Genomic DNA, 55637 nt, shown 5'->3' on the forward strand with positions numbered 1-55637 from the left:
GAACTGCGCGGCCGCGGCCTCCTGGGCCAGGGCGTACGCGGCGTCCTGGGCCTGGTGCAGGGCCTCGGCGTCCTGGATCTCCTCCGGCGCGTCGGCGGACTGCGACGCCTCCTCGCTCAGCGGTGTCTCCGCCACCGCCACGGAAAGCTGCGCCTCCTGCGGAACGACCGTTTCTGCGGCCGCTCCCCCGGCGACGACCCCGGGGGCGGCCTGGGCAGGGGCGCCGACCCACTGCGACACGGGCTGCTGGGGCACGTCGAGGTACTCGGGGCCCATGGTGGGCGGGCCGGAGTGGCGCCCGGCGCCGGGCGGGACGGGGGCGCCGGCCGGGCCTCGGTCGGCGAGGGAGCGGACAGGGCTGGCGGAGGCGTCGGGGGTCGGCGGGCCGAGATGCAGCGGCCGACGGGCCACCGGCGGCTGCGGGACGGGGGTCGCGACCGGCGTACGGACGGCGCCGAGGTCGAGCGAGCCGCTGTCCCGGCCGGACATCTCGTGCGGGCCCGGCTCGTGGACGACGGGTTCGTGGACGACCTGGACGACGGGCTCGGGGGCGGGCGGCGGCATCTCGTTGCCCCACGCGCCCTGGGCACCCGGCAGCAGAAGGTCTTCGTCCTCGGCGGCGGTCTCGGAGAGGTAGGTGTACGCACCCGGCGCAGGGACGCCCGGCTGCTCCACCATGCCTGCGCTCTCCGGCAGTCCCTCGCCCGGGACCTGGCCGGTGTCGGTCATGCGTACCCCTCGCCCATCGGTTAGTGCCTCCATGCCAGCTGGCCCGGGACGGCGCACCTACCGCCCCACTGTGGAGAACGAGCGTGCGTGCCCAGCGGCACGTGACGACCCGGCTGCATGTCGACAAAGCCATTGAAGGGCCATTGTCCCGGTCGTCCCCCCGTCGCGACAGCTTGATCCGCGCCGGTCCGCTGTGGACTGCGCCACGTTGCGCGTCCTCCCCGTTTCGCCGTACCACACACGCCCTCAAAACGGGCGTGCTTTTAGGACATTGACCGACGAAGTGCCGGATGTCGAAGTGCGGTACAACAGTCGGCCAGCTTACCGCGCCGGTACGACAACCGGATCACAGGGAACGTTCGGGCAGGGTCCCGCTGAGCAGGAAGGCGACGCTTCGTTCCCGCTCCGTCCAGGCCCTTGTATCGAGTTCCACGGACTGGACGAAGTCGCAGCGGACCTCGTACCCGTGCTCGTTCAGGTCCCGTCCCACACGCTCGGCGGCGGGGCGCGTCAGGGCGTGGGTGACGATGCACCGGGGGCGGCGGTCGGCGACGGCGGAGACCACGGCCGCTCCCCCGCCGCCGACACGTACGACGTCGGGTTCGGGGAGATTCTCCAGGACGTGCGGGGCGGCGCCGTGGACCACCTGGAGCTGGACGCCGAAGCGGCGGGCGGCCAGGGTCGTGCGGCCGCAGGCCTCCGGGTCGCGGTCGACGGCGATGACGGCGGCGCCGCAGCGGGCGGCCTCGGTGGCGAAGGCGCCGCTGCCGGAGCCGATGTCCCAGACGAGGTCGCCCACGCGCGGTCCGAGGCGGGCCAGTTGGGAGGAGCGCAGCAGTTCGGCCTCGCCCTCGCCCAGGGCGCCGCCGTAGACGGCGGAGGGCAGGGCCCAGCCGCGCGGTCCGCCACCGGGGTCGCGCCCGGCGAGCCAGCCGCCGCCCTCGGCCGCGCTCGCGTGGCCGCCGATGACGATGACGAGGTTGGGGTCGCGCCAGGTGCGGTCGACGGCCTTGTCGGAGGTGAGGACGGTGACCCGCTCGCGTTCCGTGCCGAGTTCCTCGCAGACCACGAAGGTGCGGTGCACTCCGTCGAGGAGCAGGCCGAGTTCGGCGGGGCCGGCGCCGGGTGAGGTGAGGACGGCGACCTTGGTGTGGGCGCGGCACACGTTCACCGCGCGGCGCAGCGTACGGCGGTGGGCGACGACGACCTCCGCGTCGTCCCAGGGCATGCCCGCGCGGGCGAAGGCGGCGGCCACGGAGGAGACGCCGGGGACGACCTCGACCTCCAGGCCGAACTCGGGGGACCTGAGAGTGCGCACGACACCGAAGAAGCCCGGGTCGCCGTCGGCGAAAACCACGGCGGTGCCCCGATGGCCGGCGATGCGACGGGCGGCGAGGGCGACGCTGCCGAGACGGATGCGTTCGGCGGGCGGGGGCACCTCGGGCAGTGCGAGGTGGTGGGCCGCACCGGCCACCAGTGTGGCGGCGGCGAGGGCGGAGCGTGCCGCGGCGGTCAGGGGGGAGCCGTCCCAGCCGATCACCGTGACCCGGTCGGCCATCGTCGTCAGTCTCCAGAGGGTCTTCGCAGGTCGTCGGGAATGCCCGCACGGGGTCCCGTGAGACTACCTGGTGACGCCGTGGGCCCCGGCGGCCGGGTTCGCGGCCGCGCGCGTGCCCGTGAGTGGTTTCAGTTCCAGTCCGAGTAGGCCCCGTAGCCGCCGCTGTCGGCCAGTTCCTGGCTGACGCCCTCGATGTCCTCCGGGAGGAGGCTCCAGACGATGAAGTCCGTGCGGACCTCGGTCCAGCCGTCCTCGGCGGTGCGGGTGCGCGCTATACAGGCGTTGCGCAGCACGCCCTCGCTGATACAGCCGATCTTCTGGGCGACCTGCTGGGAGGCGGTGTTGTCGGCGGCCGTGCGCAGCTCGATGCGTTCGAACTTCTGCTCACGGAACAGCCATTGGGCGGTGGCGAGGGCGGCCTCGGAGGCGTAGCCCTCGCCGCGGGCCCAGGGGGCGACCACGTACGAGAGTTCCGTCGCACGCACGTGCCAGTCAGTTTTCGTCAACTGGATGACGCCGACCAGGCGCTGGGTGAGGAACTCGGTGACCGCGAGGTCGAGGCCGCGTCCCGAGGTGCGTTCGGTGGGCGCGTACTCGGCGATCCAGGTACGCGCCTCGCGTTCGGTGAAGGGCTGCGGGACATCGGTCCAGGCCATCACCTGTTCGTCGTTCATCATCTCGGTGAACGCCTGGATGTCGTCCTCGTCGAACGGGCGCAGAACCAACCGATCCGTGTTGATGGAGATGTCGGGAAAGGTGCTCGTCATGCGCCGCTCCGTAACGCTCGAAAACTTTGAGAGCCTGCCGAACTGCCCAGCATGCAGCATGTAAGCACTCAATCGCACCACGGGGCCCTCCCCCACTGCCCAAAGGGCGTGGGGGTACCCCCACCCGGTGAGGGAGCGGACCCCATGCGTGGCGATACGCCGTATACGTGCCGGTGAGCCGGCCGGCGGAGCTGTCAGAAGGACGGGAGGACGGAGCCGTTGCTCCACTTGTCCTCGATGAACTTCCGTACCTCGTCGGAGGTGAGGAGCTTGGCGAGCTTCTTCACGCGCGGGTCGTCCTCGTTGCCCTCCTTGACGGCGAGGAAGTTGCCGTTCGGGTTGTTCTTGGCGGGCTCGACGGCGAGGGCGTCGTCGGCGGGCGAGAGGTCCGCTTCGAGGGCGTAGTTGCCGTTGATCACCGCGGCGTCGACGTCGTCCAGGGAGCGCGGGGTCTGGGCCGCCTCCAGTTCCTTGAACGTGAGCTTCTTCGGATTCGCGGTGATGTCGGCGGGGGTCGCGTCGGTGCCGACGCCCTCCTTGAGCGTGATGATCCCGGCGGAGTCGAGGAGCTTGAGGGCACGCGCCTCGTTGACCGTGTCGTTGGGTACGGCGATGGTCGCGCCGCTCTTGAGGCCGTCCTTGCTCTTGACCTTGTGGGAGTAGAGGCCGAGCGGTTCCAGGTGGACCGTGACGACGGGCACGATGCTGGTGCCGTTCTTCTTGTTGTAGTCGTCGAGGTACGGCTGGTTCTGGAAGTAGTTGGCGTCGACGGACCCGTCCTGCGTCGCCGGGTTCTGCAGGACGTAGTCGCTGAACTCCTTGACCTCCAGCTCCAGGCCCGCGTCCTTCGCCAGATGGTCCTTCACGAAGCCGAGGATGTCCGCGTGCGGGGTCGGGCTGGCGGCGACCACCAGCGGGCCGCTCGTGTCGGACGCGTTGTCGTCCTTGTCCGCGCCGCAGGCGGTGAGCCCGAGGGTGAGGGCCCCGGCGGCGAGAAGGGCGGTGGTGAACTTGGTGGTGTTACGCACGAAAAGTGCCTTTCCTTTTGGGCGGAGCTGTCCCGTCTTGGGTGGGACGGGAAATCTGTCGGATGCCCGGCGTACCGGGGCCGGGGCTATGCCTTGGTGGCTTCTGTCGGGGTGGCCTCTGTCGTGGCGGCCCCGGTCCTCAGCAGCCGCAGGACGGGTGCGGCCGAGGACCGCCCGCCGCGCCGGTGCAGGGCACGGGCCGCGTAGTCGCCGGCGAACTGGACGGCGGAGATGACGACGGCGAGGACCGCCACGGTGATCCACATCAGTTCGGTCTCGAAACGCTGGTAGCCGTACCGGATGGCGATGTCGCCGAGGCCGCCCGCGCCGACGGTGCCGGCCATGGCGGAGTAGCCGATGAGGGCGACGACGGTCGTGGTGGCCGAGGAGATCAGCGACGGCAGGGACTCGGGGACGAGGACCCGGCGGACGACGGTCCAGGTGTTGCCGCCCATGGCCTGCACGGCTTCGACGAGCCCGTGGTCCACTTCGCGGACGGCCGTCTCGACCAGACGCGCGAAGAACGGGATCGCGCCGATGGCGAGCGGCACGATGGCGGCCTCACGGCCGATGGTCGAGCCGGTGACCCAGCGGGTGAAGCCCATCAGCGCGACCATCAGGATGATGAAGGGCATCGAGCGGGCGACGTTCACGATCTGCCCGATGACCTTGTTGGCGAGGACGTTGCGCAGCAGCCCGTCCCGGTCCGTGAGGACGAGCAGGATGCCGAGCGGGAGTCCGCCGGCGACCGCGATGAGCGTGGACCAGCCGACCATGTAGAAGGTGTCCCCGCACGCCTGCTCCAGCAGGGGACGCATCTCGTCCCAGGTCACTTGGCACCCTCCTTCACCGGCGTGGAGGCCTGGGCGTCCCGGCCGACCACGTCGACGCGCAGGCCCTGCTCGCGCAGGAAGCCGAGGGGGACGACGTTGTCCTCGTAGCGTCCGGGCAGTTCCAGGCGCATCCGGCCGATCTGGAGGCCGCCGACGGTGTCGATGGCGGCGCCGAGGATCGAGATGTCGATGTTGTACGTGCGGGACAGGCGGGAGACGACCGGCTGGGTCGCGGCCTCGCCCTGGAAGGTGACGTCGACGACCGTGCGGTCCTCGCCGGTGGCCTCGCCGCCCACCGGGAAGAGGGCGGCGGCCAGGGCGGAGTCGGGGGTGGCGAGCAGTTCGCCGACCGTGCCGGACTCGACGATCCGGCCCTTCTCCATGAGGGCGGCCGAGTCGCAGACGGTCTTGACGACGTCCATCTCGTGCGTGATGAGCAGGACGGTCAGGCCGAGTTGGCGGTTCAGGTCGCGCAGCAGGGCCAGGATCGAGCGGGTGGTCTCGGGGTCGAGGGCACTGGTGGCCTCGTCGGAGAGGAGCACCTCGGGGTCGCCGGCCAGCGCGCGGGCGATGCCGACGCGCTGCTTCTGGCCGCCGGAGAGCTGGGCCGGGTAGGCCTTGGCCTTGTCGGCCAGGCCGACGAGGTCGAGCAGTTCCAGGGCCTTGCGGGACCGCTCCTTGCCGGACCTGCCGAGGATGTCGAGCGGAAGCTCGATGTTGTCCTGGACCGTGCGGGTGGACAGCAGGTTGAAGTGCTGGAAGACCATGCCGATACGGCTGCGCGCCCGGCGGAGTTCCCGGCCGGCGCGGGGGCCGCGGCCGGCCAGGGCGGTCAGGTCGCGGCCCGCGACGGTCACGGTGCCGGAGGTGGGGCGTTCGAGGAGGTTGACGCAGCGGATCAGCGAGGACTTGCCGGCGCCGGACTGGCCGATCACGCCGTACACCTCGCCCTCGCGTACATGGAGATCGACGCCGTCGAGGGCGGTCGTCTCGCGGCCGCGACCTCGGTAGACCTTGGTCAGGCCCGATGTGGTGATCACTGGATTTCCGTCACTGTCGTGTGCGGGGGCGTGGGTGTGCCCGGGCACGGGTGCAGGCTGTCAGGGACGCGACACGGTTCTCGCGGTGGCGAGGGAACCGGGGGAGAACATGCGCGCGGGGGCTCGGTCCGTCACGCGCGAGGGCGTGCGGGGCCTTCTAGAAGGCGCACATTCGACACATACAACGAGCACCGGGCGTCATCGTCGCCTCGGTCGCAAGGGTGCGGCAGCTCGTCGTGGTCATGAGATCAGTAAAACAGATGCATGCGGCAGGTGAGAGCGGGCTGTCCGCAATGCGGACAGCCTTGGGAGGTATATCCGCAGGTGCGATGGGGTGGCGTCCACTCCGTGGGCAACGGCCGTTGTGGCCAAGGCCACGATCCGCGGCCTTCGGGTTTCACGGGCCGGGGCCGGGCGCGGCGGGGTTTTGAGCCGTAATAGGGTCGCGGCATGCTTGTTCCCCTGACGGTGACGACCGCCGTCGCCGCCCTTCTGCTCGCCGCCTGGTGCGGCTGGGCCGCGTACCGCGATCAGCCGACCAAGGACTGGCACTTCATCGGCATGGCCGTGGTGTCGGTGCTGGCCCTGGTGCAACTGGTCGTCGGCATCGTGCAGTTGGCGCGCGGGGAGAAGCCGGAGCAGGGGACCACGATCTTCGTCTCCTATCTGCTCGGGGCGCTCGCCTGCGTCCCGGTCACCGGGTTCATGTCTCTGGCGGAGCGCACCCGCTGGGGCAGCGTGACCGTCGCGGCCGGCGGTGTGGTGCTCGCCGTGCTGCAGGTGCGGCTCTACGACATCTGGGGAGGCTGACGTGACCGCCACGGACGACGTACCGCGGGACACCAAGCGGACGCGGCTCATCAGCGGGCCGGGAATGCTGCTGGTCTGGCTCTACGGCGTGATGGTCGTCGGGGCCGTGTCCCGCTCCGCCGTGCAGATCTCCACCGAGTTCGAGCACGCGCCGCTCGCCTACACGCTGTCCGCGGTGGCCGGTGTCGTGTACGGGTTCATCACGTACTCGCTGGTGCGGGGCGGGGAGTTCGCCCGGCGGGCCGCGCGGATCTGCTGCGCGGTCGAACTGGCCGGCGTCCTCGTCGTGGGGACGTGGACGCTGGTCGAGCCGTCGGCGTTCCCCGACAGGACCGTGTGGTCGGACTACGGGATCGGATATCTGTTCATCCCCGTGATCCTGCCGGTCACGGCGATGTACTGGCTGCGCAAGAGCGCGCGACAGGGACAGGCCGCCTGAGGTCTCGTCGTCAGGCGGCCGAGGTTTCCGCCGTGGCTCGTCGTGCGGCTCTTCGCGCCCCACCGGGGGCGTGTCGGGCCCGCCCCCCGCTCTACGCCGTCGTCGCGTACGCCGCCGCGGGCTTCTCCAGCACCACCATCGGTACGCCGTCCCGGCCCTGGCTGGTGCCCACGGTCTCGTAGCCGACCCGGCGGTACAAGCGGAGGTTGCCCTCGCTGCGGTGGCCCGCGCTGAGGCGGAACCTGGTGGCGCCGCGCTCCTCGGCGAGGGCGGACTCGGCGGCGCGCAGGAGCCGTGCGCCGATGCCGTGGCCCTGGAGGCGTGGGTGGACGCAGAGCTTGCCGATGGCCGCGGTGCCGTCGGCGTCGAGGGCGCCGCGCACGGAGCCGACCACTTCGTCACCCAGTCGGGCCACGAACACACAGTCCGCGGCGACCTCCTCGCGGACGGAGTCGAGGCTCTGGACGAGCGGATCGATGCGGTAGTTGCCGTACAGGGCCGCCTCGCCCTGGAAGCACAGGTACTGCAGCCTGAAGATCTGCTCGGCGTCCTGCTCGGTCGCCACCGAGATGGTCACGCTCATGCCCATGTGTGCACGCCTCCCGCTCACCTGCTCACCCGATGTCCTTCACTCCTATCCCCGTGGTTCGCGCGCCGCAACCTCCGCGGACAGCAATCGTCGAAGACATCCCAGACATCTGGAACGTTCCGGACCCAGGCTGCCCTGTGAGATACCCAACTCGCCCGCGATCTCGCGGTAGGTGAGGTCCTTCGGGGACAGCAGGGCCGCGAGCAGCCGGGGGCATCGGCCTGGGAGCCGGCGTACGGCCGCGTACAGCGCGCGGCGGCGGGCGGCCGTCAGGGCCTGCTGTTCGGGGCCGGGCGCGTGCTCGTCGGCGGGCTCGGCGGTGTAGGGCAGTTCGCGCCGGGCCGTACGGCGGCTGAGGCGGGCCTCGAAGCGGACGGCGCTGCGCAGCCAGCCCTCGGGGTCGGCGGGCGGGCCGTCGGCGTCGATCCGCTCCAGCAGGCGCAGCCAGACCGCCTGTTCCAGGTCCCCCGCCTCGGTGCCGGCCGCGTCGGCCTCGGCCGACACCTCCGCGACCAGCAGGGGGCGGAGGGTGGTGAGCATGTCGTGTGTCATATGCCCCGGGACGACTCCGCCCCGGCAGGGGTTGCCGGGGCGGACGGGAATCACCCCAATCGGGGCCGACGGCTCGGGCGTTGACGGCCGGGCCGCCGGGCGGTCGTCAGTCGCCGACGAAGTCCGCGTGGGCCAGCAGGCCGGTGTCGGCGTTGTCGGTGAAGATGCCGTCGATACCGGTGTCGAAGTACACCTTGAACGCGCCGAAGGCGTCGCCGTAGGCGTTGGGGTCCGTGCCCCTGCGGAAGTTCGCGGGGAGGAAGGTGTTCTCGTTGCGCATGGTGTAGGGGTGCAGGATCAGGTTCTTGGCGTGCGCGTCCGCGACGAGGGTGGTCGGCGTGGTCAGGTTGCCGCCCGAGTCGCGCGGGATGATCAGGTCGAGCGTGGGGCCGATGCCGTTCGCGAACGAGGCGATCCAGGCGAGCCCGGCCGGCTTGACCAGGTCGGCGACGGTGCGCGGGTCGCCGGCCTCGACGAAGTCCCAGGGACGGGTGGCGGCGCCGGAGAGCAGGACGACGAGGGGGCTGTCGACCAGGTCGTTCAGGCGCTGGATGCTGCTCGGCTCGAACGACTGCAGGAAGACCGGCGCGTTCTTCTTGTGCCTGTCGTACTTGCGCAGCAGCTTGGCGAGCGGCTCCTCCAGGCCGAGGCCCAGCTTGCGGAAGTAGGTGGGGTGCTTGGTCTCGACGTGCAGCCAGACCCGTTCGCCCCGCTTCCTGCCCTCCTTGTCGGCCCAGCGCAGCACCTCCTCGAAGGTGGGGATCTCCCAGCGGCCGTCGTAGAGGGTGTTCTCCTGGCGGTTGGCCGGGATGCGCTCCTTGGCGCGCAGGGTCTTCAGCTCGGCGAGCGTGAAGTCCTCGGTGAACCAGCCGGTGTAGGTGACTCCGTCGACGACCTTCGTGGTCCTGCGGTCGGCGAACTCGGGGTGCGCCGACACGTCGGTCGTGCCGGTGATGTCGTTCTCGTGACGGCAGACGAGGTGGCCGTCCTTGGTGGGCACGAGGTCCTGCTCGATGACGTGGGCGCCCATGTCGAGGGCCAGCTGGTACGAGCCGAGCGTGTGTTCCGGGCGGTAGCCGCTGGCACCGCGGTGCGCGATGATCGTCGGCACGGGGAGTCTGCGGTACCCGCCGCCCGACTTCGTGCCCGACGCGGCCTCACCGGCCGAGGCCGTGGCGGGCAGCCCGAGGACCGCTCCGCCCGCGCCGAGCATCGCGGCGCCCAGCAGTGCCCGTCGGCCCGCTCCGCGTCCCTGCTCGTTCGAGTCCTGCGACTGCCGCGACTCCTGCGTCCCCATGACCGGCTCCTCCACCGTGATGCCCTGCACCTGTCAAAGCGGGACGATCGTAGGTGTCCGGAGGTGACCGCCGGGAGACCTGGGACCGAACACGCGGAAGACGCCTTGTGTCGCGCGAGAGGCGTGATGTGACGGACTGTCGGATCGGTGGCGCGATGTCGGTCACATGTTTCCGGCCGGTGACAGGCCGCCACCCGTGCGTCACCGCAGGTAAAACAGCGTCAACACTTGGTATCCACTCGGTGAATCCGGTGTGCGCCGGCCCCGGAGCCGGGAGTATCGTCCTCACCTGCACATACTTGTACCGGAACGCTTGACATGGGAGGGCCTGTTGTCCCGCTTCGTGCTCATCAAGGCAGTGCTCGGACCGATCATGCGCCTGATGTTCCGCCCCCGGGTGGAGGGCGCCGAGCACATTCCGGGAGACGGTCCGGTGATCCTCGCCGGCAACCACCTGACCTTCATCGACTCGATGATCCTGCCGCTGGTCTGCGACCGGCAGGTCGTCTTCATCGGCAAGGACGAGTACGTCACCGGCAAGGGGATCAAGGGCCGTCTGATGGCCTGGTTCTTCACCGGTGTCGGCATGATCCCCGTCGACCGTGACGGCGGCCGGGGTGGTGTCGCCGCGCTGATGACCGGACGGCGGGTGCTGGACGAGGGCCGGATGTTCGGCATCTACCCCGAGGGGACGCGGTCGCCCGACGGCCGCCTGTACCGGGGGCGTACGGGCATCGCCCGTCTCACGTTGATGACCGGGGCGCCGGTCGTCCCCTTCGCGATGATCGGGACGGACAAGATCCAGCCGGGTGGGGCGGGGGTGCCGCGGCCGCATCGGGTGACGGTGCGGTTCGGTGAGGCGATGGAGTTCTCGCGGTACGAGGGGATGGACCGGGATCGGTACGTGCTGCGGGCGGTGACCGATTCCGTGATGGCTGAGGTCATGCGGTTGTCGGGGCAGGAGTATGTGGATATGTACGCGTCGAAGGCCAAGGAAGCGGCGTAGCTCCGCTGGTTTGGCGGTGGGGGTTGGGGGGGGCTCGGGGGCGTGTGCGGGTGCGGGTGCGGGTGAGTGGGGGCTTGTCGCGCCGTTCCCCGCGCCCCTGAGGGGGTGCTCGCCTCGTTTGTCGGGTGCGGGTGGGTGGGGGTTTTCGTGCAGTTCCCCGCGCCCCTGGCGGGGGCTTTTCTTGCGTTCCCCAAGCCCCCTCGCCCCTGGCGGGGCGGGGGGGCTTGGGGTGGGCGTGTTGGTTTAGGGGGTGTTGTCCAGGTGTTGGGTGTGTAGGAGGAACCAGGCTGTGGCTGCCGTTGCCAGGAGTACTGTCGCTCCTGCGGCTGCGGCGATGGTCAGGCCGTCGACGAAGGCGTCCTGGGCCGAGGTGAGCATGTGGTGTGCCGTTTTCGGCGGCATGGTCCGCGCCGCCTCCACCGCTCCGCCCAGGGACTCGTGGGCCTCGGCCGGGGTGCCGGGCGGGGCCGGGAAGTCGCGGTAGACGCCCGTCACGATCGAGCCCAGGACCGCGATGCCGAGGGCCGCGCCCAGCTCGTACGCCGTCTCCGAGACGGCCGAGGCCGCGCCCGCCTGTTCCTTGGGGACGCTGGAGAGGATGACGTCGGCGGTGACGGTGAAGGAGAAGCCCGCGCCGACGCCGACGATCAGCAGCGCCGCCCCGATCAGGGGGTAGCCGGTGGTCCGGTCGACCAGGGTGAGCAGGGCGAGGGCCACGCCGATGGCCGCCAGACCGCCCGCGACCACCGAACGGACCGAGAAGCGGCGGGCGGCGGTTCCGGCGATCAGGCCCGCGACCACCGCGCCGACGGCCGCCGGCAGCTCCGCGAGACCCGCCTCCAACGGGCCCCGGCCCTGGACGAGTTGCAGGAACTGCGAGAGGAAGAAGACCAGGCCGGAGAGGCCCAGAATGGTCAGCAGGTCGGCCAGGACCGCTCCGGAGAAGCCCCGGTTGCGGAACAGGCGCATGTCCAGCAGCGGGTGCGGCAGCGTCAGCTGACGGCGTACGAACAAGAACAGTCCGGCGAGGCCGAAGAGGCCCGCGGCGAGCGCGTTGCCGTCGAGGCCGTGGGTGGCGGTCTCCTTGACCGCGTACACGACACCGATCATGCCGACCAGTGACAGACCGACGCTGGGCATGTCCCAGGGGCCGGGGCTCGGGTGGCGGGACTCGGGGAGCAGCTTGACGCCGACGAGGACGAGGACCGCCATCACCGGCAGGTTGATCAGGAAGACCGAACCCCACCAGAAGTGCTCCAGCAGGAACCCGCCGACGACCGGCCCGACCGCCGTGCCGGCGGACGCCGTGGCGCCCCAGATGCCGATGGCGAGGCTGCGCTCGCGCGGATCGTTGAAGAGGTTGCGGATCAGGGCGAGGGTGGCGGGCATCAGGGTGGCGCCCGCGACACCGAGCAGGGCCCGCGCGACGATCATCGTCTCGGGCGTCGTCGCATAGGCGTTGAGCACGGATATCGCGCCGAACGCCGTGGCCCCTATGAGCAGCAGCTTCTTGCGGCCGATGCGGTCGCCGAGGCTGCCGGCCGACACGAGCAGGCCCGCGATGACGAACGAGTAGACGTCACCGATCCACAGGAGCTGCGTGCCCGACGGCTGCAGGTCCTCGCTGATGTAGGGGGTCGCGAGACCGAGGACGGTCGCGTCGACGGCCACCAGCAGCACGGCGAGCACGAGGACGCAGAGCGCGAGCCAGCGGCCCGGCCTCTTCTCCGTCTCCGTGGTGCGCGCCGGCCGCAGGGTGCTGGTCATGATTCCTCTCTCGGTTGTTCGGGATGACGCAGTGCGCCGCCGAGCAGCAGCTCGGCGGTCATGTAGGTGAAGTCCTTGGCGGCCACACGGCCTTCCGCGACCGCCCAGGCGCCGGAGGCCAGCAGGCCGTACAGCGCCTCGGTGAGCCAGGCCGGGGTGAGGTCGATACGGAACTCGCCCGCGGCCTGGCCGCGTTTGAAGAGGGCCGCGATGCGGTCGTCGATCCGGGACCAGCCCTCGTGCTGCTGGTCGCCCTCGAACAGCTGGGCCTCGGTGTAGAGGAAGGCGAGGAGGCCGGCGGCCGGCTCGATCTCCCGCACGAGCCGTCGTACGGCCTCGCGCGCCGGGCCCTCGGTCGGGCGGGCCGCGTCCAGCGCGGCCTCGCACTCCGCGATGCCGAGCGCCTCCAGCGCCCGTACCAGCGCGTCGCGCCCGGCGAAGTGGCGGTGCAGCGTGGCCCGGCTGATCCCGGCGGCCTTCGCGACCTCGTCCATCGTCGCGGTGGACTTGCGGGTCAGCAGGGCGGCTGCGCTGCGCAGCATGTGTTCACGATCGACGGCCATGAGACAACCATAGCCCATGTGAGACATCAGTGTCTCATCATGGGCACGGCTGTCTCATAGCGTGACGGATACCGCGGGGAGTTCTCAGTGCCAGGGCAGCTGTCCGCGCTTCTCCCAGTAGGTCCGCGGGTCCTCGGCCAGGTCGGCGAGGCCGGACAGCTGTTCGTCGTCGAGGTCGACGACCGCCGCGTGCAGGTTGGAGGCGAGCTGGCCTGTGGTGGCGGCGCCGGAGAGGACGACACCGGCCCACGGCTGTCGCAGGACCACCGCCAGGGCGACGGCGTCGCAGCCGAGCCCCGTCTGCTCGGCGACGGCCCTGAACGCCCCGGGGGCGTGCGGGCCGGCCAGACGGCCGTTCGCCATGCCCTCCTTGACGATCACGGTGAGCCCCGCGTCGTGCGCCTCGGCGAGGGCGGGCGCGGCGGAGGTCTCCAGCGCGTTGTACGTCGACTGGACCGTACGGAAGAGGGGTTCGCCGTCCACGGTCACGGCGAGGGCGGTGCGGATGGCCTCCGCCTGGGCCGGGCCGCTGGTGGAGAAGCCGATGGTGACGCCCTCGGCGGCGGCCTGTGCCAGCCGGGCGTGGAGTTCCTTGTCGGTGAGGGCCGGGCTGTCCGGGGTCACCGAGTGGATCTGGTAGAGGTCGAGCCGGTCGCCGAGCAGTTCGGCGCTCTCGGCGCGCTGTCGCTCGTACGTGGGGAGGCTGTGGTCCTTGACCTCGTGCCGCTCGGCGTCCGTGGTCCAGTCGGCGGTGTAGGTGTAGCCCCATTTGCTGCCGACGACGATGTCGTCGTGGCCGGGGCGGGACGTCAGCCAGTCGGCGAGGAACTCCTCCGAGCGGCCGTACGAGCGGGCCACGTCGAAGTAGCGGACTCCCTGGGCGTAGGCGGCGTCGAGGAGTTCGTGGGTGCGGGCACGCAGGGCGTCGACCGTGCGGTTCTCGCCGAGGTCGGCGTCGCGGCCGAGGTTGATGTAACCGGGGCGGGCGACTGCGGCGAGGCCGAGTCCGAGATGGCAGGTGGGGGTGGTCGCTGCGGCCAGTCGGGCGAAGGGCATCGCGGGCTCCGTTCGGTCGGATCCTTGGGGCTTCCGACCAACGTAACCCGCGGCCGCGCTCCGCTCGGGCAGCCCGGGCGCCCAAGAGCCCATGAGTACGGGCTCTTGGGCGGATGCGGCCTCGTCGTGGCGTCGCGCAGTTCCCCGCGCCCCTACAGGGCCTGCGGCCCGTTCAGGGCGGTCGATCAGCCCTTCTTGGCGGTCGCCCAGGCGTGCTGGGCCGTCACGTCCCGCTTGATGTCGGCCAGCTGGACCGCCACCGCGCTCGGGGCGGTGCCGCCGCGGCCGTTGCGGGAGGCGAGGGCGCCGGGGACGTTGAGGACCGAGCGGACCTCGGGGGTCAGGTGGGCGGAGATCTTGGCGAACTGGTCGTCCGTCAGATCGTTCAGCTCCTTGTTCTCCGACTCGGCGACCTTCACGCACTCGCCGGCGACCTCGTGGGCGACGCGGAACGGGACGCCCTGCTTGACGAGCCACTCGGCGATGTCGGTGGCGAGGGAGAAGCCGGCGGGGGCCAGTTCCTCCATGCGCTCACGGTGGACGGTGAGCGTGGCCATCATGCCGGTGAAGGCGGGGAGGAGGATCTCCAGCTGGTCGATGGAGTCGAAGACCGGCTCCTTGTCCTCCTGGAGGTCGCGGTTGTAGGCCAGGGGCAGGGCCTTCAGCGTCGCCATCAGGCCCGTCAGGTTGCCGATCAGGCGGCCGGACTTGCCTCGGGCCAGCTCCGCGATGTCCGGGTTCTTCTTCTGCGGCATGATCGACGAGCCCGTCGAGAACGCGTCGTGGAGGGTCACGAAGGAGAACTCCTTCGTGTTCCAGATGATGACCTCCTCCGCGATCCGGGAGAGGTTCACGCCGATCATCGCGGTGATGAAGGCGAACTCGGCGACGAAGTCACGCGAGGCCGTGCCGTCGATGGAGTTCGCGGAGCTGCCGTTCTCGAAGCCCAGGTCCTTCGCCACCGCCTCGGGGTCCAGACCGAGGCTGCTGCCCGCGAGGGCGCCCGAGCCGTACGGGGAGACGGCCGTGCGCTCGTCCCACTGGCGCAGCCGCTCCGCGTCCCGGGAGAGGGACTGGACATGGGCGAGGACGTGGTGGGCGAACAGGACCGGCTGGGCGTGCTGGAGGTGCGTACGGCCGGGCATCGCCACCTCCGGGTGGGCCTCCGCCAGTCCGATCAGCGCGTCCTGGAGGTCGGCGATCAGGCCGCCGACCGTGCGGGCGTGGTCGCGCAGGTACATCCGGAAGAGCGTCGCGACCTGGTCGTTGCGGGACCGGCCGGCGCGGAGCTTGCCGCCCAGGTCGGGGCCCAGACGCTCCAGGAGGCCGCGCTCCAGGGCGGTGTGCACGTCCTCGTCGGCGACGGTGCCGACGAAGTCGCCCGACGCCACGTCCGCCTCGAGCTGGTCCAGACCGGCGATCATCCGGGTCAGCTCGTCCTCGGTGAGCAGGCCCGCCTTGTGCAGCACGCGCGCGTGGGCGCGGGAGCCCGCGATGTCGTACGGGGCCAGGCGCCAGTCGAAGTGGACCGACGCGGACAGCTTCGCCAGGGCCTCTGCGGGACCGTCGGCGAAACGGGCGCCCCAGAGCCGTACGTCACCGCTGTTGCTGCTCACTCGCGTTGCTCCTAGATCTCCGCGCACTGTTCGCTGTCATGCATGAGTATGCAGAACTCTGCATGAATCGTCAATCTGAGAGAACTTTGGGAGATGCGGAGAAAGCTTTGAACAAATGAAACCGCTTGCTCGTAACTCTCACCGAACGCAGGCGCCGCGTTAGTTCACACCGACCACACCCGACCCGAGTGAGGCATCCGCATGTCCAGGGCTCTTCCGAAGTACAACAAGCGTCGCGTAGGGATCATCGGCGGCGCCGCCGCGGTCGTGCTCTCCGGAGCGGTCATCGCGGGTTCCGCTCTCGCCGGTGAGGGTGCCAACAACGGCGGGCAGGACGCCGCGGGGGCCGCTTCCCCCGGCACCATCTCCTGCCCGGCGGTCGAGGGAAGCCTCCCGGCGATCCCCGCCTCCGCCAAGGCCGAGGTCGACAGCAATCTCGCCCTGCTGCAGACGCAGATCCAGGAGGCCAACAAGCGCCTGATCGACACGGTCGGCCAGGGCGGCGCCAACTTCGTCGACAACGCCATCCTCGGCCCGCTGGAGGACAAGCGCGTCGCCACGCTGAACCGCATCGAGACGGCCATCGGCCGCGCCGCCGCCAAGCCCGAGGGCCTGGAGAAGCTCGCCCCCTGCCAGCTCGACCAGGGCGGCGCCGCCGGTGACCAGGCCGGAGCCGGTGACCAGGCCGGTGCGGGTGCCGAGGCCGGTGCCGGTGCGGGCGCCGAGGACAACGCGGGTGCCGCGGGCGCCATCTCCTGCCCGGCGGTCGAGGGAAGCCTCCCGGCGATCCCCGCCTCCGCGCAGGCCGAGGTCGACCGCAACCTCGCCCTCCTCGACACCCAGATCCAGGAAGCCAACCAGCGCCTGATCGACACGGTCGGCCAGGGCGGCGCCAACTTCGTCGACAACGCCATCCTCGGCCCGCTGGAGGACAAGCGCGTCGCCACGCTGAACCGCATCGAGACGGCCATCGGCCGCGCCGCCGCCAAGCCCGAGGGCCTGGAGAAGCTCGCCCCCTGCCAGCTCGACCAGGGCGGCGCCGCGGGCGCCGGCGAGGAAGCGGGCGCGGGCGAAGAGGCCGGCGCTGACGACGGCGCGGGTGCGGGCGCGGGTGCCGAGGACGCGGGCAACGCCGGCGCCGAGGACAACGCGGGTGCCGCGGGCGCCATCTCCTGCCCGGCGGTCGAGGGAAGCCTCCCGGCGATCCCCGCCTCCGCGCAGGCCGAGGTCGACCGCAACCTCGCCCTCCTCGACACCCAGATCCAGGAAGCCAACCAGCGCCTGATCGACACGGTCGGCCAGGGCGGCGCCAACTTCGTCGACAACGCCATCCTCGGCCCGCTGGAGGACAAGCGCGTCGCCACGCTGAACCGCATCGAGACCGCGATCGGCCGCGCCGCCGCCAAGCCCGAGGGCCTGGAGAAGCTCGCCCCCTGCCAGCTCGACCAGTAGTCCGCACCGTCCACGCACTCTCACGATGACCCGTTCGTCCGGCGAGTGACCTCCTGCGCCCTCTGAGGGCACCAGGGGCCGTGACCGCCCCGCGCGCCGGCCGGGGCGGCCACGGCGAATCCGGTTCCGGGTGGATCCCAGCGAGGGGGTCCACCCGGAATTCGTGTTCCCGCACCCGATTCCCCGGACAGCCAATTCCTTAGACAGGCGAAGCGTTTCCGTCGATAATCGTTAGCCATGGGAAAGACTTACGAGCGCATAGACGGCCGCCTCCGTACGTTCATCGAGGCCCAGCCCCTCTTCTTCACCGCGACCGCGCCCCTGTCCGCCGACGGCACGGTCAACCTCTCCCCCAAGGGTCTGCGGGGGTCGTTCGTGATCCTCGACGAACTCACCGTCGCGTACCTGGACTTCGCGGGGTCCAACGCGGAGACGATCGCGCACCTGCGCGAGAACGGCCGGATCACCCTCATGTGGTGTGCCTTCCAGGGCCCACCCACCATCGTGCGGGTGCACGGCACGGGCGAGGCCGTCTTCCGGGACGATCCGCGCTTCGCCGGACTCCTCGCCCGCTTCCCCGACATCGACCCCGCCCCGCACGGCCTGCGCGCCGTCATCGTCGTCCGCGCCGAGCGCATCCGCGACAGCTGCGGCTACTCCGTGCCGTTCATGGCGTACGAGGAGGACCGCGACCTGCACGGCCGGCGCTTCGCACGCGAGGACGACGACTCCCTCAGCGCCTACTTCAGCTCCAAGGAGCACATCGCGACCAGCATGGACGGGCTTCCCGGACTGCCGTTGCCGCTGCCGCCCTCCGGCGTCTGACGCGCGGGACGCGGGACTCCGGCGCGCCATCGGCCCCTCCGTACGGCGAGTTGTTCACGCGGTTGAACACACGGCACTCCCAGCACGTACGTGTGGGCCAAGGGTCCAGCCCACCACGGAGGAACCGTGTCCACGATCGCCGGAGGTCGCGCCGCGCGCCGCCAGACGATGCGCCGCATCCGACCTCGTCGCTCCCCCGCCGTCCCGTTGCTCATCGCCTTCTGGGCGGGCGCGGCCGCGGTGGTGTGGCTGTGGTGGGACAACACCCCGTCCATCGCGGACCAGGGCAGCAAGATGGTCAACGCCGGGCGGATCACGGGTCTGCTCGGCGGGTACCTGATGGCCCTGGTGGTGCTCCAGATGGCCCGGGTGCCCGCGCTGGAGAGGCGGGTCGGCTCCGACCGGGTGGCCCGCTGGCACGCGATGACCGGCCGCTACACACTCTGCCTGGTCGTCGCGCACGTCGTCCTCACGATGTACGGGTACGCCCTCCAGGCCGGCCTCACCCACACCGCGATCCTCCAGCAGACCATCGACTCCATCAACCAGCTGCCGGACATGGGCAAGGCCGCCATCGGCACCGGCCTGCTGGTGTTCATCGGGCTCATCTCGATCGGCCCGGTGCGCAAGCGGATCCCGTACGACCTCTGGTACCACACGCACCTGCTGACGTACGCGGCCACGTTCCTGACCTTCTGGCACCAGATCACCACCGGCAACGAGTTCGCCGCCACACCCGCCGCGAAGACCGGCTGGTACGCGCTGTACGGCACGGTGACCGCGCTGGTGGTCTGGTACCGGATCGTTTCTCCGATCAAGCTGAACCTGAAGCACCGGCTGCGGGTCGAGGCGGTCATCGAGGAGTCGCCCGGCATCGTCTCGGTGCTGATGAGCGGGCGCAAGCTGCACCGGATGGGCGCGGAGGCCGGGCAGTTCTTCCGCTGGCGGTTCCTCGCCCCGGGCATGCGGTTCAGCTCGCACCCGTACTCGCTGTCGGCGGCGCCCCGCCCCAACATGCTGCGCATCACGGTCAAGGCGATCGGCGACCACAGCTCGGCCCTGCGCGACCTGGAGCCCGGCGTCCGGGTGTGGGCGGAGGGCCCCTACGGGGCGCTCACGGCCGGCAAGCGCAGCCGGGGCAAGGTGCTGCTGGTGGCCGGTGGTGTGGGCATCACGCCGATGCGGGCCCTGTTCGAGACACTGCCCGGCGCGGCCGGTGACCTGACGCTGCTCTACCGGGCCAACAGCACCCAGGACCTGGCGCTGTGGGACGAGCTGGCGCAGATCGCCGAGGAGCGCGGCGCACGGCTGATGTACGCGGTGAACAGCCCGGACGGTGAGCGCCCGGACATCTCGCCGGACTCGCTGCGCCGCAAGATCCCCGACATCGAGAGCCACGACGTCTTCCTGTGCGGGCCGCCCGGCTTCGCGCAGGGCGTGTACGAGGCACTGCGCGGCGCGGGCGTCCCGACCCGCCGTATCCACCACGAGTCGTTCGAGATGTGAGCGAGGGGACCGCCCGGCCCGGGTCCCGCCCGACCGGCCGTACCCGCCGGTGGTCCCCCGCACGTTCCAGCCGTAGGTCCCAGGACCGTCCCAGCGGTAGGTCACCAGGACCTTCCCACCCCGACTTTCTGGCCATGGGTTTCCCCACGGGTTCGCCCCACGGGTCTCCCCCGCGAGACTTCACAGTTCAGGAGCTGAAGGAGCGATGAAGAAGAGCCACCCCATCCGGCGGACTCTGCTCGCCACCGCCGCCACCGTGTCCGGCATCGTGCTGCTGCTGTCGCTGAAGCCGGCCTCGGACGCCGGATCGGTGCAGGCCGGCGCGGCCGGGGGCGCGCCTTCGGCGCAGGGCGGGGTGGCGGCGGGCGCGCAGACCCTGACGGGTTCCGCCGTCGACACCGAGTACGGCCCGGTCCAGGTCAGGATCACCGTCGACGGCGGCAAGATCACCAAGGCCGAGACCGTGCAGCAGCCGACCGGCGGCCGCTCCACCCAGATCAGCGGCGACGCCATTCCCAAGCTCAACCAGGCGGCCGTGGCGGCCGGCAGCGCCGACATCGACGCGGTGTCCGGCGCCACCTACACCAGCGCGGGCTACAAGGAGTCCCTGCAGTCCGCCCTGGACCAGGCCGGCAAGGCACCGGACGCGGGCGCCCAGGTGCTCACGGGCAGTGCCGTCCAGACCCAGTACGGGCCGGTCCAGGTGAGGATCTCCGTCAGCGGCGGCAAGATCACCAAGGCCGAGGCCGTGCAGGCGCCGAGCGGCGGCCGCTCCACCCAGATCAGCGGCGACGCCATTCCCAAGCTCAACCAGGCGGCCGTGGCGGCCGGCAGCGCCGACATCGACGCGGTGTCCGGCGCCACCTACACCAGCGCGGGCTACAAGGAGTCCCTGCAGTCCGCCCTGGACCAGGCCGGCAAGGCGCAGGAGTCGGGCACCGAGGTCGAGGCGGGCGGCGACGCGCAGGACACGGGCGGCGACGCCGAGAAGTCCGGGACCGGGCAGTCGACGGGCACCCAGGTGCTCACGGGCTCGGCCATCAAGACGGACTACGGGCCGGTCCAGGTCCGCGTCACGGTCACCGACGGCAAGATCACCAATGCCGAGGCACTGCAGCAGCCCACCGGCGGCCGCTCCACCCAGATCAGCGGTACCGCCATCCCCCAGCTCAACAAGAACGCCGTTTCGGCAGGGAGCGCTGACATCGATGCTGTCTCGGGCGCCACATACACCAGCGGCGGCTACAAGCAGTCCCTCCAGTCCGCCCTGGACCAGGCCGGCTGACCCGATGGCCGAACCCGTCGGGGCCGCCGCGCCCGCCCAGCTGCGGCACGCCGAGGAGGTCATGGGCACCGTCTTCTCCTTCGACGTCCGAGGAGGGGAGCCCGCCGCGATCAGGGCCGCGCTCGACGAGGCGGTGGCCGGGCTGCACGCCGTGGACGAGGTGTTCAGCACCTATCGCGAGCACAGTCAGATCTCCCGGCTCGCCCGGGGCGAGGTGACGATCGAGGAGTGCGCCCCCGAGGTCGGCGAGGTGCTCGAACTGTGCGCCGAGGCCGAGCGGCTGAGCGGAGGCTGGTTCAGCGCCACCTACGAGGGCCGCTTCGACCCGACCGGCCTCGTAAAGGGGTGGGCCACCGAGCGGGCCGCCCGGCTGCTGGCGGAGGCCGGGGCGACCGGGGTGAACGTGAACGGGGGCGGCGACGTCCAGTTGTGCGGTGTGCCGGGATCTGAGCGGCCGTGGCGCGTCGGTGTGGCGGACCCCCTGCGCCCCGGAGGGCTCGCGGCGGTCGTCACCGCGGCCGGTGCGGACCGTCTGGCGGTGGCCACGTCCGGCACGGCCGAGCGGGGCGCGCACATCGTCGACCCCCGTACGGGGAAGTCCGCCGTGACCGACCTGGTCTCGGTGACGGTGGTGGCTCCCCGTCTGACCTGGGCGGACTGCTGGGCGACGGCCGCGTTCGCCATGGGTTCCCGCGAGGGCCTGGCCTGGCTGGAGTCCCTCGACGACACCGAAGCGCTCCTCATCACGGCGGGCGACGAGGTCCGCTGCACGAGAGGCCTGGCCGCGCGGCTGGGCTGAGCGGGGTGGTGCCGGGCCGGGCGGGAACCACCAAGGGCGCGCGGGGTGCCGCCGCGCCCGTCCGTGCCGGCCCAGCGGCACGACCGCCCGCGGCCGGGACGGACGGGGAAGGGGGCGAAGCCCCTTTTCAGGGGCGCGGGGAACTGCGCGAGCGGCCACGACGTACCCGTGGCCGGCCACTCCCCGGGCATCCCCTTCGGTGACCGCTCCACCTCCGCCGACGCCCCGGAGTCGCTCCTCGGCCTCCGCGCCCCGTCAGTGCCCCTCAGTGCCCGTTCTGCGCCAACCTCAGCAGGTGGTCGGCCAGGGCCTGTCCGCCCACCGGGTCCCGGCTGATCAGCAGCAGCGTGTCGTCACCCGCGATCGTGCCCAGGATGTCGTGCAGCTCCGCCTGGTCGATGGCCGAGGCCAGGAACTGGGCCGCGCCCGGCGGGGTCCGGAGCACCACCAGGTTCGCCGAGGCCTCCGCGGAGATCAGCAGCTCCGCGGAGAGCCGCCGCATCCGCTCCTCCTTCGCCGACTCGCCCAGCGGCGCCCGGGGGGTCCGGAAACCCCCCTCGCTCGGCACCGCGTAGATCAGGTCGCCGTCGTTGTTGCGGATCTTCACCGCGTTCAGCTCGTCCAGGTCCCGGCTGAGGGTCGCCTGGGTGACGCTCAGCCCGTCGTCGGACAGCAGCTTCGCCAACTGGCTCTGCGACCGCACCGGTTGCCGGTTGAGGATGTCCACGATCCGCCGGTGGCGTGCGGTGCGGGTCTGCGGCACGGCGGGCCCCGCCTGGTCGTGCTCCTGCGCCTGGCTCATCGTCGTCTCATTCTCCGGCTCGTCCGTCCCCGCTGGCTTCATGGGCCGCCCGCGCCGCGTCGAGGATGCCCGGCAGCGCCCGGAGGAGGGCGTCCACCTCCGCGTCCGCGACATTGAGCGGCGGCATCAGCCGTACGACATCGGGGGCGGGCGCGTTCACCAGGAAACCGGCGTCCTGTGCGGCCTGTTGCGCCAGGGGCGCGAGCGGCTCGGTGAGCACGATACCCAGCAGGAGGCCCGCGCCTCGGACGTGGTCGATCATCGGGTCCCCGAGGGACTCGATTCCGTCGCGCAGTTTCTCGCTCTGCCGCTTGACGTTCTCCAGCAGGTTCTCGGCCTGGATGGTCTCCAGGACGGCGAGTCCGGCGGCGCAGGCGACCGGGTTGCCGCCGAAGGTGGTGCCGTGCCCGCCGGGCCGGAACAGGTCCGCCGCCCGGCCGAAGGCGACGGTCGCGCCGATCGGCAGTCCGCCGCCGAGGCCCTTGGCCAGGGTGACGACGTCGGGCAGGACGCCCTCGTGCGCCTGGTACTCGAACCAGTGCCCGGTGCGGCCGATGCCGGTCTGCACCTCGTCGAGGACGAGGAGCGCGCCCTTGGCGGCCGTGATGGCGCGCGCGGCCTTGAGGTAGCCGGGCGGCGGGACCACCACGCCCTTCTCGCCCTGGACGGGCTCGATGATGACGAGGGCCGTCTCCTCGGTGACCGCGGCGGCCAGGGCCTGCGCGTCGCCGTAGGGGACGTGGGTGACGTCGCCGGGCAGCGGGTGGAAACCGGTCTGCTTGCCGGGCTGGCCGGTGAGGGCGAGCGCGCCCATGGTGCGGCCGTGGAAGCCGCCCTCGGTGGCGACCATGTGGGTCCGCCCCGTGAGCCGGCCGATCTTGAAGGCGCCCTCGTTGGCCTCGGCCCCCGAGTTGCAGAAGAAGACCTTGCCGTCGCGGCCGAAGTGCTCCAGGAGCCGTTCGGCCAGAGCGACCGGCGGTTCGGCGATGAACAGGTTGGAGACATGGCCGAGCGAGGCGATCTGGGTGCCGACGGCCTCGACGACCGCCGGGTGGGCGTGGCCGAGCGCGTTGACCGCGATACCGCCGACGTAGTCGAGGTACTCCTTGCCGTCGGCGTCCCACACCTTGGTTCCCGCGCCCCGGACGAGCGAGAGCTGCGGGGTGCCGTAGTTGTTCATGAGCGAGCCCCGCCACCGCCGGCTCAGCTCTTCGTTGGCGGTCATGCGGCGTCTCCCTCTTCCGCATCCGGCACGACCATCGTGCCGATGCCTTCGTCGGTGAAGATCTCCAGCAGGATGGAGTGCTGGACCCGGCCGTCGATGACCCGGGCGGTCTGGACGCCGTTGCGTACGGCGTGCAGGCAGCCCTGCATCTTCGGCACCATGCCGGAGGACAGGTCCGGCAGCAGCTTCTCCAGTTGGGAAGCGGTGAGGCGGCTGATCACCTCGTCGCTGTTCGGCCAGTCCTCGTAGAGGCCCTCGACGTCCGTGAGGACCATGAGGGTTTCGGCGTCAAGAGCAGCAGCGAGTGCCGCAGCCGCCGTATCAGCATTGACGTTGTAGACATGTCCGTCGTCCTGGCTACGGGCGATCGACGAGACGACCGGGATGCGGCCGTCGGCGAGCAGTGCCTCGATCGCGCCCGTGTCGATCGCGGTGATCTCGCCCACCCGCCCGATGTCGACCAACTCCCCGTCGATCTCGGGCTGGTGCTTGATGGCGGTGATGGTGTGCGCGTCCTCGCCGGTCAGTCCGACGGCGAGCGGTCCGTGCTGGTTGAGCAGGCCGACCAGTTCGCGCTGGACCTGTCCGGCCAGCACCATGCGGACGACGTCCATGGCGTCCTCGGTGGTGACGCGCAGGCCGGCCCGGAACTCGCTGACGATGCCGTGCCGGTCGAGGGCGGCGCTGATCTGCGGGCCGCCGCCGTGCACGACGACGACGTTGAGGCCGGCGTGGCGCAGGAAGACGACGTCCTGGGCGAAGGCGGCCTTCAGGTCCTCGTCGATCATGGCGTTGCCGCCGAACTTGATGACGACCGTCCTGCCGTTGTGGCGGGTCAGCCAGGGGAGCGCTTCGATGAGGATCTGGGCCTTGGGGAGGGCGGTGTGCTTCCGCGTGGTGCTCATGAGGAGTACGCGCTGTTCTCGTGGACGTAGTCCGCGGTCAGGTCGTTGGTCCAGATGGTGGCCGTCTCGGACCCCGCGGCGAGGTCGGCGACGATGTGCACCTCGCGGTAGCGCATGTCGACCTTGTCGCGGTCCTCGCCGACGCCGCCGTTCTTGCAGACCCAGACGCCGTTGATGGCGACGTTGAGCCGGTCCGCCTCGAAGGCGGCGGACGTGGTGCCGATCGCGGAGAGGACCCGGCCCCAGTTCGGATCCTCGCCGTGCAGGGCGCACTTGAGCAGGTTGTTGCGGGCGATGGAGCGGCCCACCTCGACGGCGTCGTCCTCGGTCGCGGCGTTCACGACCTCGATCCTGATGTCCTTGCTGGCGCCCTCGGCGTCCCGGATCAGCTGCTGGCCCAGGTCGTCGCAGACCGCGCGGACGGCCTCGGCGAACTCCTCGTACCCCGGGGTGACCTGGGCGGCGCCGGAGGCGAGCAGCAGCACGGTGTCGTTGGTGGACATGCAGCCGTCGGAGTCGACGCGGTCGAAGGTCGTGCGCGTCGCGGCGCGCAGGGCGCTGTCGAGCGCGTCGCTCTCCAGGTCGGCGTCGGTGGTGAGGACGACGAGCATGGTGGCGAGGCCGGGCGCGAGCATGCCGGCGCCCTTGGCCATCCCTCCGACCGTCCAGCCGTCCCTCGTCACGACGGACGTCTTGTGCACGGTGTCGGTGGTCTTGATGGCGATGGCCGCCTTCTCACCGCCGTGCTCGGAGAGCTGCGCGGCGGCCTGCTCGACGCCCGGGAGCAGCTTGTCCATGGGCAGGAGTACGCCGATGAGGCCGGTGGAGGCGACGGCGATCTCGCCCGCGTTGTGGCCGTCGAGGACCTCCGCGGCCTTCTCGGCGGTCGCATGCGTGTCCTGGAAGCCCTTCGGGCCCGTACAGGCGTTGGCGCCACCGGAGTTGAGGACGACGGCGGAGACCTGGCCGCCCTTCAGCACCTGCTCGGACCAGAGGACCGGCGCGGCCTTCACCCGGTTGGAGGTGAAGACTCCGGCGGCGGCGAGTCGGGGTCCGGTGTTGACCACGAGGGCCAGGTCCGGGTTGCCGTTCTCCTTGATCCCGGCGGCGATGCCCGCCGCCGTGAATCCCTTGGCTGCCGTCACGCTCACGGTGCGACTCCGATCGTGGAAAGCCCCGTCGTCTCGTGGAGTCCGAGGGCGATGTTCATGCTCTGGAGGGCGCCACCGGCGGTGCCCTTGGTGAGGTTGTCGATGGCGCTGATCGCGATGACGCGGCCCGCCGCCTCGTCGTACGCGACCTGGATCTGAACAGCGTTGGAACCGTAGACGGACGCCGTGGCGGGCCACTGCCCCTCGGGGAGCAGATGGACGAACGGCTCGTCGGCGAAGGCCTTCTCGTACGCGGCGCGCACGGAGTCGGCGGTGACACCGGGCCGGGCCTTCGCGCTGCACGTGGCGAGGATGCCGCGGGGCATCGGCGCGAGGGTCGGCGTGAAGGACACGGAGACCGGCTCGCCGGCGACTCCGCCGAGGTTCTGCATCACCTCGGGCGTGTGCCGGTGGCCGCCGCCGACGCCGTACGGGGTCATCGACCCCATGACCTCGCTGCCCAGCAGGTGCGGCTTGGCCGCCTTGCCCGCGCCGGAGGTGCCGGAGGCGGCGACGATCACGGCCTCGTTCTCGGCGAGGCCCGCCGCGTACGCCGGGAACAGGGCCAGGGTGACGGCCGTGGGGTAGCAACCGGGCACCGCGATGCGCTTGGACCCCTCCAGCGCGGCACGGGCGCCCGGAAGTTCGGGGAGACCGTAGGGCCAGGTCCCGGCGTGGGGCGAGCCGTAGAAGCGCTCCCAGTCCGCCGGGTCCTTGAGCCGGAAGTCGGCGCCCATGTCGACGACGAGCACGTCCGGGCCGAGCTGTTCGGCCACGGCGGCGGACTGCCCGTGCGGCAGCGCGAGGAAGACCACGTCGTGCCCGGCCAGGGCCTTGGCGGTCGTCTCCTGGAGCACCCGGTCGGCCAGGGGCAGCAGATGCGGCTGGAGCCCGCCCAGCCGCCGGCCCGCGTTCGAACTGCCGGTCAGCGCACCGATCTCCACCTCGGGATGCGCGAGCAGCAGGCGCAGCACTTCGCCGCCCGCATAACCACTCGCTCCCGCCACCGCCACACGTACCGCCGCCATGGAATCCTCCTCCTGGATGGCATGACTATACGTTTCGCTGCACGTTTATGCAATCTTTGAGGAGGTTGCGGGGGTGCCGCGGCTGAAAAGCGCGCTGTCGATCGGCGGCGACGGCGCGGAGGCCGCCCTGGAGCGTTGCATAGGATCGTCGGCATGGTTCTGCGACCTGTCCAGGTGAACATCAAGGCGGTGGACGACTCGGCGATCGGCCGGTTCTGGGCGCAGGCGCTCGGCTGGGGTGTCTCCGGCTCGGGATCGGGCGCGACCGCCGCCAAGCCCGTCGGCTTCGACTGGCGGGAACCGGTCGGTGTGTGCGTCGACGTCATCGCCGTGCCGGAAGCGAGAACGGCCACGAAGAACCGTGTGCACCTCGATCTCGCCACCACCTCCGCGGCCCATCAGGCGGAGCTGGTCGAGCGTCTGCTGGCTCTCGGCGCGACGCACGCCGACGTGGGCCAGGGCGAGGTGCCGTGGACGGTCCTCGCCGACCCGGAGGGCAACGAGTTCTGCGTGCTGGAGCCCCGGGAGGTCTACCGGGACACCGGACCCGTCGCGGCGGTGGTGGTCGACTGCGTGGACCCGCGGGTCATGGCCCGGTTCTGGGGCGCGGCGACGGACTGGACCCCGCGCGAGGTGACCGACGACCTCGCGGCGCTGCGGTCCGCCGACGACACCGGCCCGTATCTGGAGTTCCTCCGCACGCCCGGTACGAAGACCGTGCCGGACCGCGTCCATCTCGACCTGCTGCGGTTTCCCGACGACGACCACGAGGCGGAGGTGGCCCGGCTGCGGGCCCTCGGCGCCACCGACCTCGACGTCGGCCAGGGCGAGGTTTCGTGGCGGTGCCTGGCCGACCCGGAGGGGCACGAGTTCTGCGTTCTCGCCCGCTCCTGACGCGGGGACGAGGCGGGCTCGGTTCACCGGGGCGCCGGCTCGCGCGCCAGCCTCTCCATCTCGGCGGGCGGGAGCGAGGGGTTGGCGGCCGCGGCTTCGGCCACCTCCGGGTCGGGGTCGGTCAGCAGCTCCGTGACGACCTGGGGCGGGAGCGCCGGATGCCCGGCGGCGAGGGGTCTCGCCCGCTCGTCCGCCAGGCAGGCGAGCAGGGCCGGGGCCGTCGCACGGGGGTGGCGGGCGATCTCGCGGAAGGCCCGCCGCGCCGGGGGGCTGTGCCGGGACAGGTGCTCCAGCAGCGCCGGGGTGGCCTCCGGGTTGGCGGCCACCTGGGCGATGACCTGGACTCCGTGCCGGTCGACCATGGTCCGCAACCGCGCTTCGCCGAGGCCGGGGTGCGCGGCGACGGACTTGGCGACCTTGGCGTCGGGGTCGTCGGCCAGCACGGCGCCGACCGGGTCCGGCAGATCACGCCGTCGCGCCAGGAGCATGCGTACGACCGCGTCCGGCGACCCCGCCAGCTCCTCCACCTCGGCGGACGTGGCGGCGGCGATCCGCGGCAGCAGGGTGCTGCCGATCCTGGTGGTGGCGGCCAGGCGGGTGAGCACGTCGAGCGGCACCCGCGGGTTGTGCGCGAGCGCGCGCCGGACGTCGGGGGAGGTGTCCTCGGCAAGCGTGCGCATCAGGGTGCCGTCGATCGCGGGGTTCTCGGCGAGGTCGGCACGCACGCCGGGGGTGGGGTCCTCGGCGAGCCCGGCGTACGCCTGCGGGGGCAGGCCGGGGCGGACGGCTAGCGCCCGGCGCAGGACCATCGAGGGGTGACCGGCGAAGCCCGCGACGGCCCCGGCCGGTGTGGCGGGGTTCTCCAGGGCCGCCCCGAGTATGTCCAGCGCGGTGGATTCGTGGGTGCCGTCGCAGGAGGCGCCGGAACGCAGATCGCAGTCGTCCCGCGGGCAGTTCGGGCTGTGCGTGAACGGCGGCTCCTCGCGGTCGCACACCAGGCAGTGCCGCGCGGGCGGCAGTCCCTCGCCGCTGACGAGCGCCGCCAGCACGTCCGGCGGCGTCGCCTCGTTGGCCGCCGCCGCCCGGCGGACCTCGGCATGGGGATGCGCGGCGAGCCGGGCGGCCGTGTCCGGCGCGACCCACAGGGCCAGCTCCACGACCACCCGTACGTCCCGGTCCGCGGCGAGGGTCTCCACCACGTCCGGCGGCAGACCGGGGCAGGCGGCCAGCTTCTCCCGGTGCTCGACCACCGGATCCGCCGCCAGGCGGCGGGCCCACTCGGGGTCGCCGGCCTCCTCGTCGAGCAGGGCGAGGGCGACGAGCGGCTGTGCCGCGGGGTCGACGTCGGCGGCTGTCAGCATGCCCCGGTACGCCAGGTGCACACCGTTCAGCTCGCTCCGCGAGGCCAGTCGGAGCGTCTGCGCCCGGCTGAGGTCCGCTCGTCCGGCGAGGTGGTGGTCGATGTCGTCGTCCGCCAGCACGACCAGCCGGTCCACCAGCTCGGTCGGCAGGGCCGGATTGGCGGCAAGCCCGCACAGGAGAGGGTCCACGGGGGCATCCTGCCCCGGGGCCCGGCCGGACGGCCTAAGAATTTCCGCCCCGCGGGAACCCCTCAGCCGGAGGACCACCTGCCACCGACGTAGGGCCGACGGCGAGTGACCACCGGCGTGGGGCGAGCGGCGAGCAGGTCAGGAACGACGGTCGTCCGACTGGGCCGCCCGCTCCGCCTCGCGCTTCCTGAGACGGGCGCCTTCCTTGCGGACCTCGGCCTGGGTGGCGCGCTCCTTCTTGAGCCACTCGGGGCTGTCCTGCCGCAGGGCCTCGATCTGCTCGGTGGTGAGGGCCTCGGTGACTCCGCCGCGGGCGAGCCCCGCGATGGAGACGCCCAGCCGCTCGGCGACCACGGGGCGGGGGTGCGGGCCGTTGCGGCGCAGCTCCTCCAGCCAGGCGGGCGGGTTCGTCTGGAGCGCGGTCAGCTCGGCGCGGGTGACGACGCCCTCCTGGAACTCGGCGGGCGTGGCCTGGAGGTACACACCCAGCTTCTTCGCCGCCGTGGCGGGCTTCATGGTCTGGGTGGTCTGGTGCGACGTCATGGGTCAAGGGTATCGACCGTGTGCCCGACCTCCGACCACGGCCGGTGCCGGGGCCGGGCCCCCGCCCGTTAGCCTGGTCCCGTGACAGGCTCGGAAGCATCCCCTTCGTTCCGGCTCGCGTACGTCCCGGGAGTGACGCCCACCAAATGGGTGCGGATCTGGAACGAGCGGTTGCCCGACGTCCCCCTGACCCTCCTCCAGGTGTCCCCCGCCGAGGCGTTCGGCCTGCTGCGGGACGGCGGCGCGGACGCCGGGTTCGTACGGCTGCCGGTGGACCGTGACGACCTCAGCGCGATTCCTCTCTACACCGAGACCACCGTCGTCGTGGTCCCCCAGGACCACGTCGTCGCGGCGGTCGACGAGGTGACCACCGGCGACCTTGCGGACGAGGTCGTGCTGCACCCTCTCGACGACACCCTCGGCTGGGAGCGGCCGCCGGGAGAGCCGGCGTTCGAGCGTCCCGCCACCACGGCGGACGCGATCGAGCTGGTGGCGGCCGGGATCGGGCTGCTGGTCGTCCCCCAGTCGCTGGCCCGGCTCCACCACCGCAAGGACCTCACCTACCGCCCGGTGACGGACGCCCCCGAGTCCCGCGTCGCCCTGTCCTGGCCGCAGGACGCGACGACCGACCTGGTCGAGGACTTCATCGGCATCGTCCGGGGCCGCACGGTCAACAGCTCACGGGGCCGCGCGAAGCCCCCGGAGGAGAAGAAGCCGCAGCAGAAGGCCAAGCGCACCGGAACCGGCACCGGGACGGGCACGGGCAAGCCGACCGCCCGTAACCCCCGGGGCGGCTCGTCCGGCGGCAGAGGCGCCAAGAGCGGCGGCAGGCCCGGAAAGCCCCGCCGCCGCTCGTAGACGCCCTGGATGGACCCCGGGGCCGGACCCCTGATCCGGGCCCGGGGCGCGGGCCCGGATCAGGGGCGCGGGGGAACCATGCGACCAGCTCCCGCGCACCCGAACCGTCACCGCTCCTTGATCCGCAGGAACGTCACGGAGTTCGCCGGAAACGTGTAGCTGAACTTCTCGGCCACCCCGCCGAACGTGGACCTCACCGGCGCGACCGGGGTGGCCGTCTGCGTGTTCACCGCGTCCGGCGCGGCCGTCAGCGTGGTCACGTGAGCGGTGGAACGCACCCGCGCACCCCCGAGGTCGATGGCCGTACGCGCCGCCGTCGGCTGTGCGTTGACGACCTTGACGATCAGTTCGCCGGTCTTCGCGTCACGGGTCACCACCTGCCGGAACGGCTCCGCCGGCTTGTCGTCGGTGAAGCTGCCCCACTCCTTGCCGTCGAGCAGCAGGGTCACCTGCCGCCCCCGCACCTTGACCTCGACGTCGTACGTACGGCCCGTCTCGATCGTGCCCGGCTTGGAGATCAGCGAGGACTTGCCGCCGTCCACGGCCTGCTCGACGGCGCTGGTGGTGTTGTTCCAGCCGCCGAGGTTCCACCAGTAGTAGTTGCCGGTGTCCTTGACGCCGAAGGCGACGAGGAAGCCCTCCTTGCCCGCCTGCTTGGTGGCCTTCACCTTCAGGTCGTAGTCGTGCCAGGCGGTGTCCCCGGCCGACACCATGGTGTTCTCGGCGGCCACGTCGGTCTGGGTGTACCGGCCGTCCTGGATGCTCCAGCTGCCCCTGCCGGTGTGCGTCCACTTCGAGGCGTCACCGCCGAAGTCGTCGGTGAACAGGGTCGTGCCGTCGGCCGAGGTCACCTTCACGTCGTCGTACGCCGCCGTCGTCGCCCAGGTGGACAGGCCCACGGCTCCGGTGATGGGGCCGGAGAGCGCCGGCGTCCCGGTGGCCGTCGACGGCACCACGCGGTCGCCGACGTTGTTCATGAACAGCTTCTGGGTCTCGTAGTTGGCGGAGTTCCAGGACGCGTGGTTGTTGAACCAGATCATGTCGGGGCTCCACTGCACGTAGTCCTCGTTGGCGAGGAGCGGTGCGTAGGAGGCGAGCTTCACGATGTCGGCGTTGCGCTCCAGACCGGTCATGAACGCGGCCTCGGAGAGGGCGTTCTTGAAGGCGTTGCCCTGGGAGGCGTACTCGCCGAGGAAGACCTTCGGACCGCCGCGGTCGTAGGAGTCGTAGCGGTCGTTGTTCTGGAGGAACCACTGCGGGCTGTTGTAGTAGTGCTCGTCGACCATGTCGACGTCCGCCTCGCGGTTCAGCTTCCACGCGGTGTCGAAGACGGTGCCCGTGTCGTCCGGCCCGGAGTTCGAGATCACCTTGATGTCGGGGTACTTCGCCGCGATGGCGGCCCGGAACTTCTGGAAGCGGGCGAAGTACTCGTTCGGCAGGTTCTCCTCGTTGCCGACGGCGAGGTGGGTGAGACGGAAGGGCTCGGGGTGGCCCATCCGTGCCCGCTTGCCGCCCCACTCGCTGGTCACGGGGCCGTTGGCGAACTCGATGAGGTCGAGGGTGTCCTGGATGTGCCGCTGGAGCAGGGCCTCGTCCTCGGTGGCCCGGTTCTGGCCGCAGCCGGTGACGAGGGCGGGCACCACAGGCAGCGGCATCGCGCCGATGTCCTCGGAGAACTGGAAGTACTCGTAGTAGCCGAGGCCGTAACTCTGGTTGTAGCCCCAGAAGTTGGAGTTGGTTGCGCGCTGCTCGACGGGGCCGATGGTGTCCTTCCACTGGTACGCGCGCTTGCGCTCCCAGCTCGAGGCCGCGCTGTAGTCCTGCATGGAGCCGGTGTTGACGAGGCAGCCGCCGGGGAAGCGGACGAAGCCCGGCTTCAGTGCGGCGATCTTCTCGGCGAGATCCTCGCGCAGGCCGTTCTTGTGACCCTTGTAGGTGTCGCGCGGGAAGAGGGAGACCTCGTCGAGGGCGGCGGCCCCGGCGGTGGCGACGGTCAGCCGGCCGGTGGAGCTGGTCCGCGTCGCCCCCAGACGGACCTTGTACTTGGCCCAGCCGCCCTTGACCGTGACCTGGTCGGCCTCGGCGAGGGGGCCGTCGGCGTCCTGGAGGGTGACGGTCAGCGTCGTACGACTGTCGGCGCGCGCCCACACCGAGAAGTCGTACCTCTCGCCCGCCTCGACGCGGACCCCGGTGTTGTAGCCGGCGTTGGTGACGGACGAACCGGCGCCCAGGGAGAGGTAGTTGCGGTTGCGCTCGTTGAGCCGGCCGGCGTCGTTCACGACCTGGGCGGTGCCGTCGACGGCCCAGGAGGTGAGGGGGGTGTAGGCGCGGTTGTCGGCGGTCGAGTACTCGAAGGACCGGTTCTGCACCAGCTCGGCGTAGAGACCGCCGTCGGCGGCCCGGTTGATGTCCTCGAAGAAGACGCCGTACATCGTGTCGTCGATCGTCGCGCCCCGGGCGGACGGGTCGACGGTGATCGCGTAGTCGGTGACGTCCTCGGCGTGCGCGGGCGCCGTGACGGAGGCGGCGGCCACCAGGAAGGCGGTGGCGGTGAGGCCGAGTCTCCAACGGGTGCGGGTGCTGCGTGACATGAATACTCCGCGGCTCGGGGTGGGGGCATGGAGTGGTTCGAAATATCAGACAATGATCAGCACATCGAACGGCAAGATAGGGAGGTGAGCTGATCAGCGTCAACGGGTCGCACAGCACCGAAAGTGTCGGAAGGGCCGGAAGTGAAGGGACGGATGGGCGATTTCCTGCCAGTTCGCGATGCACTGGGGTACCTCGCCGGAAGCTGGCGGGTCCTGCGATCCGTGCGGGACCTCACCAGCGGGGCGGAGGGGGAGTTCACGGGCAGGACTGTTTTCAGCCCGCTGAACGACGGCGGGCTGCTCCACCGGGAGACCGGAACTTTCGTGTGGCAGGGCGCCCCCCGTCCCGCCGAGCGCACGCTCCGCTTCCTGCCGGGCCCCGTCCCCGGCACGGCGGACGTCCGCTTCGCCGACGGCCGCCCCTTCCACGACCTGGACCTGACCTCAGGCCACTGGCAGACGGACCACCCGTGCGTCGCCGATCTCTACCGGGGCGAGTTCGAGGTCCACGACGAGGACCACTGGCGGACGATCTGGCGGGTCGGCGGCCCCGCGAAGGACCACGTCCTGGTCACCGCCCTCACCCGCGACCGCACACCGTGACGGACACGCCTACCGCGCGGCGCCCAGCCGCAGGTTCCAGCGGCCGGCGTGGCCCGCGACCGTGAGCGTCGACAGGGGACCGATGTCCATGTTCCAGTACGACGACGGCGGGGCCTTGAGCACGTAGACGAGGGCGGCGCGCAGCACGGACGGCTCGGCCACCGCGACGATACGGCAGCCCTCGTCGGCGGGCCGGGTTTCGAGCCAGCCGCCGATACGCGAGATGAAGGTGATCAGCGACTCCCCGCCGTGCGGCGTGGAACGCGGGTCGGCGAGCCAGGCGTCCACGGCCGAGGGCTCCCGCGCCATGGCCTCGCCGAGCGTGAATCCGCGCCAGCGGCCCATGTCGCAGTCCCGCAGCGCGGGCTGGGCCAGTGGGGCGTAGCCGAGGGCGTCCCCGGTGGCCCGGCTGCGGGGTGTGGGTGAGCAGTAGCGCAGTTCGGCCGCCGCCAGGGGCCCCAGCTCATGGGCGGCGCGCTGCACTTCGTCCCAGCCGGCCTGGTCCAGCGGCCGGTCGTCCTCGAAACGTTCCGCGAGCAGCGAGGAGCAGCGCGCGGCGGCGACGAACGTGACCCGAAGTGGCATGCGGCGATGGTGGAACGGGAGACTGCGCAGGTCAAGAGGCGTTACTCAGGAGTTACCCGAGGTATTTCGCCGCACACCCCGAGCAGTCGTCACCGCATCCGGACCTCACTCGAGCACCAGCGCCATCCACCGGTCGGGCTGGGCGAGCGGCTCGAACCCGAGCTTCGCGTAGACACCGTGCGCGTCGTGCGTGGCGAGCAGGACGCGCCGCAGTCCGTACGGCAGCAGGTGGTCGCGCACGGCCGCGATCAGGGCGGTGCCCAGCCCCTTCCCGCGCACCGCGGGGTCGACGTACACATCGCAGAGCCACGCGAAGGTGGCCCGGTCGGTCACCACCCGCGCGTACGCGACCTGCTCCCCCGAACCCGTGTCGTACACCCCGAAGTTGAGGGATCCCCGCATCGCGCTGTCCTGCTTCTCGCGGGGGCGGCCGAGGGCCCAGTACGCGTCGGTGGACAGCCATCGGTGGACCCGTCCGACGTCGATACGGTCGGGGTCGTCGGACATCTCATAGCCCTCGGGGAGGGCCGGCTCGTCGCTCATGGCTGGACGTTCGCAGGTCACAGGCCCGCTGTCGATCCGTTTACGGCCACCCTCAGCCGACGCACCCCTTCCGCGATCTCCCCCGCCCCCGCGACACCCGCGAAGCTCAACCGCAGGTGTCCGGCCGGGGGTTCGGCGCTGAAATAGGGGCGGCCGGGGGTGACGGCGACGCCCGCCCGCAGGGCCGCGGCGACCAGAGCGGGCTCGTCGGTGCCGTCGGGCAGGCGCAGCCACAGGTGGTAGCCGCCGGAGGGGATGTGGGGCAGGGCGAGTTCGGGCAGCCGCATCCGCAGCTCGGTGGTCAGCGTGTCCCGGCGGTTGCGCAACTCCCTGGAGACCGCGCGTAGATGGCGGGGCCAGGCCGGTGAGCCGACGAGTTCGAGGGCGGCTTCCTGGAGGGGGCGCGGTACGAAGAAGGTGTCGACGACCTGGATGGCGCGCAGCCGTTCCAGGACCGGCCCCCGGGCGGCCAGGGCGCCCACCCGGAAGCTGGGCGAGGTGGCCTTGGTCAGCGAGGAGACGTGCACGACCACGCCGTCGGGGTCGTGGGCCGCCAGCGGCTCGGGCAGGGGTCCGGCGTCCTCGTGCACCAGCCGGCGGACGAAGTCGTCCTCCACGACGAAGGCCCCCGCCTCCCGGGCGATCCGCAGCACCTCGCCCCTGCGGTCCACCGCGAGGGCGGCGCCGGTGGGGTTCTGGAAGAGCGGCTGGCAGACGAAGACCCGGGCGCCGGAGGCCTTGAACGCGTCGGCGAGCAGGGCGGGCCTGACCCCGTCCGCGTCCACCGGCACCGGCACGGGCCTGAGTCCGGCCGCCCGCGCGATCGCCAGCATGCCCGGATAGGTGGGCGATTCGACGAGGACCGGCGCTCCGGGCGGCGCGAGGGCGCGCAGGGCGGTGGTCAGGGCGGACTGGCCGCCCGCCGCGACGATCACCTCGGCCGCGGTGATCGCACCGCCGATGCTCCGCGCGAACCACTCCCGCAGCTCCGGCACACCCTCGACCGGCGGCCGGGCCCACACTCCGGGCCTGCGGCCGGCTCTCGACAGGGCGGCGCCCATGGCCTGCTCCGGCTGCAGGGACGGGTGCAGATAGCCGCTGTTGAACTCGATCACGCCGGGCGGCGGGGAGGCGAGGGAGACCAGCACGCCGGAGGCGTCCACCGTGCGGGGCGACGGCTCGGCACTGCCGTCCGCGCTCAGCGCGACCTCCTGCCAGGAGGTGTCCCCCACGGTCGCCGCCCGGCCCTCGCGCGGCCACGCCCGGAAGGCGCCCGCCCCCGGCCGGGTCACCACGAGCCCCTCGGCGGCCAGGCGCGCCAGGGCCCGCGAGACGGTCACCGGGCTCACCCGGAAGCGCTCGACGAGCGCCCGGCTCGACGGCAGCTTTCCACCGGGTGAGTAGCGGTCCAGCTCCCTGCGCAACTGTTCCGCCAGTTCCGCACCACTGCTACGCTCTTGCATGAGAGTAGAGAGTAGCGCTATCGCCCAGGGTTCAGTAGCGGTGGACGGCAGTCCGGCACCCGGTGGGCCACCGCCGGGTCCCACCGGTCCACGACCGGCAGCCCGCACCGCGACCCGGTCCGCCGCCCCTGCCGCGAGCGGCCCTCGCCCCCGCACCGGCGGCACCCTCCAGGCCGCCCTCGGCGTCACCGCCTTCTCCCTCACCTTTCCGGCCACCGCCTGGGGACTGGAGGGCTTCGGCCCCTGGTCCCTCGTCGCCGTGCGCAGCGTCCTCGCCGCCGTCATCGCGGGAAGCTGTCTGCTGGCTCTGCGGGTGCGGCCACCCGCCCGCCGGCACTGGGCGGGGCTCGCGGTCGTGGCCGCCGGTGTCGTGCTGGGCTTCCCGCTGCTGACGACGCTCGCGCTGCGGACCTCCACCACCGCGCACGCCGCCGTGGTGGTCGGCCTGCTCCCGTTGACGACGGCCCTGTTCTCGGCGCTGCGCATGGGGACGCGCCCCTCGCGCACCTTCTGGACCGCCGCCCTCGCCGGGGCCGCCGCCGTCATCGCCTTCACCGTGACGCAGAGCGGCGGCGCGCTGACATCCGCCGACCTCTATCTCTTCGGCGCCCTGCTGGTCTGCGCGGCCGGCTACACCGAGGGCGGCCGGCTGGCCCGGGTGATGCCCGGCTGGCAGGTCATCGGCTGGGCCCTGGTGCTGTGTCTGCCGCTGAGCGTGCCGGGCGCCCTGCTGGCCCTGGCCCACGAGCCGGTCCAGCTGACCGCGCACAGTGTGGCCGGGCTGGTGTGGGTGGCGGCCGGGTCCCAGTTCCTGGGGCTCGTCGTCTGGTACCGGGGCATGGCGGCGATCGGCATACCGAAGGCCAGCCAGTTGCAGCTCGCGCAGCCGCTGCTCACACTGGTGTGGTCGGTGCTGCTCCTCGGTGAGCAGCTCACCCCGGCCGCGCCCCTGACGGCCGCCGCCGTGCTGGTCTGCATCGCGGTCACCCAGCGTTCCTCCGCCTGAGGGCGTCTGAGAGTCCGTCGCGCACACCGGTCCCACCGGCGCCGCCCGCAATAGACTGCGGTCACGGACCGCCACTCCCGTGCGAGACGAGGAGGCCCCCGATGCAGGCAGCTGTAGGCGACACCCTGCTGGTGCACGGCAGGACCGTCGGGCACCACGACCGGACCGCCGAGGTCCTGGAGGTGCTCGGCCATGACGGGAACCCGCCCTACCGGGTCCGGTTCGAGGACGACGGGCACGAGGCACTGATGTCCCCGGGCCCGGACACGGTCGTCCGGCACCCCGGGGACCCGAGGTAGCGATCGCCCCCGTCCGCACGCGTCAGCGCGGTGGCTTCGCCGGCCGCTGGTAGTGGTCGGCGACCACGCGTGCCATCGCGCCGATCGCGTCGGTCCTGACCTCCCTGGCCGAGAAGAAGACGTGTCCGCGCGCCTCCGGGACGTCACGGGCGAGGGCGAGGTGCCTGGACAGCTCGGCCGGGTCCTGCCAGGCCGCGGGCTGCGCGGGGTCGCCCGCCTTGTACAGGGCCTCCCCGAGGTACAGGCGTGTCCCGCTGTCCCGCGCGGTCTCCGCCCACCAGGGCAGCAGCTTGGCGTAGTCGGCCGGGGCGAAGCCGATGTTCCAGTACAGCTGCGGCACCACGTAGTCGATCCAGTTCTCCCGGACCCAGGTCCGTGTGTCCGCGTGCAGGTCGTCGTACGTCTGCACGCCCGCCCGGGTGTCCGAGCCCCGCTCGTCGGTCTCCGCGTTGCGCCACACCCCGAAGGGGCTGATCCCGAACTGGGTGCCGGGGCGGACGACCTTGATCTCCGCCGCCGTCTCCCGGACCAGCCGGTCGACGCTGTCGCGCCGCCAGGCGGCCCGGTTGGGGAAGCTCCCGCCGTACCGGTCGTACGCCGCGTCGTCGTCGAAGACCTGGCCGGCCACCGGGTACGGGTAGAAGTAGTCGTCGAAATGCACGGCGTCGACCGGGTACTTCCGTACGGCGTCGAGCATGGCCGTGCGCACGAAGGCGCGGACGGCGGGGATGCCGGGGTTGTAGTGCAGCCTGCCGCCGTAGGGGACGACCCAGCTCGGGTTCCGGCGGGCCGGGTGCGAGGCGACGAGACGGGTCGGGTCGGCGTGCAGGGCGATCCGGTAGGGGTTGAACCAGGCGTGCAGTTCCAGGCCCCGGGCGTGGGCCTCCTCGACCGCCGTGCCGAGCGGGTCCCAGCCGGGGTCCTTGCCCTGGGTACCGGTGAGGTACTGCGACCAGGGCTCGTGCGGGGAGGGCCAGAGCGCGTCGGCGGTGGGGCGGACCTGGAACATCACCGTGTTGAGGCGGCGGGCCACGGCGGTGTCGAGGTGGGTGAGGAGTTCGGCGCGCTGTCGGGCGGCGGTCAGGCCGGGTGCGGAGGGCCAGTCCCGGCCCGCGACGGTCGCCAGCCACATCCCGCGCATCTCGCCCTCGGCCGCCCTGCGGCGGGGGCCGGACCCACCGGCGATGGCGGTACCGGCCGCCGCACCCCCGGCCGCCACGAGCGTCGCCGCCGCGGTCGCCCAGAACGCCCGTCGTGACATGCGTGGCTTCCGATGCATCGCCCACCTCCGCGTACCGCTTCCCGCGTGTCCGCACCGTCGCGGACCGGTCCCCGGCCAGCCTTCCACGGGGCACCCGGAATACTGATCGGTAGCCGTCACGGGTAACGTGCGGGTGTGGCGCAGGACCGCACCGGAGGTATCTGCCACGCACGTGGACCAGTGAAAGGGACGATGTGACGGACTTCCCGACGGCAGATCTCGCACGAGTCGGAGTCGTGGGCTGCGGCCAGATGGGAGCGGGCATCGCCGAGGTGTGCGCCCGCGCCGGACTGGACGTGAAGGTCGCCGAGACCAGCGGCGAGGCCCTGGAGATCGGTCGTACCCGGCTGTTCAACTCCCTGTCCAAGGCGGCCGAGCGCGGCAAGATCACCGAGGCGGACCGGGACGGGACCCAGGCGCGCCTCAGCTTCACCACCGACCTCGGCGAGTTCGCCGACCGTGACCTCGTCATCGAGGCGGTCGTGGAGAACGAGCAGGTGAAGACGGAGATCTTCCAGGTGCTCGACCAGGTGGTGACCCGCCCGGACGCGATCCTCGCCTCCAACACCTCCTCCATCCCGCTGGTGAAGCTCGCGGTCGCCACCTCGCGGCCCGACCACGTCATCGGCATCCACTTCTTCAACCCGGCCCCCGTGCAGAAGCTCGTCGAGCTGATCCCGGCGCTCACCACCTCCGAGGGCACCCTCAGCCGGGCGCAGCTGTTCGCCGAGAAGGTGCTCGGCAAGCACGCCGTGCGCGCCCAGGACCGCTCGGGCTTCGTCGTCAACGCGCTGCTTGTGCCGTATCTGCTCTCCGCGATCCGGATGTTCGAGTCGGGCATCGCGGGCCGTGAGGACATCGACAACGGCATGGAGCTGGGCTGCGCCCACCCCATGGGACCGCTGAGGCTCTCCGACCTGATCGGTCTGGACACCATCGTCTCCATCGCCAACTCGATGTACGAGGAGTACAAGGAGCCGCTGTACGCCGCTCCCCCGCTGCTCCAGCGCATGGTGGACGCGGGCAGGCTCGGCCGGAAGTCGGGGTCGGGCTTCTACTCGTACGCCTGACTACGGACGGTCAGTCATCTCGTCCCCGACGGGCCCGGCACCGGGAAGGTGCCGGGCCCGTCGTATTCACACACCGTGTGCGCGGCGGACACGCATATGCCGTTCGCACACTCTCCCCACGCGCCCACCTGGCGAGTTGACTTCCGTTGCGCACACAAGGGACGAGGACGACTACAGAAGGGAGCGGACTCGTGGCCATCGACCCCGAGCATCCCGTGCACCACGGCGAACTCGCAGAGTTACGCCGCCGCCTGGATGTGGCGCACACACGCGTCGAAGGAGGGCTGACCCTGCTGAGCCACCGCGCCGAACAGAGCGCCAAGGAACTGGACGACCTGAACACCCGGGTCGTCACCCTGGAGCACGCCCGCTGGCCCCTGCCCGCGGTGGCGGCCCTCACGGCCCTGGGCGCCCTGGTGGTGTCCGTCTGGCAGGCGCTGGGCCGTTAGCTAGGACCTGGCGTCCTGCCCGAGACGCAGGTGGTGCAGCAGGAGCAGGGCGGCCGCCATGTTGGCGGCCGGGACCTCGCCGCGGGCGACCAGGTCGGGAACGAGCTTGAGGGGAACCCATTCCCTGCGGTCCGACTCGAAGTCGTCCACCGGATGACCGACGTACGCGCCCTCGTCGGCCCAGTAGATGTGGTGCCGCGCGTCGGTGAGCCCGTTGGAGGGCTCGACGCTCATCAGGTGGCGCAGGGGTCCCGGCCGCCATCCGGTCTCCTCCTCCAGTTCACGGGCGGCGGCCTCGGCCACGGCCTCGCCGTCCTCGACGACGCCCGCCGCGAGTTCCCACCCCCAGCTGTCGGTGATGAAGCGGTGCCGCCACAGCAGCAGCACCTCGTTGGCCTCGTTGATCACGGTGGCCACGGCCACGGGCCGCAGCCGTATCAGGAAGTGGTCCAGGCGCCGCCCGTCCGGCAACGCGACATCCGCGAGATTGACGCTGAACCAGCGGTTCGAGTACACAGTTTGTTCGCTCTGTTTCGTCCACTGCATGGTTCTGCCACCTTCCGCCGAGTAAGTGGCAATATCGCAGCAGGAGCTGGGTGACAGCAGGCGCACAGGCGGTGCACGGCCGCGCCCCGCGCGCGGTGTCAGAGCGGTACGCGCAGTGCTCCGTCGATGAGTTCGGCGGCCTCCGAGGTCCCCGCGCAGCCGTTGCGCACGAGGTGTTCGCGCACCGCCCGCAGTCTGTCCCGCAGGCGCATGGACTCCATTCCCCGTGCTCGTTCGGCCATTTCCACGGCGGTGGCCACCGCCTTGTCCGCGTTGCCCTGCCGCAGCTCGATCTGGCTGAGCATCGCGAGCCGGTGCACCCGGCCCCGGTCGTGCGCCGGGGTATCGACGGCCGCCGTCGCGTGCTCCGCCGCGGCGGTCAGATCCCCGAGACTGAGCAGCGCCTCCGCCACCTGTACGTTCACCAGACCGGGTTGGACATAGCCGGTCTCATCCGGTTCGTGGCCGGGCCGGATGTGCTCGGCGGCCTGCTCGGCCCGCCGGATGCAGGACAGGGCGCTCGTACCGTCGCCCAGGTGTGCGTACGCCTTCGCCTGCATCGCGTAGAGGTCGGAGGAGAGCGCCGGGGTGATGTGCCGGCCCGCGGTCCGCAGCGCCGCCTCGGCGAAGGCGACGGCCTGCCGGTGCTCCCGCATGAACAGCGACTGGTTGACGAGGAGCGCGATGACATAGGCGCCGAGCCCCCGGTCGCCGCTGGCCTTCGCCAGCCGCAGGGCCTGGTGGAAGTACCGCTGGGCCAGCCCGTGGGCGTCGGAGTCGTACGCGCAGATCCCGGCGATCGCCACCAACCCCCCGGTGGCCCGGTGCAGTTGGCGCCCGGTGGCGTCGGTGTAGCTGCCCCGCAGCATCGGCGCGGCCTCCGCGTTGAGGAACCCGACGATCCGGGTACGCGTGGCGACGCCCCCGGCCTTGCGGTACATCTGCTCGTAGTGCGCCCGGGCCGCGCGCAGCATCTCGATGTCGGCCATGCTGACGCGGTGCCGTCCGCCGCGCGAGACGTCGACGTCCTCCGGCGGGTTCTCCCACTCCCACACCGGCATCACGGCGGGTGTGCCGGTGACGGCGGGGGCCCCGAGGACGTGCGGGCGCTGCTGCTCGTCGGAGCGCCACAGGGCGGTGGCGCGCTCCACGAAACCGGAGAGGCCGGCTCCGTGCTGGGAGATCAGCTCGCCGGGCACGCCGAGCCCGATGTCGTCGAGGGTGACCGTCCGGTGCAGCCGCCCGGCGAGCACCTCGCAGATCAGGTCGGGCACCTGCCCGCGCGGCCGCTGGCCCTTCAACCACCGGGCCACGGCGGTGTGTTCGTATCTCAGCGCGAGCCCCCGGGCCCGCCCCGCCTGGTTGACATGCGCGGCGAGACCGGCGTGGGAGACACCGGCCTCGTCGAGGATCGCGTCGAGCAGGGTGTTGGGCTGCATGGGGGCCCTCCGGTGGCTCGGTGCCGGCGCATCGCAGCGTAGCGCCTCCCGTTTCACACGGGGTGTGAAGGGAATGCCCGGATTCGGGCTGTGCGCGCGCTGTCGCGGAGAGTTCCGGACCGGTTGACTGAAATGCCTCGCAAGAGGCCGGCCGGGCCGCCGGCTCCCCCTCGTACAGTGCGGTGGCCCTGCCGGGACGCTCCGTTCGAGGCGCCGGGCGACTAAGGAGTGGGAGCGAGGGGCGAGGTGTCGGCCGCGGTTCGACCCTGCCCCGTCGCGGCGTTCCGCGCGCCCCTGAGGGTGAGCGGACGTTCGTTGCGAAGGACCAGTATCGCGATGTCGTCCTTGGGGCGTCCCCCCGCGTGGCGCAGGAGCTGGGTGAACACCGCGCGGAGTACCGCCCGGGGGAGGACCGGGCGGCCTCGTACGGCTTCCGTCAGCGCGACGGCCAGGGGAAAGAAGCGGCCCTGGCTGTCCCTCGCGTCCTCCACGCCGTCCGTGTGCAGGAACAGCGCCTCGCCCGGGAGGAGTCGGCCGCAGGCGGTGACCGGGAGTTCGGCGGGCAGCGGGAAGAGCCCGAGCGGGGGCAGGGGATCGGCGCGGGCGACCGGTGTCGCCCGGCCGACACCGAGCAGGTACGGCCAGGGATGGCCGCAGTTCAGGGCGTGGAGTACGCCGTCCGGGGTGATCTCCAGGAGGAGGACGGTGACGAAGTCCTCGGTGTCCTCGGTGTCCTCGACGCGGGCGCGGTCGCGGTCGCGCAGATGCCGGGCGAGGGCGCGGTCGAGGCGGGCGAGGACCCCGGCGAGTTCGGCCTCGTCGTGGACGGCCTCGCGGAAGCTGCCCAGCACGGCGGCGACGGTGCCGACCGCGGCGATGCCGTGCCCCCGTACGTCGCCCATCACCACGCGGACGCCGTGCTCGGTGGCGATCACCTCGTACAGGTCGCCGCCGACCCTCGCGCCCCGGTCGGCGGGGAGCTGCGCGGCGGCGGTGGCCAGTCCGTCGATCCGCGCGGGCAGAGGCCTGAGCAGCACGCTCCGCGCGGCGCCCGCGGCCTCGCGTGCCTGCCGCACTTCCCGCAGCATCACCTGCCTGGCGTGCAGCAGCAGCCCGGTGCCGGCCGCGAGGCACACGGCACCACCGGCGATCCGGGCCCCGACACGGGCGGACCGCCGACCGAACAGCCCGCGTCCCCGGGACCATGTCCTACGAGGAAGCCCAGCCCTGACTCGAATCATGCCGTTGGCCCCCCATCAGGCCCGGACAGCGCGTAGACCCCAGAGAGGCCGGTCCGATTCTGTCCACCGGCCGGCCCGTCAGGCGAGTCCGCCCGAGATTGTCACCCGAACGAGTGAGGTGACCCTCCGCGCCCCCGGACGGGTGACCGAGCACTCGTCCAGGGGCGCGGGGAAGGCGTCTAGCTCCGCAGCACCGCGCCGGTGCGCTCGCCCGCGAGGGCGACCGCCGCGTCCCGGGCCGCCGAGGCCTCGTCCACGGTCAGCGTCCGGTCCTCGGCACGGAACCGCAGCGCGTACGCCAGCGACTTCCGCCCGTCACCGAGCTGCTCCGCGTTCTCGTAGACGTCGAACAGCCGGATGCCCTCCAGCAGTTCGCCCGCCCCCTCGCGCAGCGCGGCCTCCACGTCGGCGTGCGGCACGAACGCGTCGACCACGAGCGCGACGTCCTGCGTGGCGACCGGGAAGGAGGAGATGCGCGGCGCCTGCGGGGTGCTGTCCCCCACCTGCTCCAGGGCGTCCACGTCGATCTCCATCGCGGCGGTACGGGCCGGCAGTCCGAGCGCCTTGAGCACCCGCGGATGCAGTTCACCGGCGTGGCCGACGACCCGCTCGACGCCGTCCGCCACGATCACGAACTCGGCGCACCGGCCCGGGTGCCAGGGACCGTACTGGCCCTTGCGGACGATCAGTTCGGCACCGGCCTCGCGGGCGACGGCGCGGCCCGCCTCGACGGTGTCGGCCCAGTCGGCCGGACGGCCCCGGCCCCACCAGCCGGCCTGCTCACGGGCCCCGGCGACGACGACGGCGACGTGGCGCGGCTGCTCGGGCAGCACGGCGTTCAGCGACGCGATCTCCTCGTCGGTGGGCCGGCGGTCGACCGGCAGCGCGACGGCGACCCGCTGCTCGCCCCGCGGGAGGAACACCAGCCCGGTCTCGAACAGGGCCAGGTCGTGCGTGCCCCGGCCGTCGTTGCGCCGCAGCGCGCCCAGCAGACCCGGCAGCAGCGACGTGCGGAGCGCGGGCTCCTCGTCCTTGAGCGGGTTGGTCAGCCTGACGACACGGCGGGCCGGGTCGTCGGCGTCCAGGCCGAGCTGGTCGAAGACCTGCTCGCCGATGAACGGGTAGTTCGGCGCCTCGACGTACCCGGCGCCGGCCAGCGCGCGGCCGACGCGGCGGTGCAGCCGCTGCCGGTGGGTCAGGCCCCGGCCCGAGGGGGGCTTGGGGAGGGTGGAGGGCAGGTTCTCGTAGCCCTCCAGGCGGATGACCTCCTCGGCGAGGTCGTTGACCTCGGTGAGGTCGGGCCGCCAGGACGGCACGGTGACGATCAGGTCGTCCTGGCCGTAGACGTCGCAGCCGACCTCCTGGAGGCGGCGTACGACGATCTCGCGGCCGTACTCGACGCCCGCGACCCGGTCCGGGTGGTTCGCCGGCATGCTGATCGTGTGCGGCGCGGACGGGGCGATCACCTCGGTGACACCCGCGTCGGCGGTGCCGCCCGCGAGGAGCACGAGCAGGTCGACGGTGCGCTGGGCGGCGGCGGCCGCGGCCAGCGGGTCGACGCCGCGCTCGAAGCGGCGGGACGCCTCCGACGACAGCTTGTGCCGGCGGGCCGTGCGCGCGATGGCGACCTGGTCGAAGTGGGCGGCCTCGATGACGACGTCGCTGGAGGCGTTCTCCAGATCGTCGTGGTCGGCGATCTCCGTGTTGGCGCCGCCCATGACCCCGGCGAGGCCGATGGGGCCGCGCTCGTCGGTGATCACCAGGTCCTCGGCGTGCAGGGTACGGGTGGTGCCGTCGAGGGTGACGATCTTCTCGCCCTCCTCGGCCCGGCGCACCCCGATCGTGCCCTGGACCAGGGAGCGGTCGTAGGCGTGCAGCGGCTGGCCCAGCTCCATCATCACGTAGTTGGTGATGTCGACGGCGAGCGAGATCGGGCGCATGCCGACCTTCTGCAGCCGGCGCTTGAGCCAGATCGGGGAGCGCGCCTCGGGGTCGAGACCGGTGACGGTGCGGGCGGTGAAGCGGTCGCAGCCGAGCGGGTCGGAGACCTGGACGGGGTGCCCGAACGCGTTCGGGCCGGGGACGTCGAGGAGCGCCGGGTCGCGCAGCGGCAGGCCGTAGGCGATGGCGGTCTCGCGGGCGACGCCCCGGATCGACAGGCAGTCGCCGCGGTTGGCGGTGACGGCGATGTCGAGGACCTCGTCGACGAGTTCCAGCAGCTCGATCGCGTCCTTGCCGACCTCGGTCTCCGGCGGCAGCACGATGATGCCCTTGGTGCCGTCGTCGCCCATGCCCAGCTCGTCGCTGGAGCAGATCATGCCGTGCGAGTTGCGGCCGTAGGTCTTGCGGGCGGAGATGGCGAAGCCGCCGGGCAGTTCGGCGCCGGGGAGGACGACCACGACCTTGTCGCCGACGGCGAAGTTGCGGGCGCCGCAGACGATCTCCTGCGGCTCGCCGGTGCCGTTGGCGGTGCCGACGTCGACGGTGCAGAAGCGGATGGGCTTCTTGAACTCCGTCAGCTCCTCGACGGTCAGCACCTGACCGACGACCAGGGGGCCCTTGAGGCCGTCGCCGAGCTGCTCGACCGTCTCGACCTCCAGTCCGGCCGAGATGAGCTTGGCCTGGACGTCACGGCCGGTCTGGGTGGCCGGCAGGTCGACGTACTCCCGCAGCCAGGAAAGCGGGACCCGCATCAGATCTCCATCCCGAACGGCCGGGTGAACCGGACGTCACCCTCGACCATGTCTCGCATGTCTTCGACGTTGTGGCGGAACATCAGCATCCGCTCGATGCCGAACCCGAAGGCGAAGCCGCTGTACTTCTCCGGGTCGACACCGCAGGCGGTGAGCACCTTGGGGTTGACCATGCCGCAGCCGCCCAGCTCGATCCAGCCCTCGCTGGAGCAGGTGCGGCAGGGGCGGTCGGGGTTGCCGACGGACTCGCCGCGGCAGACGTAGCACACCATGTCCATCTCGGCGGACGGCTCGGTGAACGGGAAGAAGTTCGGCCGCAGCCGCGTCTTCATGCCCTCGCCGAACAGCGCCTGGACCATGTGGTCCATGGTGCCCTTGAGGTCGGCCATGGTGAGGCCCTCGTCGACGGCCAGCAGCTCGACCTGGCGGAAGACCGGGGTGTGCGTGGCGTCCAGCTCGTCGGTGCGGTACACGACACCGGGGCAGATCACGTACACCGGCAGCTCACGGCTCAGCAGCGAGCGGATCTGCACGGGCGAGGTGTGGGTGCGCAGCACGACGCCGGACTCGGTGCCGCCCTCGGGGCCCTGCACGAAGAAGGTGTCGGCCTCGCCGCGGGCCGGGTGGTCCGGGCCGATGTTGAGGGCGTCGAAGTTGAACCACTCGGCCTCGACCTGGGGGCCCTCGGCGACCTCGTAGCCCATGGCCACGAAGACGTCCTCGATGCGCTCCGACAGGGTGGTGAGGGGGTGGCGGGCACCGGCCGGTACGCGGTCGTAGGGCAGCGTGACGTCCACCGCCTCCTCGACCAGTACCCGGGCGTCCCGCTCGGCCTCCAGCTCGCTCTGGCGGGCCGCGAGGCCCTTGTTGACCGCGCCCCGCGCCTGGCCGACCAGCTTGCCTGCGGCGGCCTTGGCCTGCGGGGGCAGTGCGCCGATCTCGCGGTTGGCGAGTGCCAGCGGGGAGGTGCCGCCGGTGTGGGCGACCTTGGCCTCCTGGAGCGCGTCGAGGGAGTCCGCGGCGGCGAAGGCGGCGAGCGCCTCGTCCCGCATGCGCTCGATCTCTTCCGGTTTCAAGGCCTCGACCTCTACAGGGTCGTACGACTTATTCGGTGCCGACATCTCTTCCCGTGCTTCCGATTGGCTGACTGAAGGTCCCCGTGACCGGCGCTCAGGGCCGTGTGCAGGACACAAAGGTGCCAAAGGCCGAGTCTAACGGGGTGGAGGTGAACGGATGCGCCCGCAGGCTGCTCAGGCCAGGTAGGCCGGAGCGCTCACGGGCAACGTAAATCGGAACTCGGCGCCGCCGAGGGGGGCGCGTCCGACGGTGATGGTGCCGCCGTGGGCTTCGACGATGCCCTTGACGATGTACAGCCCGAGGCCGGTGCCGCCGCGCTTGCTGCCCCGCCAGAAGCGGGTGAAGACGCGGTTCATGGACTCCTCCGGGATGCCACTGCCCTCGTCGCTCACCGTGACCGACGTACCGGTGTCCTCCCCCTCACGGGGGGACGCCGTGGGCGTGACGTCAATCGTGACCGTTCCCTCGCCGTGCCGCACCGCATTTTCCAGCAGGTTGCTCAGCACCTGGTCGATCTTGTCCGGGTCGGCCCACAGATCGGGCAGCGGCTGTCCGATCCGCAGCAGGAACCGGTCGGCGGGCTGCCCCGCGGCGACGTACGCCTGGATGTGCCGTCCGACGGCCGCGCCGATGTCGACGGGCTGCCTGCGCACTTCGAGGCGCCCGGAGTCGATCCGCGAGATGTCCAGCAGCTCGGCGATGAGCCGCGTGACCCGGTTGGCGTCGGCGTCCACGGTCTCCAGCATCAGTTTCTTCTGGTCGTCCGTGAACCGCTCCCACTTCGCGAGCAGCGTCGCCGTGAACCCCTTGACCGACGTCAGCGGCGACCGCAGCTCATGGGCCACGGTGGCGATCAGTTCGGCGTGGCTGCGCTCGGTGCGGCGCCGGGCCTCGGTGTCGCGCAGGGAGACCACGACACGGCGGACGGGTCCTGTGGGCTCCGTGCGGATGTAGCGGGCCGACACGAGGATCTCGCGTGCCCCGGGCAGCAGCAGGTTCCGCTCGGGCTGCCCGACGCGGATGGCGAGGCCCCCGTACGGGTCGGTCAGCTGCCACCAGCGGCGGCCTTCGAGATCTTCCAGGGGGAGGGCCCATTCCAGCGGGCGGCCGAGGGCGTCGGCGGCCGGGGTGGCGGTGATCCGGGCGGCGGCGGCGTTGAAACAGATCACGCGGCCGTTGGCGTCGGCCACGACCAGTCCGTCGGGGAGGTCGTCGGGGTCGATGCCGAGCTCGGCGAGATCATCGTGCCGGGCCGCCGATGGGGCGAGCACGTCCCGTGCTCCCCGTGTGCCGCTCGTGCCGACCCTCATCCCCGTACCCCACCTCTCGCGTTGTGCAGTGGGCCCCCGAGCCCGTCACCCTACTAGCTGGGCGTGACGGTGCGGCACCCTCCGAAGGCGCGCTGTGCACGGGCGGACGCGTAGAGACATACGGCGGCGGCGGTCGCCAGGTTCAGGCTTTCCGCCTTTCCGTGGATCGGCACCCGTACGACGGCGTCGGCCAGCTCCCGCGTCTCCTCGGGCAGTCCCCACGCCTCGTTCCCGAACACCCACGCCGTGGGGCCGCCCATCGTCCCCTTGTCCAGCTCGGCGTCGAGGTCGTCCTCGCCCGCGCCGTCGGCGGCGAGGATCCGCACCCCTGCCTGCCGGAGCCCCGCCACGGCCTCCTCCACGGGCACGCCGACGGCGACGGGCAGATGGAACAGCGACCCGACGGAGGCGCGCACGGCCTTGGGGTTGTAGAGGTCCACGGACGCGTCGGTGAGCACGACCGCCTCGGCCCCGGCGGCGTCGGCGCAGCGCAGTACGGTGCCGGCGTTGCCGGGGTCGCGGACGTGGGCGAGGACGGCGACGAGCTTGGGGCGGCCTTCCAGGATCTCCGCGAACGGGGTGTCGAGGAACCGGCAGACCCCGACGAGGCCCTGCGGGGTGACGGTGGTGGAGATGTCGGCGACGACCGCCTCGTCGGCGAGGTGCACGCGGGCGCCGGCCGCGTGGGCCTCGTCCACGATGTCGGCGTACCGCTCCGCGGCGTCGGGGGTGGCGAACAGTTCGACCAGGGTGTCCGCGTGTCGGGCGGCCTCGCGCACCGCCTGCGGGCCCTCCGCCAGGAACAGCCGGTCCTTCCCCCGGAAGTTCCGCTTCGCGAGCCGGCGGGCCGCGGCGACGCGGGCGGAGCGCGGGGAGATCAACTCGGGGGTCGGCATGGATCACCTTTGGGGATCGAGGAGTTCGGGGGGGGGCGGAGGCAGTGCGTTGTCGGGTGCGGGTGCGTGGGGGCTGGCCGCGCGGTTCCCCGCGCCCCTGAAAAGCAGGGGCGGGGCTTTTGGGGGCGCCGGGAAGTGCGCGAGAAGCCCCACCGGGCCCGCACCCGACAACGCACCCAAAAAACACCCGGACCCGCAGGCGGCAAGCACCTGCGGGTCCGGGGCACATCTCAGACGGCTCAGGCCGGCGCGAGCGTCACGCCGCCTTGGGCGCGTTCACGTCCGCCGGCAGCGCCTTCTGCGCGACCTCGACCAGCGCGGAGAACGCCGTGGCGTCGTTGACGGCCAGCTCGGCGAGGATCTTGCGGTCGACCTCGATGTTCGCGGCCTTCAGACCCTGGATGAGGCGGTTGTACGTCATGCCGTTCTGGCGGGCCGCAGCGTTGATGCGCTGGATCCACAGCTGACGGAAGTCGCCCTTGCGCTTCTTGCGGTCGTTGTAGTTGTAGACCAGCGAGTGGGTGACCTGCTCCTTGGCCTTGCGGTACAGGCGCGAACGCTGACCGCGGTAGCCGGAGGCCGCCTCGAGGATCGCCCGGCGCTTCTTGTGGGCGTTTACCGCCCGCTTGACGCGTGCCACTTTTTACTCCTTGTAGCGGGGCCGTGGTTGTCCTCACACGACCCGAAATCGATGGGGTCCCGGTCCTGACGTCGTACGGCGCGCTTCGATCAACCGATCAGGCGCCGCCGCGTCACTTGCCGAGAAGCTTCTTGATCTTCGCGGCGTCGCCCGGGGCCATCTCGGCGTTGCCGGTGAGGCGACGCGTCACGCGGGACGACTTGTGCTCGAGCAGGTGGCGCTTGCCGGCGCGCTCACGGAGCACCTTGCCGGAGCCGGTGATCTTGAAGCGCTTGCTGGCACCGCTGTGCGACTTGTTCTTCGGCATAGCGCCGTTCTCTCCTCGTCAGTGGCGCTCCGGTGCCCGGTCGCGAAACCGGGCACGACGGAACGTCATTTCTTTCGGTTGACACCCTGGACGGTGTCCAGGGCTTCCCCCGGACTCGCGTCCCGGGGACTTACGCCTCGGCAGGCGCCTCTGCAGGCGCCTCGGCCTCGACGTGCTCCAGCTCCACGTCGGTGTCCTCGGCGTCGCTGTGCTCGGCGGCGTTCTGCGACTTGCCGGGGTTGGCCTTCGCTTCCGCCTTCCGGGCTTCCTGCGCCTGGCGGGCCTCGGCCATCGCCTCGGTCTTCTTCTTGTGCGGACCGAGAACCATGATCATGTTTCGGCCGTCCTGCTTCGGGTTCGACTCGATGAACCCGAGATCCTCGACGTCCGAGGCGAGACGCTGCAGCAGTCGGTAGCCCAGCTCGGGCCGGGACTGCTCGCGACCACGGAACATGATCGTGATCTTGACCTTGTCGCCCTGCTTGAGGAACCGGACGACGTGACCCTTTTTGGTGTCGTAGTCGTGCGGGTCGATCTTCGGCCGGAGCTTCATTTCCTTGATGACCGTGTGCGCCTGGTTCTTGCGCGCCTCACGGGCCTTCATGGCCGACTCGTACTTGAACTTCCCGTAGTCCATGAGCTTGCAGACCGGCGGGCGCGCGCTCGCCGCCACCTCGACCAGGTCGAGGTCGTACTCCTGCGCAAGCTCCAGGGCCTTGGCAAGCGGAACAATCCCGACCTGCTCGCCGCTGGGACCGACAAGTCGCACTTCGGGAACGCGAATCCGGTCGTTGATGCGGGGCTCGGTGCTGATGGATCCTCCTCGGTAGCACCACACGCCGGTCTGGCGGACCGCCGTGTTATGTCTGGTTGACATAGAGACCAACCGTCAAGGGCCATGAAAAATGCCCCGGACGGGACACAGGCGGGGCTCCATATGCTGCCGGAGCACCGCCGCGGGTGTGCCGCGGGGCGCAGTATCGGACGACTCCACCGTCCGTACGGAACGGTGGGGGCCGTCTGACCGGTTGACCTGCCGTCCCGGAGGACAGTCAGGTGGGAGTTCGGAGCCTCCACTTGCGGGCCGGGCACACAGGTGTCCAGCCGGTCGTTGAGACCACCATACCGGGTTGAAACCTGGCGTGCCAATCGGGCTGCGCCGGACTCCCGCAGGTAGGGACGTGCGCGGCGGGGCCTATCGTGTGGGCATGAGTGAGACCCCTCCTGAGAACCCCGACTTCGACTCGATGACCCGCGACATCGCCGAGGTCCCCGCGGTCGAGGTGATCGTGACCGTCGCCGTCAACCTGATGAGCGCCGCCGCGGTGAAGCTCGGCCTGACGGAGGAGGGCGACAAGTACAAGGACCTGGACGAGGCCCGCAAGCTCGTCACCGCACTCGCCGGCCTCCTCGACGCGTCGGCGACCGAGATCAGCTCCTTCCACGCGGCACCGCTGCGCGACGGACTGAAGTCGCTGCAGCTGGCGTTCCGCGAGGCGTCGCTCGTACCGGACGAGCCGGGCCAGGGCCCGGGCGAGAAGTACACGGGCCCGGTCTACGGCTAGACCTCGCGGCGACCGCTACCCCCGTACGTACAAGGGCTCGCCCGGTGGCGTCGCCCCGGCCGGCAGCAGTGCCAGGTCGAGGCCGCGCACCAGGCGGGCCCTAAGTGTCTCGTCGGCGGCGAGGCGGCCCGCGACGGCCCGCGCGGCCTCGGCCGGGCCCGCGGACGGGTCGAGGACGAGGGCCAGGGTGCCGTCGGCCTGCCCGGGGCCGAGGTGGGCGCGGAGCACGGCCGGCTCGGCGGCGACGGCCGCGCGGACGGCGTCGCGGACGGCGGGGTCGGCGAGCGGGTCGGTGGTGGTACGTCCCTCGGCGAGCGCGAGCAGGGCCCGGCCGGTCAGCTCGTAGGTGACGGGACCGGCGAGGTCGAGGACGACCGTGTCCGCCTTCTCGTGCGCGGCGGCCTGCAGCGCCTGGCGCAGGGGTACGGCGACCGGGCGGGCGGCCGGGTCCCAGCGGGCCAGGGAGTCGGTGGAGGTGAAGGCGGGCAGGGCGGTGCGGCCGCCGGCCTTCAGGGTGGGGACGGCCATGTCGCTGGTCTTCTCGCGGCGCAGCCCCCTCTCGTCCACCTCGACCTCGCCGAGCACGGCCACGACGGGCACGAGCAGCCGGGCCCCCTCAAGGGCTTCGAGGACGGGGCCCACGGCCGTGCGGTCCTCGGCCCAGGCGGCGAGCGCGGCGCTCAGCCGGGGGTCGGCGGAACCGTCGTCGTCGGAGAAGCCGGGGTCGGGAATGTTCTTGTTCGCCACGGTCGTCGAGCCTATCGGGGGAGGTCTCCCGGGCGTCCGGCAGGCCGGAAACCTGACGGTCACCTCGCTCACGGTTTTCTCAGCCTTCCCTGACACGCATTTAACAAGCGCCTCACCGCACGCACAGCGGGGTCCACAACCATCGCGGCATGCCGTCATCCGGAGCCCGTCGCCGCGCCCGTCCGTCCGTGCGCCGCCCGCTCGTCCACCTCGCGCTCGTCGCCCTCGTCCTGGTGGGCGGCACGGCCGCCGGGTCGGTGTACATGAGGGCCCGGGCGCAGGACGGCGGGGGTTCCGCCGTATCGTCGTCGGCGTCATCGTCGGTACCGCCCCCGGCCTCCGCTTCCCCCGTGCCGGGCGCGGGCGCGGTCGTCGAGGAGGCTTCGGTGGAACCTGTGGCGGCGCCCGAGGCGGATCACGACGCGCTGCTCGCGGCGGCCCTGGCGGAGGTGACCGTCGAGGACGGGGCGGCGGTGTCGGTGTCGGTGCTGGACGTGACCTCCGGGGAATCGGCCGGGTACGGGGACGCGCGCTTCGACACCGCGAGCATCGTCAAGCTGGACATCCTGGCGGCCCTGCTGCTGCGGGCCGAGGACGCGGGCCGGTCGCTCACCGCGCAGGAGCGGACGTACGCCTCCGCGATGATCCGGGACAGCGACAACGCGTCCGCGACGGCTCTGTGGAAGGTCATCGGGCAGGCGGGCGGCCTCGACGCCGCGAACGAGCGGTTCGGGCTGACGGACACCGAGGGCGGCGACGGTCTGTACTGGGGCCTCACCCAGACCACGGCGGCCGATCAACTCACCCTGCTCCGGCAGGTGTTCGGGGACGACGGCACGTCCGAGCTGAGCGCGGCCGCACGGTCGTACGTCCAGGAGCTGATGGGCCGGATCGCCCCGGGGCAGGACTGGGGCGTCTCGGCGGCCGCGTCGGGCGGGGTCTCGGGACCAGGATTCGCCCTGAAGAACGGGTGGTTGCCGCGTACCGCGACCGGGCTGTGGGACATCAACAGCGTCGGCCGGGTGACGGTGGAGGGGCGGGCGTACCTGGTCGCGGTGGTGTCGCACGGCAACACGACCAAGGCGAAGGGGGTCGCGCTGGTGGAGGCGGCGGCGCGGGCGGCCGTCTCGGTGTTCGGGGGGACGACGGGTGCGGCGGGGGCGGCCGGCACCTCGTAGGCGCCGCCTTCAGACGATGTAGTCGTCGGGCCGGCCGCGACCGCGTCCGCGCCAGACCATCACGGCCATGACCAGCAGGAACGCGCCTGCTCCACCTGCGGCGGGCGCGGCCCAGCCGACGGTCGGGTCCTCCTCCTCGACCGGGTCCGGACCGGAGCCGAAGTACTTGCCGCCGTACGACGCGGTCTTGAGGTCGTCGGAGGTGAGTGCGGCGCCCTTCTCGATGGCGGCCGCCGGGTCGACGAAGCCGAAGCCGCGGGAGTCGTCGCGGCCGCCGGCGGGGGCTTCGCGGGCGGTCTCCTCCAGGAGGCGTTTGACCTGGGCGGGGGTCAGGCTCGGGTGGGCCGCCTTGATGAGGGCGGCGGCGCCGGAGACGAAGGCCGCGGCGGCGCTGGTGCCCCAGCCCTCGTAGTACTTGCGGTCCGGGTCGGCGATGACGACGTCGACGCCGGGGGCGCTGACGGTGGCGTACCAGCGGCGGGTGGAGAACGGGGCGCGGTCGCCGTCCTCGTCGACGGCGGTCACCGCGATCACCCCCGGGTAGGCCGCCGGGTAGGAGATGTGGTCGCCCTTCGCCCCGCCGTTGCCGGCCGAGGCGACCACGATCGAGCCCTTCGCCAGGGCGTACTGGACGGCGGCGTCCTCGGAGGGTTCCGGATGGGCGGACTCGGAGTCGTCGCCGAGGGAGAGGTTGATGACGTCGACGTCCTGGTCGGCGGCCCAGCGGATGCCTTCGGCGAGGGCGTTGCCGCGGGTGCTGCGGGCCTTGGAGCGGGCCGCGTCCTTGTCCTCCAGGATGACGCGGACGGGGAGGATCCGTGCCTCGGGGGCGATACCGAGGACGCCGTCGGCGTTGTTCGGACCGTGTCCGTGCCCGGCGATGATCCCGGCCATGGCGGTGCCGTGCCGGGCCCAGGCGCGGTCGCCGCGCGAGGCCCCGAAGCCGACCATGTCCCGCGTCGGCAGGATGTTGCCGACGAGGTCCGGGTGCTCGTCGTCGACGCCGGTGTCGAGCACCGCGACGGTGATGCCGGCCCCCTTCGTCGTACGCCATGCCTCCTGTGTGTGCATCGCCTCCAGCGCCCACTGCTGGTCCCGGATGCCGTCGGCGTGCGCGGCGGTGGACGGCAGGAGGGCCAGGGAGGCGGCGAGGGGGAGGCTGAGCAGACGGAGTCGCGGACGCCGGGCACGGCGGCCGGCCCGGGTGGGCGTCACGGCCCGCGCGGTTACTCCTGCCGATACGGCGGTCCCGGGTTTCCCGGCGGTCATGAGGGCTGCTCCGTGGCGGACGCGGCGGTCCTGCGCAGGCCGCGTTCGATGCGGTCGGCGAGGCCCTTCGCCTCGTGGCCGAGACCGGACTGGGCGGGTGCGCTGGTGGCGCCGGGCTTCATCGCGTCCTCGGCCGGCTGTGGTTCGGTGACGGTGCGGCCGTCGGCGAAGCCCGAGACGGCGTAGACGACGACGGGCACGTCGGTGAGGACGGAGATCGTCCAGGAGGCCCGCTGGTCGTCGCCGAAGCCGGCCGCGACGGTGTCCTCGGCGGCGTACGGCCTCGGCATCAGGTCGGTGCGGCGGTCCAGCTCGTCCTTCGCGAAGCGGTTCCTGAGCGCGGTCATGGCGGCGGCGTCGGCCTTGGTGAACATCAGGCCGACGGT

At 71.8% G+C, this 55637-nt stretch carries 54 protein-coding genes and 1 pseudogene (2 of these 55 cut by a window edge); 17 read left to right on the top strand and 38 right to left on the bottom strand.

Translation table 11 applies throughout. The features are described from left to right. From cobT to H4687_RS09295, 6 genes are all read right to left on the bottom strand, one after another. Window positions 1–729, bottom strand: the beginning of a protein-coding gene (gene cobT, locus H4687_RS09270) for a nicotinate-nucleotide--dimethylbenzimidazole phosphoribosyltransferase (protein ID WP_050398525.1). Its footprint begins 3762 nt before the window's first position; only the first 729 of its 4491 coding nucleotides appear in the window; its start codon is at window positions 727–729; its stop codon lies beyond the left edge, outside the window. Between the two features lie 346 nt (window positions 730–1075). Further along, the gene (gene cbiE / locus H4687_RS09275; protein ID WP_046919565.1) at window positions 1076–2287 is read right to left on the bottom strand and encodes a precorrin-6y C5,15-methyltransferase (decarboxylating) subunit CbiE; all 1212 of its coding nucleotides are present in this window, start codon (window positions 2285–2287) and stop codon (window positions 1076–1078) included. Window positions 2288–2415: 128 nt separating this feature from the next. Next, window positions 2416–3054, bottom strand: coding sequence for a GNAT family N-acetyltransferase (locus H4687_RS09280; protein WP_046919564.1), 639 nt, complete (start codon window positions 3052–3054; stop codon window positions 2416–2418). Between the two features lie 194 nt (window positions 3055–3248). Then, the gene (locus tag H4687_RS09285) at window positions 3249–4082 is read right to left on the bottom strand and encodes a MetQ/NlpA family ABC transporter substrate-binding protein (RefSeq protein WP_046919563.1); all 834 of its coding nucleotides are present in this window, start codon (window positions 4080–4082) and stop codon (window positions 3249–3251) included. A gap of 86 nt (window positions 4083–4168) precedes the next feature. Further along, the gene (locus H4687_RS09290) at window positions 4169–4915 is read right to left on the bottom strand and encodes a methionine ABC transporter permease (RefSeq protein ID WP_046919562.1); all 747 of its coding nucleotides are present in this window, start codon (window positions 4913–4915) and stop codon (window positions 4169–4171) included. Continuing rightward, window positions 4912–5955: a methionine ABC transporter ATP-binding protein gene (locus H4687_RS09295; protein WP_046919561.1), complete on the bottom strand. Its 1044-nt coding sequence runs from the start codon at window positions 5953–5955 to the stop codon at window positions 4912–4914. The genes H4687_RS09290 and H4687_RS09295 overlap by 4 nt, the downstream gene beginning before the upstream one ends. 450 nt (window positions 5956–6405) lie before the next feature. Here H4687_RS09295 and H4687_RS09300 point away from each other — a divergent pair, with 450 nt between their 5' ends. Both H4687_RS09300 and H4687_RS09305 read left to right on the top strand, forming a co-directional pair. Then, on the top strand, window positions 6406–6765 hold the full coding sequence (locus H4687_RS09300) for a hypothetical protein (RefSeq protein ID WP_046919560.1): 360 nt from the start codon (window positions 6406–6408) through the stop codon (window positions 6763–6765). Window position 6766: 1 nt separating this feature from the next. Further along, window positions 6767–7204, top strand: coding sequence for a hypothetical protein (locus H4687_RS09305; protein ID WP_046919559.1), 438 nt, complete (start codon window positions 6767–6769; stop codon window positions 7202–7204). Between the two features lie 91 nt (window positions 7205–7295). On the opposite strand, the gene H4687_RS09310 is transcribed toward H4687_RS09305, so the two are convergent. The 3 genes from H4687_RS09310 to H4687_RS09320 all read right to left on the bottom strand — a co-directional run bounded on the left by H4687_RS09310 (window position 7296) and on the right by H4687_RS09320 (window position 9642). Then, entirely contained in the window at window positions 7296–7793 is a 498-nt protein-coding gene (locus tag H4687_RS09310; protein ID WP_046919558.1) for a GNAT family N-acetyltransferase, read from the bottom strand. Window positions 7794–7838: 45 nt separating this feature from the next. Next, window positions 7839–8345 carry an RNA polymerase sigma factor gene (locus tag H4687_RS09315; protein WP_046919557.1) on the bottom strand — a complete coding sequence of 169 codons (507 nt, stop codon included), beginning with the start codon at window positions 8343–8345 and terminating at the stop codon, window positions 7839–7841. A gap of 106 nt (window positions 8346–8451) precedes the next feature. Beyond that, on the bottom strand, window positions 8452–9642 hold the full coding sequence (locus H4687_RS09320) for a glycerophosphodiester phosphodiesterase (RefSeq protein ID WP_192781659.1): 1191 nt from the start codon (window positions 9640–9642) through the stop codon (window positions 8452–8454). 331 nt (window positions 9643–9973) lie between these two features. Between H4687_RS09320 and H4687_RS09325 the strand changes: the two genes are divergently transcribed. Beyond that, window positions 9974–10648, top strand: a complete 675-nt coding sequence (locus tag H4687_RS09325; protein ID WP_050398524.1) for a lysophospholipid acyltransferase family protein — start codon at window positions 9974–9976, stop codon at window positions 10646–10648. Window positions 10649–10891: 243 nt separating this feature from the next. Here the strand turns inward: H4687_RS09325 and H4687_RS09330 are convergent, their stop codons facing one another. The 4 genes from H4687_RS09330 to argH form a co-directional block, all read right to left on the bottom strand. After that, window positions 10892–12415 (bottom strand): MFS transporter, encoded by a 1524-nt coding sequence (locus tag H4687_RS09330; RefSeq protein ID WP_046916187.1) that lies wholly within the window; start codon window positions 12413–12415, stop codon window positions 10892–10894. Further along, window positions 12412–12978, bottom strand: coding sequence for a TetR/AcrR family transcriptional regulator (locus H4687_RS09335; RefSeq protein WP_046916188.1), 567 nt, complete (start codon window positions 12976–12978; stop codon window positions 12412–12414). The genes H4687_RS09330 and H4687_RS09335 overlap by 4 nt, the downstream gene beginning before the upstream one ends. An 84-nt stretch (window positions 12979–13062) precedes the next feature. Next, window positions 13063–14034, bottom strand: coding sequence for an aldo/keto reductase (locus H4687_RS09340; RefSeq protein WP_046916189.1), 972 nt, complete (start codon window positions 14032–14034; stop codon window positions 13063–13065). Window positions 14035–14219: 185 nt separating this feature from the next. Continuing rightward, on the bottom strand, window positions 14220–15650 hold the full coding sequence (gene argH / locus H4687_RS09345) for an argininosuccinate lyase (protein ID WP_046916190.1): 1431 nt from the start codon (window positions 15648–15650) through the stop codon (window positions 14220–14222). A 201-nt stretch (window positions 15651–15851) separates the two neighbouring features. Here argH and H4687_RS09350 point away from each other — a divergent pair. The 5 genes and pseudogenes from H4687_RS09350 to H4687_RS09370 all read left to right on the top strand — a co-directional run. Continuing rightward, a pseudogene (locus H4687_RS09350) lies at window positions 15852–16682 on the top strand (hypothetical protein); the annotation flags it as partial. A gap of 657 nt (window positions 16683–17339) precedes the next feature. Beyond that, window positions 17340–17927 carry a pyridoxamine 5'-phosphate oxidase family protein gene (locus H4687_RS09355; RefSeq protein ID WP_046916191.1) on the top strand — a complete coding sequence of 196 codons (588 nt, stop codon included), beginning with the start codon at window positions 17340–17342 and terminating at the stop codon, window positions 17925–17927. Window positions 17928–18095: 168 nt separating this feature from the next. Beyond that, window positions 18096–19433, top strand: coding sequence for a ferredoxin reductase family protein (locus H4687_RS09360; protein ID WP_046916219.1), 1338 nt, complete (start codon window positions 18096–18098; stop codon window positions 19431–19433). A gap of 205 nt (window positions 19434–19638) precedes the next feature. Continuing rightward, window positions 19639–20718, top strand: a complete 1080-nt coding sequence (locus H4687_RS09365) for an FMN-binding protein (RefSeq protein WP_046916192.1) — start codon at window positions 19639–19641, stop codon at window positions 20716–20718. A gap of 4 nt (window positions 20719–20722) precedes the next feature. After that, complete coding sequence (locus tag H4687_RS09370; RefSeq protein WP_046916193.1) at window positions 20723–21517, top strand: FAD:protein FMN transferase; 795 nt, start codon at window positions 20723–20725, stop codon at window positions 21515–21517. 265 nt (window positions 21518–21782) lie between these two features. Here the strand turns inward: H4687_RS09370 and H4687_RS09375 are convergent, their stop codons facing one another. Genes H4687_RS09375 through argC form a run of 5 tightly spaced genes read right to left on the bottom strand, consistent with a single transcriptional unit; the run spans window position 21783 to window position 26628 of the window. Further along, window positions 21783–22319, bottom strand: a complete 537-nt coding sequence (locus H4687_RS09375; RefSeq protein ID WP_046916194.1) for an arginine repressor — start codon at window positions 22317–22319, stop codon at window positions 21783–21785. A 7-nt stretch (window positions 22320–22326) separates the two neighbouring features. After that, window positions 22327–23544, bottom strand: coding sequence for an acetylornithine transaminase (locus H4687_RS09380; RefSeq protein ID WP_046916195.1), 1218 nt, complete (start codon window positions 23542–23544; stop codon window positions 22327–22329). After that, the gene (gene argB, locus H4687_RS09385) at window positions 23541–24449 is read right to left on the bottom strand and encodes an acetylglutamate kinase (RefSeq protein ID WP_046916196.1); all 909 of its coding nucleotides are present in this window, start codon (window positions 24447–24449) and stop codon (window positions 23541–23543) included. The genes H4687_RS09380 and argB overlap by 4 nt, the downstream gene beginning before the upstream one ends. After that, on the bottom strand, window positions 24446–25600 hold the full coding sequence (argJ, locus tag H4687_RS09390; RefSeq protein WP_046916197.1) for a bifunctional glutamate N-acetyltransferase/amino-acid acetyltransferase ArgJ: 1155 nt from the start codon (window positions 25598–25600) through the stop codon (window positions 24446–24448). Before argJ ends, argB begins: the two co-directional genes overlap by 4 nt. Next, on the bottom strand, window positions 25597–26628 hold the full coding sequence (argC, locus tag H4687_RS09395; protein WP_046916198.1) for an N-acetyl-gamma-glutamyl-phosphate reductase: 1032 nt from the start codon (window positions 26626–26628) through the stop codon (window positions 25597–25599). The genes argJ and argC overlap by 4 nt, the downstream gene beginning before the upstream one ends. 153 nt (window positions 26629–26781) lie before the next feature. Between argC and H4687_RS09400 the strand changes: the two genes are divergently transcribed. Next, the gene (locus tag H4687_RS09400) at window positions 26782–27522 is read left to right on the top strand and encodes a VOC family protein (RefSeq protein ID WP_046916199.1); all 741 of its coding nucleotides are present in this window, start codon (window positions 26782–26784) and stop codon (window positions 27520–27522) included. 23 nt (window positions 27523–27545) lie between these two features. Here H4687_RS09400 and H4687_RS09405 read toward each other — a convergent pair whose 3' ends face one another. Both H4687_RS09405 and H4687_RS09410 read right to left on the bottom strand, forming a co-directional pair. Further along, window positions 27546–29072, bottom strand: coding sequence for a hypothetical protein (locus H4687_RS09405; protein WP_046916200.1), 1527 nt, complete (start codon window positions 29070–29072; stop codon window positions 27546–27548). Window positions 29073–29210: 138 nt separating this feature from the next. After that, window positions 29211–29615: a DUF5997 family protein gene (locus H4687_RS09410; RefSeq protein WP_046916201.1), complete on the bottom strand. Its 405-nt coding sequence runs from the start codon at window positions 29613–29615 to the stop codon at window positions 29211–29213. Between the two features lie 81 nt (window positions 29616–29696). Between H4687_RS09410 and H4687_RS09415 the strand changes: the two genes are divergently transcribed. Continuing rightward, the gene (locus H4687_RS09415; protein WP_167358640.1) at window positions 29697–30473 is read left to right on the top strand and encodes a LysR substrate-binding domain-containing protein; all 777 of its coding nucleotides are present in this window, start codon (window positions 29697–29699) and stop codon (window positions 30471–30473) included. 107 nt (window positions 30474–30580) lie between these two features. Here the strand turns inward: H4687_RS09415 and H4687_RS09420 are convergent, their stop codons facing one another. Further along, on the bottom strand, window positions 30581–33064 hold the full coding sequence (locus H4687_RS09420; RefSeq protein WP_046916203.1) for an alpha-L-arabinofuranosidase C-terminal domain-containing protein: 2484 nt from the start codon (window positions 33062–33064) through the stop codon (window positions 30581–30583). A 153-nt stretch (window positions 33065–33217) separates the two neighbouring features. On the opposite strand from H4687_RS09420, the gene H4687_RS09425 reads away from it, so the two are divergent. Then, complete coding sequence (locus H4687_RS09425; RefSeq protein ID WP_046916204.1) at window positions 33218–33667, top strand: DUF6314 family protein; 450 nt, start codon at window positions 33218–33220, stop codon at window positions 33665–33667. 9 nt (window positions 33668–33676) lie between these two features. Here the strand turns inward: H4687_RS09425 and H4687_RS09430 are convergent, their stop codons facing one another. The 3 genes from H4687_RS09430 to H4687_RS09440 form a co-directional block, all read right to left on the bottom strand. Beyond that, window positions 33677–34252, bottom strand: a complete 576-nt coding sequence (locus H4687_RS09430) for a histidine phosphatase family protein (RefSeq protein WP_046916205.1) — start codon at window positions 34250–34252, stop codon at window positions 33677–33679. A gap of 105 nt (window positions 34253–34357) precedes the next feature. Continuing rightward, a complete protein-coding gene (locus H4687_RS09435; RefSeq protein WP_046916206.1) occupies window positions 34358–34795 on the bottom strand; it encodes a GNAT family N-acetyltransferase in 438 nt (145 codons plus the stop codon). A 17-nt stretch (window positions 34796–34812) separates the two neighbouring features. Next, on the bottom strand, window positions 34813–36258 hold the full coding sequence (locus H4687_RS09440; protein WP_046916207.1) for an aminotransferase-like domain-containing protein: 1446 nt from the start codon (window positions 36256–36258) through the stop codon (window positions 34813–34815). Between H4687_RS09440 and H4687_RS09445 the strand changes: the two genes are divergently transcribed. Together H4687_RS09445 and H4687_RS09450 are read left to right on the top strand one after the other, a co-directional pair. After that, a complete protein-coding gene (locus H4687_RS09445) occupies window positions 36257–37264 on the top strand; it encodes a DMT family transporter (protein ID WP_046916208.1) in 1008 nt (335 codons plus the stop codon). The genes H4687_RS09440 and H4687_RS09445 overlap by 2 nt on opposite strands. Window positions 37265–37365: 101 nt before the next feature. Continuing rightward, window positions 37366–37563: a DUF1918 domain-containing protein gene (locus H4687_RS09450; protein WP_037701681.1), complete on the top strand. Its 198-nt coding sequence runs from the start codon at window positions 37366–37368 to the stop codon at window positions 37561–37563. A 22-nt stretch (window positions 37564–37585) separates the two neighbouring features. Here the strand turns inward: H4687_RS09450 and H4687_RS09455 are convergent, their stop codons facing one another. Continuing rightward, entirely contained in the window at window positions 37586–38824 is a 1239-nt protein-coding gene (locus H4687_RS09455) for a glycoside hydrolase family 10 protein (protein WP_046916209.1), read from the bottom strand. A gap of 194 nt (window positions 38825–39018) precedes the next feature. On the opposite strand from H4687_RS09455, the gene H4687_RS09460 reads away from it, so the two are divergent. Further along, complete coding sequence (locus tag H4687_RS09460; protein ID WP_005485318.1) at window positions 39019–39894, top strand: 3-hydroxybutyryl-CoA dehydrogenase; 876 nt, start codon at window positions 39019–39021, stop codon at window positions 39892–39894. Window positions 39895–40085: 191 nt separating this feature from the next. Continuing rightward, window positions 40086–40343 (top strand): hypothetical protein, encoded by a 258-nt coding sequence (locus tag H4687_RS09465; RefSeq protein WP_046916210.1) that lies wholly within the window; start codon window positions 40086–40088, stop codon window positions 40341–40343. Here the strand turns inward: H4687_RS09465 and H4687_RS09470 are convergent, their stop codons facing one another. From H4687_RS09470 to infC, 10 genes are all read right to left on the bottom strand, one after another. Further along, entirely contained in the window at window positions 40344–40889 is a 546-nt protein-coding gene (locus H4687_RS09470) for an NUDIX domain-containing protein (RefSeq protein WP_046916211.1), read from the bottom strand. It lies immediately after the preceding gene. 98 nt (window positions 40890–40987) lie between these two features. Continuing rightward, window positions 40988–42328, bottom strand: a complete 1341-nt coding sequence (locus H4687_RS09475) for a hypothetical protein (protein WP_046916212.1) — start codon at window positions 42326–42328, stop codon at window positions 40988–40990. Between the two features lie 221 nt (window positions 42329–42549). Further along, on the bottom strand, window positions 42550–43464 hold the full coding sequence (locus H4687_RS09480; RefSeq protein ID WP_046916213.1) for a PP2C family protein-serine/threonine phosphatase: 915 nt from the start codon (window positions 43462–43464) through the stop codon (window positions 42550–42552). Between the two features lie 284 nt (window positions 43465–43748). Continuing rightward, on the bottom strand, window positions 43749–46262 hold the full coding sequence (gene pheT / locus H4687_RS09485; protein WP_046916214.1) for a phenylalanine--tRNA ligase subunit beta: 2514 nt from the start codon (window positions 46260–46262) through the stop codon (window positions 43749–43751). After that, the gene (gene pheS, locus H4687_RS09490; protein WP_046916215.1) at window positions 46262–47383 is read right to left on the bottom strand and encodes a phenylalanine--tRNA ligase subunit alpha; all 1122 of its coding nucleotides are present in this window, start codon (window positions 47381–47383) and stop codon (window positions 46262–46264) included. The genes pheT and pheS overlap by 1 nt, the downstream gene beginning before the upstream one ends. 129 nt (window positions 47384–47512) lie before the next feature. Then, window positions 47513–48649, bottom strand: coding sequence for a sensor histidine kinase (locus H4687_RS09495; protein WP_046916216.1), 1137 nt, complete (start codon window positions 48647–48649; stop codon window positions 47513–47515). Window positions 48650–48702: 53 nt separating this feature from the next. Then, entirely contained in the window at window positions 48703–49545 is an 843-nt protein-coding gene (locus H4687_RS09500; RefSeq protein ID WP_046916217.1) for a TrmH family RNA methyltransferase, read from the bottom strand. Between the two features lie 256 nt (window positions 49546–49801). Then, a complete protein-coding gene (gene rplT / locus H4687_RS09505; protein ID WP_005485307.1) occupies window positions 49802–50185 on the bottom strand; it encodes a 50S ribosomal protein L20 in 384 nt (127 codons plus the stop codon). A 112-nt stretch (window positions 50186–50297) separates the two neighbouring features. Beyond that, a complete protein-coding gene (rpmI, locus tag H4687_RS09510) occupies window positions 50298–50492 on the bottom strand; it encodes a 50S ribosomal protein L35 (protein ID WP_003977225.1) in 195 nt (64 codons plus the stop codon). A 130-nt stretch (window positions 50493–50622) separates the two neighbouring features. After that, window positions 50623–51330, bottom strand: coding sequence for a translation initiation factor IF-3 (gene infC / locus H4687_RS09515; protein WP_005485305.1), 708 nt, complete (start codon window positions 51328–51330; stop codon window positions 50623–50625). Window positions 51331–51700: 370 nt separating this feature from the next. Here infC and H4687_RS09520 point away from each other — a divergent pair, with 370 nt between their 5' ends. After that, window positions 51701–52057, top strand: coding sequence for a DUF1844 domain-containing protein (locus H4687_RS09520; protein ID WP_046919552.1), 357 nt, complete (start codon window positions 51701–51703; stop codon window positions 52055–52057). Window positions 52058–52072: 15 nt separating this feature from the next. Here H4687_RS09520 and H4687_RS09525 read toward each other — a convergent pair whose 3' ends face one another. Continuing rightward, a complete protein-coding gene (locus H4687_RS09525; RefSeq protein WP_046919551.1) occupies window positions 52073–52804 on the bottom strand; it encodes an SseB family protein in 732 nt (243 codons plus the stop codon). A 149-nt stretch (window positions 52805–52953) separates the two neighbouring features. Between H4687_RS09525 and H4687_RS09530 the strand changes: the two genes are divergently transcribed. Continuing rightward, window positions 52954–53982 (top strand): serine hydrolase, encoded by a 1029-nt coding sequence (locus tag H4687_RS09530; RefSeq protein WP_167358639.1) that lies wholly within the window; start codon window positions 52954–52956, stop codon window positions 53980–53982. 9 nt (window positions 53983–53991) lie between these two features. On the opposite strand, the gene mycP is transcribed toward H4687_RS09530, so the two are convergent. Next, the gene (gene mycP / locus H4687_RS09535) at window positions 53992–55197 is read right to left on the bottom strand and encodes a type VII secretion-associated serine protease mycosin (protein ID WP_046919549.1); all 1206 of its coding nucleotides are present in this window, start codon (window positions 55195–55197) and stop codon (window positions 53992–53994) included. Window positions 55198–55247: 50 nt separating this feature from the next. After that, on the bottom strand, window positions 55248–55637 hold the 3' portion of the coding sequence (locus H4687_RS46310) for a hypothetical protein (protein ID WP_233443446.1). It continues 1635 nt past the right edge of the window; the window shows 390 of its 2025 coding nt (coding positions 1636–2025); the start codon falls outside the window, past its right edge; its stop codon occupies window positions 55248–55250.

Origin of the sequence: Streptomyces stelliscabiei, assembly GCF_014873495.1 — a bacterium.
Taxonomy (GTDB): Bacteria; Actinomycetota; Actinomycetes; order Streptomycetales; family Streptomycetaceae; genus Streptomyces; species Streptomyces bottropensis.

Coding starts and splice junctions, on each gene's coding strand:
- cbiE (WP_046919565.1), bottom strand. CDS start 2,287: ATGGCCGACCGGGTCACGGTGATCGGCTGGGACGGCTCCCCCCTGACC.
- H4687_RS09280 (WP_046919564.1), bottom strand. CDS start 3,054: ATGACGAGCACCTTTCCCGACATCTCCATCAACACGGATCGGTTGGTT.
- H4687_RS09300 (WP_046919560.1), top strand. CDS start 6,406: ATGCTTGTTCCCCTGACGGTGACGACCGCCGTCGCCGCCCTTCTGCTC.
- H4687_RS09310 (WP_046919558.1), bottom strand. CDS start 7,793: ATGGGCATGAGCGTGACCATCTCGGTGGCGACCGAGCAGGACGCCGAG.
- H4687_RS09315 (WP_046919557.1), bottom strand. CDS start 8,345: ATGACACACGACATGCTCACCACCCTCCGCCCCCTGCTGGTCGCGGAG.
- H4687_RS09320 (WP_192781659.1), bottom strand. CDS start 9,642: ATGGGGACGCAGGAGTCGCGGCAGTCGCAGGACTCGAACGAGCAGGGA.
- H4687_RS09330 (WP_046916187.1), bottom strand. CDS start 12,415: ATGACCAGCACCCTGCGGCCGGCGCGCACCACGGAGACGGAGAAGAGG.
- H4687_RS09335 (WP_046916188.1), bottom strand. CDS start 12,978: ATGGCCGTCGATCGTGAACACATGCTGCGCAGCGCAGCCGCCCTGCTG.
- H4687_RS09340 (WP_046916189.1), bottom strand. CDS start 14,034: ATGCCCTTCGCCCGACTGGCCGCAGCGACCACCCCCACCTGCCATCTC.
- H4687_RS09355 (WP_046916191.1), top strand. CDS start 17,340: ATGGGAAAGACTTACGAGCGCATAGACGGCCGCCTCCGTACGTTCATC.
- H4687_RS09360 (WP_046916219.1), top strand. CDS start 18,096: ATGCGCCGCATCCGACCTCGTCGCTCCCCCGCCGTCCCGTTGCTCATC.
- H4687_RS09365 (WP_046916192.1), top strand. CDS start 19,639: ATGAAGAAGAGCCACCCCATCCGGCGGACTCTGCTCGCCACCGCCGCC.
- H4687_RS09370 (WP_046916193.1), top strand. CDS start 20,723: ATGGCCGAACCCGTCGGGGCCGCCGCGCCCGCCCAGCTGCGGCACGCC.
- H4687_RS09375 (WP_046916194.1), bottom strand. CDS start 22,319: ATGAGCCAGGCGCAGGAGCACGACCAGGCGGGGCCCGCCGTGCCGCAG.
- H4687_RS09380 (WP_046916195.1), bottom strand. CDS start 23,544: ATGACCGCCAACGAAGAGCTGAGCCGGCGGTGGCGGGGCTCGCTCATG.
- argB (WP_046916196.1), bottom strand. CDS start 24,449: ATGAGCACCACGCGGAAGCACACCGCCCTCCCCAAGGCCCAGATCCTC.
- argC (WP_046916198.1), bottom strand. CDS start 26,628: ATGGCGGCGGTACGTGTGGCGGTGGCGGGAGCGAGTGGTTATGCGGGC.
- H4687_RS09400 (WP_046916199.1), top strand. CDS start 26,782: ATGGTTCTGCGACCTGTCCAGGTGAACATCAAGGCGGTGGACGACTCG.
- H4687_RS09410 (WP_046916201.1), bottom strand. CDS start 29,615: ATGACGTCGCACCAGACCACCCAGACCATGAAGCCCGCCACGGCGGCG.
- H4687_RS09420 (WP_046916203.1), bottom strand. CDS start 33,064: ATGTCACGCAGCACCCGCACCCGTTGGAGACTCGGCCTCACCGCCACC.
- H4687_RS09425 (WP_046916204.1), top strand. CDS start 33,218: ATGGGCGATTTCCTGCCAGTTCGCGATGCACTGGGGTACCTCGCCGGA.
- H4687_RS09430 (WP_046916205.1), bottom strand. CDS start 34,252: ATGCCACTTCGGGTCACGTTCGTCGCCGCCGCGCGCTGCTCCTCGCTG.
- H4687_RS09435 (WP_046916206.1), bottom strand. CDS start 34,795: ATGAGCGACGAGCCGGCCCTCCCCGAGGGCTATGAGATGTCCGACGAC.
- H4687_RS09445 (WP_046916208.1), top strand. CDS start 36,257: ATGAGAGTAGAGAGTAGCGCTATCGCCCAGGGTTCAGTAGCGGTGGAC.
- H4687_RS09440 (WP_046916207.1), bottom strand. CDS start 36,258: ATGCAAGAGCGTAGCAGTGGTGCGGAACTGGCGGAACAGTTGCGCAGG.
- H4687_RS09450 (WP_037701681.1), top strand. CDS start 37,366: ATGCAGGCAGCTGTAGGCGACACCCTGCTGGTGCACGGCAGGACCGTC.
- H4687_RS09455 (WP_046916209.1), bottom strand. CDS start 38,824: ATGTCACGACGGGCGTTCTGGGCGACCGCGGCGGCGACGCTCGTGGCG.
- H4687_RS09470 (WP_046916211.1), bottom strand. CDS start 40,889: ATGCAGTGGACGAAACAGAGCGAACAAACTGTGTACTCGAACCGCTGG.
- H4687_RS09475 (WP_046916212.1), bottom strand. CDS start 42,328: ATGCAGCCCAACACCCTGCTCGACGCGATCCTCGACGAGGCCGGTGTC.
- pheT (WP_046916214.1), bottom strand. CDS start 46,262: ATGCGGGTCCCGCTTTCCTGGCTGCGGGAGTACGTCGACCTGCCGGCC.
- pheS (WP_046916215.1), bottom strand. CDS start 47,383: ATGTCGGCACCGAATAAGTCGTACGACCCTGTAGAGGTCGAGGCCTTG.
- H4687_RS09495 (WP_046916216.1), bottom strand. CDS start 48,649: ATGAGGGTCGGCACGAGCGGCACACGGGGAGCACGGGACGTGCTCGCC.
- H4687_RS09500 (WP_046916217.1), bottom strand. CDS start 49,545: ATGCCGACCCCCGAGTTGATCTCCCCGCGCTCCGCCCGCGTCGCCGCG.
- rpmI (WP_003977225.1), bottom strand. CDS start 50,492: ATGCCGAAGAACAAGTCGCACAGCGGTGCCAGCAAGCGCTTCAAGATC.
- H4687_RS09520 (WP_046919552.1), top strand. CDS start 51,701: ATGAGTGAGACCCCTCCTGAGAACCCCGACTTCGACTCGATGACCCGC.
- H4687_RS09530 (WP_167358639.1), top strand. CDS start 52,954: ATGCCGTCATCCGGAGCCCGTCGCCGCGCCCGTCCGTCCGTGCGCCGC.